Annotated in this window: 56 protein-coding genes and 1 tRNA gene (1 of these 57 running past the window's edge); 55 read left to right on the top strand and 2 right to left on the bottom strand. The window is 39.3% G+C overall.

Going from position 1 to position 57,671, the window contains the following annotated elements; all coding sequences use genetic code 11:
• Nucleotides 1-194, top strand: the final stretch of a protein-coding gene (locus VEI_RS06755; RefSeq protein WP_059363575.1) for an MFS transporter. It extends 991 nt beyond the left edge of the window; only the last 194 of its 1,185 coding nucleotides appear in the window; its start codon lies beyond the left edge, outside the window; its stop codon occupies nucleotides 192-194.
• A gap of 99 nt (nucleotides 195-293) precedes the next feature.
• Here VEI_RS06755 and VEI_RS06750 read toward each other — a convergent pair whose 3' ends face one another.
• A complete protein-coding gene (locus VEI_RS06750; RefSeq protein WP_059363573.1) occupies nucleotides 294-1,280 on the bottom strand; it encodes a GMP reductase in 987 nt (328 codons plus the stop codon).
• Nucleotides 1,281-1,464: 184 nt separating this feature from the next.
• Between VEI_RS06750 and thiT the strand changes: the two genes are divergently transcribed.
• The 15 genes from thiT to VEI_RS06675 all read left to right on the top strand — a co-directional run bounded on the left by thiT (nucleotide 1,465) and on the right by VEI_RS06675 (nucleotide 16,412).
• Entirely contained in the window at nucleotides 1,465-1,995 is a 531-nt protein-coding gene (gene thiT / locus VEI_RS06745) for an energy-coupled thiamine transporter ThiT (protein WP_059363572.1), read from the top strand.
• Nucleotides 1,988-3,112, top strand: coding sequence for a molybdopterin-guanine dinucleotide biosynthesis protein MobB (locus tag VEI_RS06740; protein ID WP_059363570.1), 1,125 nt, complete (start codon nucleotides 1,988-1,990; stop codon nucleotides 3,110-3,112). Before thiT ends, VEI_RS06740 begins: the two co-directional genes overlap by 8 nt.
• Complete coding sequence (locus tag VEI_RS06735; protein WP_059363568.1) at nucleotides 3,093-4,328, top strand: molybdopterin molybdotransferase MoeA; 1,236 nt, start codon at nucleotides 3,093-3,095, stop codon at nucleotides 4,326-4,328. The genes VEI_RS06740 and VEI_RS06735 overlap by 20 nt, the downstream gene beginning before the upstream one ends.
• 188 nt (nucleotides 4,329-4,516) lie before the next feature.
• The gene (locus VEI_RS06730; RefSeq protein ID WP_059363792.1) at nucleotides 4,517-5,539 is read left to right on the top strand and encodes an AraC family transcriptional regulator; all 1,023 of its coding nucleotides are present in this window, start codon (nucleotides 4,517-4,519) and stop codon (nucleotides 5,537-5,539) included.
• A gap of 386 nt (nucleotides 5,540-5,925) precedes the next feature.
• Entirely contained in the window at nucleotides 5,926-6,828 is a 903-nt protein-coding gene (ttdA, locus tag VEI_RS06725; protein WP_059363567.1) for a L(+)-tartrate dehydratase subunit alpha, read from the top strand.
• Nucleotides 6,828-7,439: a L(+)-tartrate dehydratase subunit beta gene (gene ttdB, locus VEI_RS06720; RefSeq protein ID WP_059363565.1), complete on the top strand. Its 612-nt coding sequence runs from the start codon at nucleotides 6,828-6,830 to the stop codon at nucleotides 7,437-7,439. The genes ttdA and ttdB overlap by 1 nt, the downstream gene beginning before the upstream one ends.
• A 103-nt stretch (nucleotides 7,440-7,542) precedes the next feature.
• Entirely contained in the window at nucleotides 7,543-8,811 is a 1,269-nt protein-coding gene (locus VEI_RS06715) for an SLC13 family permease (protein ID WP_059363563.1), read from the top strand.
• Between the two features lie 192 nt (nucleotides 8,812-9,003).
• On the top strand, nucleotides 9,004-10,278 hold the full coding sequence (locus tag VEI_RS06710) for an SLC13 family permease (protein ID WP_059363561.1): 1,275 nt from the start codon (nucleotides 9,004-9,006) through the stop codon (nucleotides 10,276-10,278).
• Nucleotides 10,279-10,500: 222 nt separating this feature from the next.
• Complete coding sequence (locus tag VEI_RS06705) at nucleotides 10,501-12,171, top strand: formate--tetrahydrofolate ligase (protein WP_059363559.1); 1,671 nt, start codon at nucleotides 10,501-10,503, stop codon at nucleotides 12,169-12,171.
• A gap of 86 nt (nucleotides 12,172-12,257) precedes the next feature.
• Entirely contained in the window at nucleotides 12,258-12,875 is a 618-nt protein-coding gene (locus VEI_RS06700; RefSeq protein WP_059363557.1) for a cyclodeaminase/cyclohydrolase family protein, read from the top strand.
• Nucleotides 12,876-13,037: 162 nt separating this feature from the next.
• Nucleotides 13,038-14,360, top strand: coding sequence for a nucleobase:cation symporter-2 family protein (locus VEI_RS06695; RefSeq protein WP_059363556.1), 1,323 nt, complete (start codon nucleotides 13,038-13,040; stop codon nucleotides 14,358-14,360).
• A 171-nt stretch (nucleotides 14,361-14,531) separates the two neighbouring features.
• A complete protein-coding gene (locus VEI_RS06690; protein ID WP_059363554.1) occupies nucleotides 14,532-14,972 on the top strand; it encodes an MOSC domain-containing protein in 441 nt (146 codons plus the stop codon).
• A 20-nt stretch (nucleotides 14,973-14,992) separates the two neighbouring features.
• The gene (gene moaA, locus VEI_RS06685) at nucleotides 14,993-15,958 is read left to right on the top strand and encodes a GTP 3',8-cyclase MoaA (RefSeq protein ID WP_059363552.1); all 966 of its coding nucleotides are present in this window, start codon (nucleotides 14,993-14,995) and stop codon (nucleotides 15,956-15,958) included.
• A gap of 1 nt (nucleotide 15,959) precedes the next feature.
• Nucleotides 15,960-16,262: a hypothetical protein gene (locus VEI_RS06680; RefSeq protein WP_059363550.1), complete on the top strand. Its 303-nt coding sequence runs from the start codon at nucleotides 15,960-15,962 to the stop codon at nucleotides 16,260-16,262.
• A gap of 74 nt (nucleotides 16,263-16,336) precedes the next feature.
• A tRNA-Lys gene (locus tag VEI_RS06675) sits at nucleotides 16,337-16,412 on the top strand.
• Nucleotides 16,413-16,483: 71 nt separating this feature from the next.
• Here the strand turns inward: VEI_RS06675 and dinD are convergent.
• Entirely contained in the window at nucleotides 16,484-17,326 is an 843-nt protein-coding gene (gene dinD, locus VEI_RS06670; protein ID WP_059363548.1) for a DNA damage-inducible protein D, read from the bottom strand.
• A 378-nt stretch (nucleotides 17,327-17,704) separates the two neighbouring features.
• Here dinD and VEI_RS10550 point away from each other — a divergent pair, with 378 nt between their 5' ends.
• The 39 genes from VEI_RS10550 to VEI_RS06480 all read left to right on the top strand — a co-directional run bounded on the left by VEI_RS10550 (nucleotide 17,705) and on the right by VEI_RS06480 (nucleotide 57,508).
• Nucleotides 17,705-17,836, top strand: a complete 132-nt coding sequence (locus VEI_RS10550; RefSeq protein ID WP_256359134.1) for a hypothetical protein — start codon at nucleotides 17,705-17,707, stop codon at nucleotides 17,834-17,836.
• A 2-nt stretch (nucleotides 17,837-17,838) separates the two neighbouring features.
• The gene (locus VEI_RS06665) at nucleotides 17,839-18,108 is read left to right on the top strand and encodes an ImmA/IrrE family metallo-endopeptidase (protein ID WP_223209342.1); all 270 of its coding nucleotides are present in this window, start codon (nucleotides 17,839-17,841) and stop codon (nucleotides 18,106-18,108) included.
• Nucleotides 18,109-18,490: 382 nt separating this feature from the next.
• Nucleotides 18,491-18,688 carry a helix-turn-helix domain-containing protein gene (locus VEI_RS06655; RefSeq protein WP_005382541.1) on the top strand — a complete coding sequence of 66 codons (198 nt, stop codon included), beginning with the start codon at nucleotides 18,491-18,493 and terminating at the stop codon, nucleotides 18,686-18,688.
• A gap of 87 nt (nucleotides 18,689-18,775) precedes the next feature.
• Nucleotides 18,776-19,717 (top strand): Dyp-type peroxidase, encoded by a 942-nt coding sequence (locus VEI_RS06650; protein WP_059363544.1) that lies wholly within the window; start codon nucleotides 18,776-18,778, stop codon nucleotides 19,715-19,717.
• 137 nt (nucleotides 19,718-19,854) lie between these two features.
• A complete protein-coding gene (gene thrC, locus VEI_RS06645) occupies nucleotides 19,855-21,354 on the top strand; it encodes a threonine synthase (RefSeq protein ID WP_059363542.1) in 1,500 nt (499 codons plus the stop codon).
• Nucleotides 21,355-21,491: 137 nt separating this feature from the next.
• On the top strand, nucleotides 21,492-22,379 hold the full coding sequence (locus VEI_RS06640; RefSeq protein ID WP_059363540.1) for a DMT family transporter: 888 nt from the start codon (nucleotides 21,492-21,494) through the stop codon (nucleotides 22,377-22,379).
• Nucleotides 22,380-22,490: 111 nt separating this feature from the next.
• A complete protein-coding gene (locus tag VEI_RS06635; RefSeq protein WP_059363538.1) occupies nucleotides 22,491-24,185 on the top strand; it encodes an ATP-dependent nuclease in 1,695 nt (564 codons plus the stop codon).
• Between the two features lie 119 nt (nucleotides 24,186-24,304).
• On the top strand, nucleotides 24,305-24,772 hold the full coding sequence (gene mscL, locus VEI_RS06630; RefSeq protein WP_059363536.1) for a large conductance mechanosensitive channel protein MscL: 468 nt from the start codon (nucleotides 24,305-24,307) through the stop codon (nucleotides 24,770-24,772).
• A 178-nt stretch (nucleotides 24,773-24,950) separates the two neighbouring features.
• A complete protein-coding gene (locus VEI_RS06625) occupies nucleotides 24,951-26,000 on the top strand; it encodes a 2-hydroxyacid dehydrogenase (RefSeq protein ID WP_059363791.1) in 1,050 nt (349 codons plus the stop codon).
• 83 nt (nucleotides 26,001-26,083) lie between these two features.
• Nucleotides 26,084-27,772, top strand: a complete 1,689-nt coding sequence (locus tag VEI_RS06620) for a glutamine--tRNA ligase/YqeY domain fusion protein (RefSeq protein ID WP_059363534.1) — start codon at nucleotides 26,084-26,086, stop codon at nucleotides 27,770-27,772.
• A 50-nt stretch (nucleotides 27,773-27,822) separates the two neighbouring features.
• The gene (locus VEI_RS06615) at nucleotides 27,823-28,449 is read left to right on the top strand and encodes a hypothetical protein (RefSeq protein ID WP_059363533.1); all 627 of its coding nucleotides are present in this window, start codon (nucleotides 27,823-27,825) and stop codon (nucleotides 28,447-28,449) included.
• Nucleotides 28,450-28,558: 109 nt separating this feature from the next.
• Complete coding sequence (locus tag VEI_RS06610) at nucleotides 28,559-29,146, top strand: DUF3793 family protein (RefSeq protein WP_059363531.1); 588 nt, start codon at nucleotides 28,559-28,561, stop codon at nucleotides 29,144-29,146.
• A 10-nt stretch (nucleotides 29,147-29,156) separates the two neighbouring features.
• Nucleotides 29,157-29,576 carry a flavodoxin gene (locus tag VEI_RS06605; protein ID WP_059363529.1) on the top strand — a complete coding sequence of 140 codons (420 nt, stop codon included), beginning with the start codon at nucleotides 29,157-29,159 and terminating at the stop codon, nucleotides 29,574-29,576.
• 130 nt (nucleotides 29,577-29,706) lie between these two features.
• Nucleotides 29,707-30,897, top strand: a complete 1,191-nt coding sequence (locus VEI_RS06600) for a RuBisCO large subunit C-terminal-like domain-containing protein (RefSeq protein WP_059363527.1) — start codon at nucleotides 29,707-29,709, stop codon at nucleotides 30,895-30,897.
• Nucleotides 30,898-30,955: 58 nt separating this feature from the next.
• The gene (locus VEI_RS06595) at nucleotides 30,956-31,765 is read left to right on the top strand and encodes an MBL fold metallo-hydrolase (RefSeq protein WP_059363525.1); all 810 of its coding nucleotides are present in this window, start codon (nucleotides 30,956-30,958) and stop codon (nucleotides 31,763-31,765) included.
• Nucleotides 31,766-31,774: 9 nt separating this feature from the next.
• A complete protein-coding gene (rlmH, locus tag VEI_RS06590; RefSeq protein WP_059363523.1) occupies nucleotides 31,775-32,254 on the top strand; it encodes a 23S rRNA (pseudouridine(1915)-N(3))-methyltransferase RlmH in 480 nt (159 codons plus the stop codon).
• 106 nt (nucleotides 32,255-32,360) lie between these two features.
• A complete protein-coding gene (locus tag VEI_RS06585) occupies nucleotides 32,361-32,816 on the top strand; it encodes a CBS domain-containing protein (RefSeq protein WP_059363521.1) in 456 nt (151 codons plus the stop codon).
• A 159-nt stretch (nucleotides 32,817-32,975) separates the two neighbouring features.
• Nucleotides 32,976-34,280 (top strand): trigger factor, encoded by a 1,305-nt coding sequence (gene tig, locus VEI_RS06580; protein ID WP_059363520.1) that lies wholly within the window; start codon nucleotides 32,976-32,978, stop codon nucleotides 34,278-34,280.
• A 34-nt stretch (nucleotides 34,281-34,314) separates the two neighbouring features.
• Nucleotides 34,315-34,908 carry an ATP-dependent Clp endopeptidase proteolytic subunit ClpP gene (gene clpP, locus VEI_RS06575; RefSeq protein WP_059363518.1) on the top strand — a complete coding sequence of 198 codons (594 nt, stop codon included), beginning with the start codon at nucleotides 34,315-34,317 and terminating at the stop codon, nucleotides 34,906-34,908.
• A gap of 12 nt (nucleotides 34,909-34,920) precedes the next feature.
• Nucleotides 34,921-36,174, top strand: coding sequence for an ATP-dependent protease ATP-binding subunit ClpX (gene clpX, locus VEI_RS06570; protein ID WP_071824909.1), 1,254 nt, complete (start codon nucleotides 34,921-34,923; stop codon nucleotides 36,172-36,174).
• Between the two features lie 65 nt (nucleotides 36,175-36,239).
• Nucleotides 36,240-38,549 carry an endopeptidase La gene (gene lon, locus VEI_RS06565; RefSeq protein WP_059363517.1) on the top strand — a complete coding sequence of 770 codons (2,310 nt, stop codon included), beginning with the start codon at nucleotides 36,240-36,242 and terminating at the stop codon, nucleotides 38,547-38,549.
• Nucleotides 38,549-39,247 (top strand): ribosome biogenesis GTP-binding protein YihA/YsxC, encoded by a 699-nt coding sequence (gene yihA / locus VEI_RS06560; RefSeq protein ID WP_082161464.1) that lies wholly within the window; start codon nucleotides 38,549-38,551, stop codon nucleotides 39,245-39,247. Before lon ends, yihA begins: the two co-directional genes overlap by 1 nt.
• Complete coding sequence (locus tag VEI_RS06555; RefSeq protein WP_059363515.1) at nucleotides 39,244-40,215, top strand: polyprenyl synthetase family protein; 972 nt, start codon at nucleotides 39,244-39,246, stop codon at nucleotides 40,213-40,215. The genes yihA and VEI_RS06555 overlap by 4 nt, the downstream gene beginning before the upstream one ends.
• A 1-nt stretch (nucleotide 40,216) precedes the next feature.
• A complete protein-coding gene (gene tatC, locus VEI_RS06550) occupies nucleotides 40,217-41,101 on the top strand; it encodes a twin-arginine translocase subunit TatC (protein ID WP_059363513.1) in 885 nt (294 codons plus the stop codon).
• A gap of 22 nt (nucleotides 41,102-41,123) precedes the next feature.
• A complete protein-coding gene (locus VEI_RS06545) occupies nucleotides 41,124-43,781 on the top strand; it encodes a valine--tRNA ligase (protein WP_059363511.1) in 2,658 nt (885 codons plus the stop codon).
• A gap of 9 nt (nucleotides 43,782-43,790) precedes the next feature.
• Nucleotides 43,791-45,098 carry a bifunctional folylpolyglutamate synthase/dihydrofolate synthase gene (locus tag VEI_RS06540; protein WP_059363509.1) on the top strand — a complete coding sequence of 436 codons (1,308 nt, stop codon included), beginning with the start codon at nucleotides 43,791-43,793 and terminating at the stop codon, nucleotides 45,096-45,098.
• A gap of 9 nt (nucleotides 45,099-45,107) precedes the next feature.
• On the top strand, nucleotides 45,108-46,376 hold the full coding sequence (locus tag VEI_RS06535; protein WP_059363507.1) for an O-antigen ligase family protein: 1,269 nt from the start codon (nucleotides 45,108-45,110) through the stop codon (nucleotides 46,374-46,376).
• A gap of 393 nt (nucleotides 46,377-46,769) precedes the next feature.
• Nucleotides 46,770-48,272, top strand: a complete 1,503-nt coding sequence (locus tag VEI_RS06530) for an acetyl-CoA hydrolase/transferase family protein (protein WP_059363505.1) — start codon at nucleotides 46,770-46,772, stop codon at nucleotides 48,270-48,272.
• A 29-nt stretch (nucleotides 48,273-48,301) separates the two neighbouring features.
• Nucleotides 48,302-49,948, top strand: a complete 1,647-nt coding sequence (locus VEI_RS06525) for an acyl-CoA mutase large subunit family protein (protein WP_059363502.1) — start codon at nucleotides 48,302-48,304, stop codon at nucleotides 49,946-49,948.
• 28 nt (nucleotides 49,949-49,976) lie between these two features.
• A complete protein-coding gene (locus VEI_RS06520; RefSeq protein ID WP_059363500.1) occupies nucleotides 49,977-50,372 on the top strand; it encodes a cobalamin B12-binding domain-containing protein in 396 nt (131 codons plus the stop codon).
• Between the two features lie 77 nt (nucleotides 50,373-50,449).
• Entirely contained in the window at nucleotides 50,450-51,388 is a 939-nt protein-coding gene (meaB, locus tag VEI_RS06515) for a methylmalonyl Co-A mutase-associated GTPase MeaB (RefSeq protein WP_059363498.1), read from the top strand.
• Between the two features lie 51 nt (nucleotides 51,389-51,439).
• Entirely contained in the window at nucleotides 51,440-51,862 is a 423-nt protein-coding gene (gene mce, locus VEI_RS06510; RefSeq protein WP_059363496.1) for a methylmalonyl-CoA epimerase, read from the top strand.
• 39 nt (nucleotides 51,863-51,901) lie between these two features.
• Nucleotides 51,902-53,431: a methylmalonyl-CoA decarboxylase subunit alpha gene (gene mmdA / locus VEI_RS06505; RefSeq protein ID WP_059363494.1), complete on the top strand. Its 1,530-nt coding sequence runs from the start codon at nucleotides 51,902-51,904 to the stop codon at nucleotides 53,429-53,431.
• A 73-nt stretch (nucleotides 53,432-53,504) separates the two neighbouring features.
• Entirely contained in the window at nucleotides 53,505-53,849 is a 345-nt protein-coding gene (mmdD, locus tag VEI_RS06500) for a methylmalonyl-CoA decarboxylase subunit delta (protein WP_059363493.1), read from the top strand.
• A gap of 23 nt (nucleotides 53,850-53,872) precedes the next feature.
• Nucleotides 53,873-54,040 carry a methylmalonyl-CoA decarboxylase subunit epsilon gene (mmdE, locus tag VEI_RS10380; RefSeq protein ID WP_162837719.1) on the top strand — a complete coding sequence of 56 codons (168 nt, stop codon included), beginning with the start codon at nucleotides 53,873-53,875 and terminating at the stop codon, nucleotides 54,038-54,040.
• Between the two features lie 102 nt (nucleotides 54,041-54,142).
• Nucleotides 54,143-54,526: a methylmalonyl-CoA decarboxylase subunit gamma gene (mmdC, locus tag VEI_RS06495; RefSeq protein WP_059363491.1), complete on the top strand. Its 384-nt coding sequence runs from the start codon at nucleotides 54,143-54,145 to the stop codon at nucleotides 54,524-54,526.
• A 73-nt stretch (nucleotides 54,527-54,599) separates the two neighbouring features.
• The gene (gene mmdB / locus VEI_RS06490; protein ID WP_059363489.1) at nucleotides 54,600-55,721 is read left to right on the top strand and encodes a methylmalonyl-CoA decarboxylase subunit beta; all 1,122 of its coding nucleotides are present in this window, start codon (nucleotides 54,600-54,602) and stop codon (nucleotides 55,719-55,721) included.
• Between the two features lie 191 nt (nucleotides 55,722-55,912).
• A complete protein-coding gene (locus tag VEI_RS06485) occupies nucleotides 55,913-56,170 on the top strand; it encodes a hypothetical protein (protein WP_059363488.1) in 258 nt (85 codons plus the stop codon).
• Between the two features lie 39 nt (nucleotides 56,171-56,209).
• Entirely contained in the window at nucleotides 56,210-57,508 is a 1,299-nt protein-coding gene (locus VEI_RS06480; protein ID WP_059363486.1) for an SLC13 family permease, read from the top strand.
• The last annotated feature ends 163 nt before the right edge of the window (nucleotides 57,509-57,671 follow it).

Below are 57,671 nucleotides of genomic sequence, written 5' to 3'. Positions count from 1 at the left end.
CACAGGCTGTGGCAACATCTACCATGCTTGGCTACATGGGCATCTTGATGGGACCGGCTTTAATTGGCTTCATCGCTCACGGAACTAGCTTAATGGTGGCATTCGCACTTCTTGCAGCATTACTTGTTATAAGTGCAGGTATTGGTAAGTATGCCTATTATTTGATGAAAAAAAATACTGATGCTGCTGAGTAAAATGTGATGAGATGACTCGATAGTAACCATGTTTTATACGTGAATAATATAAAAGGGTATCCGATTCCTAGGAATCGGATACCCTTTTAGTATGAGCGATTAACGATCGCCGTTGAAGATGGAGTTTTTAACAAGTACGTAGTCTACCTTGCGGATAGCTTGTAATGTTGTGCCACCAGCGTAGGAGATAGCAGATTGTAAATCTTGTTCCATTTCGATTAATGTATCAAAGATAGAGCCTTTGGAATCGATGAAGATTTTTTTGCCTTCTACGTTTTTACGTTCCCCTTTTTGGAACTCAGAAGCGGAACCAAAGTATTCTTTTACTGCTTTGCCGTCAACGATTTTCTCTTCCCCTGGGGATTCTTCGTGACCAGCGAATAAGGAACCAATCATAACCATAGTTGCACCGAAGCGGATGGATTTAGCGATGTCGCCATGATCACGGATGCCGCCGTCAGCGATGATAGGTTTAGTAGCTGCCTTTGCGCACCAGCGAACAGCAGCCAATTGCCAGCCACCAGTACCAAAGCCGGTTTTTAATTTAGTGATACATACTTTACCAGGACCGATACCTACTTTTGTAGCATCAGCACCAGCATTTTCAAGCTCACGAACCGCTTCAGGAGTACCAACGTTACCAGCGATAACAAAGGTATTAGGTAAATTCTTTTTAATGTATTGAATCATATCGATAACAGCGTTAGAATGACCATGTGCGATATCGATTGTGATATAATCAGGAATAAGATTAGCTTTTGCTAATTTATCAACTAATGCGAATTCTTCTTCTTTTACGCCGATGGAAATAGAAGAATATAAGTTTTTCTCTTGCATGCGTTTTACAAAATCAAGGCGGCGCTCAGGTTGGAAACGATGCATGATATAGAAATAGCCTTTTTCTGCTAGTTTTTCAGCTAACTCTTCATCGATGATAGTTTGCATGTTTGCAGGAACTACAGGTAATTTAAATGTACGATTACCTAGTTTAACATGTGTATCACATTCGCTACGGCTGTTTACGATACATTTATTAGGAATCAGTTGTACGTCTTCATAATCAAAGATGTTAGTTGTATTAATCATAGTTTCTATATCTCCTTTGAGGTATAATAAATTGAACCTGTACCATTATACTGAATTTTATTTAAATTTTCAATACGTTCCGAATATTAAAAACTCTCATATAGTTATTATACAATTTTATAGGTGCCTTGTCTGTACCAATTTTACGTATCAAAGATACTTATATTCGTAGGAGGTTATTTCAATGGATCAGTCAAAAACACGTATGATAGCAGAGGCTGGTGTAGCGATTGCTATTGCACAGGTATTATCTTTTATTACATTATTCCATATGCCTCAAGGTGGTTCCATTAAGGCGGCATCTCTGGTGCCTCTCATGATTTTTGCCTATCGTTGGGGAGGTACTCGCGGCATTTGGGCGGGCGTCGTATATGGCGTACTTCACTTCTTGCTTGGTTTTAAATCATCGATTCATTATCTCAGTATCATCTTAGATTACTTGGTGGCCTATGGTGCTATTGGTGTATGTGGTTACTTCAAGGACAACATTACAGGCCTTGTTAGTGGCTCTATTGTAGCCATTGCATTGCGCTGGTTTACTTCTGTTACAAGTGGTGCCGTTGTATTTGCTAGCTACGCACCACAAGGCCAAAATCCATGGATCTACTCCATGATTTACAACGCATCTTACATGATACCAGATGGAATTCTTAATATTATTGTATTGTTATTTGTTTACCAAGGGGTAAAAAGAGGGTTGAATCGCAGTGCTTAATTTAGGCGTAATAATTTTGGCTGGTGGCCTCAGTTCACGTATGGGATATCCCAAGGCTCTATTGCCTTGGGTGAATGGTGAAAGTCTCATTTCTCATGCATTGCGTAACGCTTTAGACCATGATGCAAAAGATGTGCTCATTTCTATTGGTGATGATGAAGCGCTAGGCCAAGCCATTCAGGCTAATATCATCGACACGTTGTCGAATGAAGAAAAAAATAAAGTGTCTATTGTTCGGGATTCTGTGGAGCGATGTGGTCCACTAGGTGGATTGTATAGTGCTTTATCTGTAGGTAAAAGTCACGCCTATGCGGTACTGGCCGTAGATATGCCATTTATGGATTTTAATTTATATTATGATTGGCTATACCGCGTGGAGGGTGATGATTGGTCTGTTATTGTTCCTACTGGTGAAAGTGGTCGTTATGAACCAATGGCTGGCATTTATAAACCATCCATTGCGCCTCTTTTACAGACTGCATTAGCAGGCGAAGATGTATCTTTACAACATGCGCTACATATTGTTGGTTCTGTAATTACTATAGATGCAGTAGATTACAGTCACAATCTCCGCAATGTAAATCATATAGAGGATTACCTATGGGCGCGGGCTGAGGCGGTAAATGCATGTCGTTATGTGCCGATTATTAGCGTAGTCTCTGAAAAGCGTAAAACAGGTAAGACCACTGTTGTGACACGTCTAGTTAGTGAGTTACAAAAAATAGGGGTCTCTGTAGGTGTTGTGAAGAGCGATAAACATGGCTTTCACATGGATTATGAAGGAACTGATACGGATCTTGCTATGAAAGCAGGCGCCACGGCCGTAGCCATTGCAGGGCCGACGGAGACTGCCGTACGGATTCGTACAAAAGAACAGTCTAATCTGTATGATTTGACACAGACATTACCGGTAGACCTTGTTATACTAGAAACTAGGTCCCAAGGCGTATTCCCAATTATTGAGATAATCCGAGACGGATATACCGAGTCGCTCATATCGAGCGAGATAGAACGGGTAATGACTGTGGACGTTACGAAATTAGATGAATGCATACCAGAGTTGGTATGTCGTATACAAGGTATGATGAGGGATATAGATGAAAGCCGTTACTGTTGATGAAGCGCTTCATTTGTGGAGTGAGGCTTTACGAGAACAACATCATAGCATCGAATCCATTGCCGTTGGCGACGCAAAAGGATGCGTGTTGGCCAAAGATGTTTTGGCACCTACCGATGTGCCCGCATTTCATAAATCCGCAATGGATGGGTATGCCTTAGCATATGATCCTAATTGTGATACTTATATCGTCGATGGTATCATCGGCGCTGGTGTTGTATGGGATAAGCCTGTAACAACTGGTCATGCCGTACGAATCATGACAGGGGCCCCTGTGCCAGAAACTTGTGATACCGTTATCATGCAAGAACAGATCCAAGGCTCTGGTGAGATTGGTTCTAGAATTACTATTCAAGGTACGCAACAAAAGGGCAGCCATATTATTCCACGCGGTGAAGAGTGTTTGGCGGGCACTGTTGTTATTCCAAAGGGGACTGAAGTAACCTCTGCGGTCCAAACAATTCTAACTGGCTTAGGTTATATTGATGTATCTGTATATGCGATGCCTCGTATTCTGGTTCTTACATCGGGCCATGAAGTCATCGATCCAGGGGAACCTTTGACTACTGGTAAAATTTATAATTCAAATCGCATGATGATTTGTAGTTTACTAGATGACCTAGGTTTTCGTCATGTCACACAGTATCATGTAAGCGATGCACCAGATAGATTAGATGTAGAAATTGCAAGAGTACTTGAACTTAGTGAACAAGCAGATATCATTATCAGCTCTGGTGGCGTATCTGTAGGCATGTTTGATACAATGCCGCTTATATATGAAAAATTAGGAGCTAAAACACTATATGAGCGCATCCAAATGCGTCCAGGTGCAGCCTCCTATGGGGCCGTTACGCCTAAAGGTCAACTTATCTTTGGTTTATCGGGTAATCCCGGTGCAGCCTTTAATGGTTGGCACCTATTAGTGGTTCCTACCTTGCGTAGATATAAAGGTATTAAAAATTGGTCCACTCCAGTACTTAATTGTGTAATGGATTGCGATCTATCTAAACGTAATGCCTTTGATCGCTACGTGCAAGGCAAGGTCATATTTGGTGATGGTCAACCGCGTTTTGTGGCAAATCGTCATTTTAACAGTAGCAGCATGCTTGGATTATATACCGTTAATGCCTTAGCCTGCATTCCTCAAGGCGTACATGAGGTACATGAAGGGGATATATGTAAGGTATATTTGCTAGGCCTCTTACCAACAATATAATAAATTGCAAGGGACTCATGTATGAGTCCCTTTTTAAATTAGTACAGGCCTGTACTAATTTTTGGAACAGTATGTATCGGAATCAATATTAAAAGATATTATTGACCACGGTTAAATAAATATATCATAATAAATGCATCCCTTGGATTTATTAGGGATGCATTTTTATGTTAGAAGATGAGGTAATTATGGATTACTTTTACTATACATACAAACATAATCATATAGATTTCAGTAGCCATATATACAAGGTTAGTACCTATCATTATAATTGGCATGGAGAAACGGAAATCCTTATTTTATTAAAGGGTCGTATTGAGATGAGCTGTAATAGTGAGGTTTTCACAATGGAACCTCTCGACTCTATCATTATTTCTCCTCAAGTGGGGCACGCTACGTTGGCATTAGAGCAGGATACGACGGCATTGGTTATTCATGTAGGTAAGGATTTCTTTCAACAATTTGATCCGAACTTTGGAATGTATCAATTTGTGATACGCTCTGATAAGTCTAATCGGCATAATCCGTTCTTTACCTCTTTACGACATCACGCAGCCATGATGATGTTGATTAAGTCTAATGGTGAAAGCCCCATTAATCAGATGTGGTTAGAACATCACTATTTAGCATTAGCCAGTAAGGTATATGATGAGATTGATGCGGTTAAGTCGATTCATGGTAAGCCTGTTGATATGACGGTGGCTACCTTTGATAAGATGATTGCCTATATAGATAAAAATTATCAGCAAAAGATTGAATTAGAAGATATTGCCCAAATCGGTGGCTATAATGTGAACTATACATCGCAGTTCTTTAAACGCCAATTAGGCGTTTCCTTTTTAGAGTATCTCTTGCGTATGAGGCTAAGGGAGGCTACAGTTCGTTTAGCTAATTCTGATGATGGGGTTGCTCATATTGCAAGTAGTTGTGGCTTTGCAGATATTAAAGCCTTTAATGTTGCCTTTAAAAAGCACTTTCATACAACTCCTTCTGAATATCGTAAGCAAGCAAAAGAGTTAGGGCGTAAGACCAAATTACATGATTGGAAAGAGATTATATCTACACAAGAGGAAGATATTGTAGAACTACTACAATCTTGTTTGCCTTATGAACATGATTCTAGTTATAAGTTAAAGCTAGAGGACGCGAATCAAAAATTACAAGTTGTTAGAGAACAGCTTGAGTCTGTTGTTAAAAAATTACAATCTTAACCTTAATTATTACAGCCATTGTAAATTGTTATAATTTTATGGTTTTGCGTTTTAAATTTAGGGAGATATACAATCATTAGGTATAGGTAATTTTGTATATACTAAAAATCCCCGTTCCTAAATATAAAAAGAGCACTGCTTTTCAATAAGTAGTGCTCTTTTTCGTGTTTATAGGTAGGTAAAATTTTATATTTTATATACGCTAAAATTTACTTATATAGGTGATTCATTATGATTTTATAGGGATTTCACTCTCAAAAATCAACTTGTATATTGGATAGTTATATTCTGAAAAAAGAGTATAATGAAATCATCGAAAGGAGCTAAGGTTCCGATACAAAATAAATGCTAAGTTTTAAATAATGAAGTCCTGCTGGAGGTTTACGATGAGTACGAAAGAACAACAAGTACAAGAGATGACGAATGTCATTGCCAAGTTCATTGCTTATATGGCAAAGAAATTACCTGATGATGTGGAAGCTAAAATTAAAGAATTGGCAGCCGATGAAAAGAATCCATTAGCTAAAACAATTTATGAAACGATGCATAAAAATATGGACCTTGCGTATGAATTGAATCGTCCTTCTTGCCAAGATACAGGAGTATTGCAATTCTGGGTGAAGGTTGGTTCTAATTATCCATTAATTGGTGAACTTGAAGAAATCTTGCGCAATGCCACATATCAAGCTACGCAAGATGCGCCACTTCGTCATAACTGTGTAGAAACATTTGATGAATTCAATACTGGTAAAAATATTGGTCGCACTGCACCTTACATTACATGGGATATCGTACCTGATCGTGATGATGTAGAAATTTTCCCATATATGGCCGGTGGCGGTTGCTCCTTGCCAGGATCTGGTAAAACATTGATGCCAGGCGAAGGTTATGAAGGCGTTGCTAAATTCGTGTTAGATTTGATGACAAGCTATGGTTTGAATGCATGTCCTCCATTATTGGTTGGTGTTGGTATTGCTACATCTATCGATACAGCAGCGGTTATGTCCAAAAAGGCTTTGATGCGTCCTGTATCCTCTAAGGCTGAAAATGAAAAAGCAGCATATATGGAACAATTACTTGAAGACGGTATTAACGCATTGCACCTTGGACCTCAAGGTATGGGCGGTGATAAATCCCTTATGGGTGTAAACATCGAACATGGTTCTCGTCATCCATCTGTAATTTCCGTAGCTGTTAACGTTGGTTGCTGGAACCATCGTCGCGGTCATGTAGTATTTGATAAAGACGGTAAGTACGAAATTTTATCTCATAAAGGAGTGACATTCTAATGGCTAAACATATTTTGACAACACCAATTCAAGCATCTGATCTTAAAGGAATTAAAGCAGGGGATATTATTTACTTAAATGGTCATATCACAACATGCCGTGATGTTGCTCATCGTCGTCTCGTCGAATATGGACGGGAGTTACCAGTAGATGTTCGCAACGGTGCCATTTTACATGCAGGTCCAATCGTACGCGATCATGGTGACGATAAATTTGAAATGATTTCCGTAGGTCCTACTACATCTATGCGTATGGAAAAATTCGAATATGAATTCGTAAAACAAACAGGTGTACGCCTCATCGTTGGTAAAGGTGGTATGGGTCCTGAAACAACGCGTGCATGTAAAGATTTTGGTGCTCTTCACTGCGTATTCCCAGCAGGTAATGCTGTACTTGCTGCTACAGAAGTAGAAGAAATCGAATCTGCTAACTGGCGTGAACTCGGTATGCCTGAAACCTTGTGGACTTGCCGTGTAAAAGAATTCGGTCCACTCATCGTATCCATCGATGCAGAAGGCAATAACTACTTTGAAAATAAAAAAGTAGAATACAATGCGAAGAAAGAAGAAGTGTTAGAAGAAATCTATAAACACGTAAGCTTCATTAAATAATTGCATTGTGAAATGTAACTACATAGGAGGATTATACGGATTTTGTAGAATCCTCCTTTTTTGTACCCTTTTTTAGGTATATGACACGTATTGGGAGGTATGTATGGATACGAGTGTAATGATAACTCTTGGCTTTTTAGTGTTTGCCATTGTCATGTTTGCATGGGAGAAAATCCCATTGTCTATTACGGCGATGATTGTAGCCGTTGGTTTACATCTAAGCGGTGTATTATCTGCTAAAGATGCCTTCGCAGGTTTTGTAGATCCAAACGTATTGCTCTTCATGGGTATGTTCGTGATTGGTGCAGCCTTCTTTGAAACAGGTGTGGCCGTAGAGGTAGGGAATGTAGTTCATAAGTTTGCTAAAACTGAAACATCTTTGCTCGTTGCCGTTATGATGATTACAGGTATTTTATCTGGTTTCTTATCTAATACTGGTACAGCTGCTGTACTGATTCCTGTAATTATTGGTATTTGTAAAAAAAGTGGTTTTAAACAAACTAAATTATTAATGCCTCTTGTATTTGCCGCAGCTATGGGTGGTAATATTTCACTTATCGGCGCTCCTGGCAACATGATTGCGCAAGCGGGCTTACAACAAGCGGGTCTAGGCTCTTTTGGTTTCTTTGATTATGGTCTAGTAGGTTTGCCAATTCTAATTGTTGGTACTATTTTCTATGCTACAATTGGTAAACGTTTCTTACCAGATGCTCCAAGTCATCAACCAGATGGTGCCTTTGAAGGCAATGAAGATTATAGCCATGTACCGTCTTGGAAAAAATGGACTTCAGCACTTGTATTGATTTTGACAGTTGGTGCTATGATCTTTGAAAAACAATTAGGCGTAAAACTTTATGTGAGTGCCTGGGTAGGTGCTCTTGTATTAGTTGCTACTAATGTTATTAGTGAAAGTGCAGCTGTTAAATCTATCGATATGAAAACAATCATGCTCTTCGCTGGCTCTATGGCCCTTGGGAACGCAATGGTTAAAACAGGCACTGGTTCTGTAATTGCAGATATTATCGTGAATAGCCTTGGTGCTAGTCCATCTCCAATTGTTGTTCTAGTAGTAATCTTTGTGCTTGGTGTGTTCATGACGAACTTCATGTCTAATACTGCTACCTGTGCATTATTGGTACCAATCGGTCTTAGCCTAGCATCTCAATTGGGATTCGATCCAAAAGCGGTGCTTGCAGCTATCGTAATCGCTAGCTCCTTAGCATATGCTACACCAATTGGGATGCCTGCAAATACTATGGTATATAATATAGCTGGCTATAGCTTCATGGATTATGTGAAAGCTGGTTTGCCGCTCATTGTTGTATCTAGTATCGTGGCACTCGTATTGTTACCAATCTTATTCCCGTTTTAAACTATTCATAAGAGTTTAAATAAATGCCTTTGGGATTATTGCCAATTCTGTGCCCCTTTTAATATATAAGGTATTATCTAGCGTTGTAGATATATGAAAAAGATTCATTATAAAAAAATAATTATATGATTTACATCACTGAGTTATATCTATATACTATAGGCGTATGGCTACCATGAAAGGAAAGTTCTCATGGATTATAGTGTTGCTGTTACATTGGGATTCCTCGTATTTGCAATCGTCATGTTTGCATTAGAGAAGATTCCATTGTCTATTACGGCTATGATTGTAGCCGTTGGTTTACATCTTTCTGGTGTATTAACCGCAGCGGAAGCTTTCAAAGGCTTCGTTGACTCTAATGTTATTTTATTCCTAGCTATGTTTATTATCGGTGCTGCTTTCTTTGAAACAGGTGTTGCTGTTGATGTAGGTAATGTTGTTAATAAATTTGCTAAAAACGAAACAACCCTTATTATCGCTATCATGATGCTTACAGGTATTATGTCTGGTTTCTTGTCCAACACAGGTACGGCAGCCGTTATGATTCCTGTTGTCATCGGTATTTGTAAAAAGGGTGGTTTCAACCAAACTAAATTCCTAATGCCAATCGTATTTGCAGCCGCTATGGGTGGTAATATTTCTATGATTGGTTCCCCTGGTAATATGATTGCAAACTCTAATTTGCAAGAGGCTGGTCTTGGTTCCTTTAGTTTCTTCGCTTATGGTGAAGTAGGTTTACCTATGCTTATCATCGGCACTCTATTCTATGCATTCATTGGCAAACGTTTCTTGCCAGAGGTTCCAACTCGTGAGCCTGATGCAAACTATCAAAAAAATGCTGACTTTGATCATGTTCCAATGTGGAAAAAATGGACAGCAGGTTTGGTGCTTGTATTGACTATTGCGGCTATGATTTTTGAAAAACAAATCGGTGTATCTTTAGCTGTTAGCGCTTGGGTAGGTGCTCTTGTTATCGTAGCAACTGGGGTTATCACTGAAACAGAGGCTGTTAAGTCTATCGATATGAAGACAATTCTGTTGTTTGTAGGTTCCTTGGCTCTTGGTACAGCAATGGTAAAATCCGGCGCAGGTGCATTTATTGCAAACCTTATCGTTGATGGTTTGGGTGAGACACCTAACCCATTGGCCTTGTTAGCAGTGCTTTTCTTCTTGTCTGTATTCATGACAAACTTTATGTCCAATACAGCGGACGTTGCATTGTTGGCACCTATCGGCTTGTCCTTGGCATCTCAATTAGGCTTTGACCCCAAAGCGATTCTTGTAGCTATCGTTATTTCCAGTTCTCTTGCATATGCTACACCAATCGGCATGCCTGCAAATACTATGGTGTATAACGTGGCGGGTTACAGCTTTAAGGATTATGTAAAAGCGGGCGTACCATTGATTATTGTATCTGCCATCGTTTCTTTGGTATTATTGCCAATTTTATTCCCATTTAACCCGTAATTTTATATAGGTAAGTCATACTAAACCGTCACCGTTGGTGGCGGTTTTATTTTGTTGAACTCCTCAGTCTATGTGTGCCTTAGCCTATTGATTAGAAAAAGCAATATACATATAAGTAAGAAATAATTAGACATAATCGTCACTTTCACATATAATAAAAAGGTGACGAGTGTACAAATATACATTCACAGTAGACAAAACAGGTGGATATGAGGAGGAATTATGCTTAGCGATATTGAAATAGCTCAACAAAATAAGATGGAAAAAATTCAGGTTATTGCTGATAAATGCGGTCTTACTCCTGATGATATTGAACAATATGGTCATTATAAGGCAAAGATTTCCTTTGATGCCATTAAGCGTTTAGACAGTAAAAAGGACGGGAAATTAGTTCTCGTTACAGCTATTACACCAACTCCTGCAGGGGAAGGGAAATCTACAACTACCATCGGTTTGGTGCAAGCCTTGAATAAAATCGGCAAGAATGCTATTGCTGCACTTCGCGAACCATCCTTGGGACCTGTATTCGGTATCAAGGGTGGCGCTGCTGGTGGCGGTTATGCCCAAGTAGTACCGATGGATGATATTAACCTACATTTTACGGGCGATATGCATGCTATTACGGCGGCAAATAATCTATTGTCCGCTATGATCGATAACCACATCCACCAAGGTAATGAACTAGAAATCGATTTGCGTCAAATTTCTTGGACTCGTGTTCTCGATATGAATGACCGTGCATTGCGCAATGTAACGGTCGCCATGGGCGGTAAGGTGTGTGGTTTTCCGCGCGAAGATCATTTCATGATTACCGTTGCTTCTGAAATCATGGCCATTTTATGTTTGGCTACCGATTTAGAAGATTTGAAAGCACGCTTTGGTCGCATCGTCATCGGTCCTAACCTAAAAGGTGAACCTGTGTATGTACATCAATTAGGCTGTGAAGGGGCGATGGCGCTTCTTATGAAAGACGCTATAAAGCCAAATCTTGTACAAACATTGGAACATACGCCTGCCATTGTTCATGGCGGTCCTTTTGCTAATATTGCGCACGGTTGTAACTCTGTGGTGGCTACAAAATTAGGCCTAAAACTCGGTGATATTGTAGTAACAGAAGCTGGCTTTGGTGCTGATCTAGGGGCAGAAAAATTCCTCGACATCAAATGCCGTTACGGTGATATTTTTCCAAATGCTATCGTAATCGTTGCTACATTGCGCGCTCTTAAAATGCATGGCGGCGTACCAAAACAAGAGTTGAATACAGAAAATGTAGAGGCTGTAACAAAGGGTTTCAGCAATTTGCGTAAAGCTATTGAAAATATGCGCTTCTTCGGTGTACCTGTTATGGTTGCCATCAATAAATTTGCTACCGATACGGATGCAGAAATTGCTGAATTAACTCATTTGTGTAATGACTATGGCGTTGCTGTAGAGCTCAATGAATGTTGGGAAAAAGGTGGCGAAGGCGGTATCGATATGGCTAAACGCGTTGTGGAACTCGTGGAAGGCAGCGAACCAACACCTAAATTCGTATATGAATTAACAGATAATATTGAAGATAAAATTGGTAAAATCGTTCGCACTATTTACGGTGGCGATGGCGTTACATTTGATGGAAAGGCGAAGAAACAAATCGCTCAATTAAAAGAGTGGGGGCTTGATAATCTACCGGTTTGTATGGCGAAAACACAATATTCCTTATCGGATAATCCAGCGTTGTTAGGGGCGCCAACAGGGTTTAAAATTAATGTAACCGATATTCGCGTGGCTAATGGTGCAGGATTCCTCGTATGCCGTACTGGTGATGTTATGGTTATGCCTGGTTTACCTAAACGTCCGGCAGCACTCAATATGGATATTGATGCGGACGGCACTATTAAAGGCTTATTTTAATAATATGGTATTGTAATCGACATAGTATTTTTATTGACATAGTATATAGAGGGGGCGATGGCCCCCTTTATTATTGAGGTGTATATATGGATTTATTAACGAGTTCTATAAAAGATTTTGTGGCCGCTACTGCATCTAAGGAGCCTACACCAGGTGGTGGTGCGATTGCGGCATTAACGGCAGCTACAGGGGCCGCATTGGCTGAGATGGTAGCCAATTTAACCTTTGGCAAAAAAGGCTATGAAGATGTACAAGATGAAATGCATGATTTGCAACATAAGGCGGAGGCTATTCGTGAAAAAGCACTTTCACTAGCACAAGCAGATGCGAATGTATTTAATCTCTTTATGGATGCTTTGGGATTGCCTAAAAATACAGATGATGAAAAGGCAGTTCGTAGTGCAGCGATTCAACAAGCCTATAAAGATGCCGCCAATGTTCCATTAGAGATTGGCCTGATTAGTCATGAAATTTTTGAGCTTGCGCATGTTGCAGCTACAAAGGGAAATCAAAACCTCATTACCGATGGTATCATTGCAGCTATCAATGCAAGAGCCGCTGTTAAAGCTGCATTTTTAAATGTGCGCATCAATATTTCTGGCATTAAAGATGAATCCTATGTAGCTCAATTAAAAGAACAAATGGATCGAATCGAATCTGAACTAGATGAAAAGGAAGCAGTCATTTTGGCCTTATATAAATAATGGACGATAATATGCGTTATGCTATCTAATGTTCGGAAAATATGGAGTTGAGAAGCCTTAGAAAATAAAATATCTAAGGTTTCTCTTTTTCTATTGTTAAAATCCGAATAATAACGTAAAATATAAGAGTAATGTTTGTAGTTTAGAAAACAGGAGACCATTATGTCAGAACAAAACAATACTGTTGACTCTATGTTGCCAGTACCCAAGCTGTTTGCCTATGGCTTACAACACGTATTAGCAATGTATGCAGGTGCTGTAGCGGTACCTATTATTATTGCGCAAGCTATGCATTTGCCTGTAGAGGATTTAATCCGACTTATTACAGCGGACTTATTTACTTGCGGTATTGCCACACTTATTCAAACAATAGGGTTTGGTAATATTGGTGGGCGTATTCCGATGATTCAAGGCGTAACCTTTGCCTCTGTTGGTCCAATGGCCATGATTGGGGCGCAACACGGGATGACCGCCATTTACGGTGCTATCATCGTTGCAGGTTTATTTACATTCCTGGTGGCACCATTCTTTAGTCGCTTGATTCGTCTGTTCCCACCTGTTGTAACAGGTACTATTATTACAATTATTGGTATTAACCTTATGCCTGTTGCTGTCAACTGGATGGGCGGTGGCGTAGGAAATCCACAGTTTGGTAGTCTTACCAATATTGGCCTCGGTTTTCTTACCTTCTTAATCGTTATATTTACCTATAAATTTGCTAAAGGTTTCCTTGGTAATCTTTCCGTATTAATTGGTCTTATTGCAGGTACTGCCATCGCTTTTGCAATGGGGGTAGCCAATTTTGCTGAGGTTGGTAAAGCTCATTGGGTGGCTGTTATTGAACCATTCTACTTTGGATTACCAACATTTGATTGGGCCTCTGTGATTTCCATGATGATTGTTATGCTCGTTGTTATGGTTGAAACAACTGGTGATAGTATCGCAATCGGTGAAATCGTAGATAAAAAAATTGGTCGCAAGGAATTGGCGTCCATCATTCGTGCAGATGGTCTTTCCACTATTTTTGGTGGTATTCTCAATAGCTTCCCGTATACAGCATTTGCTCAAAACGTTGGTCTTATCGCTGTAACACGCGTTAAAAGTCGTTTTGTAGTAGCTGCATCTGGTGTAATCTTAATTCTATTAGGCTTATTCCCTAAATTGGCGGCTGTTGTAGCAAGCATTCCAAATGCAGTGCTCGGTGGTGCTGGTATTGCCATGTTTGGTATGATTATTGCTAGCGGTATCCGTTCTCTTGGTAAAGTTAATTTTGATGGCAATCAAAACTTGATGCTTGTGGCGATTAGTATCGGTGTTTCCATGATTCCTATCGCTGCACCAACATTCTATGCGCATTTCCCAGCATGGGCTCAAATTTTATTAAAATCTGGTATTACATTCGGGAGTATCATGGCTATCATGCTTAATCTATTGCTCAATGGCGTGAACAAGGGCGATGAATTTAAAGAAATGGGCCGTCGTTAATCGACTTTCACAATAATTAATACTAAGAACTCTACTCATAATGGGTAGGGTTCTTTTTTGAAAGTAATACACCCAAATAGTGACTAAACTCACAGGGATTACACCTATATACTATGTTATAATAAATTGATAAATTTAGATAATTTGTTCCCATAAGAAGGGAAGGACTGTATGGCTGAAGGAAAGATTATTGCCATCTCTATTAGCGAGAAAAAAGGGCAAAAGAAACATAATATTGAATCTGCCAATCTCATCGTAGATCATGGCATGGAAGGCGATGCACACGCTGGTAATTGGCATCGCCAAATTAGTTTACTCGGCATTAAAAGTATTGAGCATATGCGCAATAAGGGGGCCGATGTAAAACCTGGTGACTTTGCTGAAAATATCACCGTTGAAGGCGTCGTATTATACGAATTGCCCGTAGGAACTCGATTACAGCTAGGTTCTGAGGTATTATTAGAGGTAACACAAATCGGTAAAGAGTGCCATCACGGCTGTGAAATTATGAAACAAGTGGGATCCTGTATTATGCCTACGCAAGGAATTTTTGGAAAAGTTCTAAAAAATGGTACAATTAACGTAGGTGATGAAGTATCGATTATTAAATAGTGAGTTAAACGAGGTGTGCTATGAAGGACGCATGGGGCCGTACAATTGAATATGTACGTCTGTCTTTGACAGATGCGTGTAACTTTTGCTGCCCTTATTGCAGACCGGCAGAGATTACGCCACAAAGCCAAACACAGATATTATCTGTAGATGAATGGATGACCGTATTAGGTGCTTTTCATCATGTGGGGGTGAAGGCCGTACGCCTTACAGGTGGTGAGCCTTTGCTATACCCTTATCTTGAAGAGTTATTAGCTCGCATTAAGAAAATAGGCTGGTTTGAAGACCTTTCTATGACCACAAATGGCAGTTTGCTTGCACAGCGTGCGGCAAAACTAAAAGAGCTAGGTTTAAACCGTGTAAATATCAGTCTTGATTCTTTAGATAGCGATGCATTTGCTCTTTGTGTAGGCAAAGCCAATCAACTGGATTCTGTACTCAAAGGTATTCATAGTGCTATTGATGCAGGCTTTACCTCTGTTAAAATCAATACTGTTCTATCGCGTCACTGGACTGATGATGAAGTTCGTTCTTTGTTGCAATACGTGGAGACTTGGCCTGTCATATGGCGCTTTATTGAATATATGCCATTTCAAGGCGATGCATTTCATGGACCAACCTTTGATGAATGGAAGGCTCAATTAGAACGCGTAAGTGGTGGGATACTTACAGAAAATCACTCTGTATATGGTTTTGGACCTGCAACGTATTATAATTTACCGAGTGGAAAGGAAATTGGATGTATATTCTCCATGTCCCATAGTTATTGTGATACTTGTAATCGTGTTCGCCTTACCTCGGATGGTCAAATGCGTCTATGTCTCTTGCGTGATGATGAATCTGATTTAGTATCTCTTGTACGTAGAGGCCTAAGTGAAACCGAACTTGCCAGTTATATTGAATGGGCTTTACAGCGTAAACAAGAACGTCATGATGGAATTGCTATGGATCAACCAGAGCGACCAATGTGGCGTATCGGAGGGTAGCATGGGATTTTTTGATTTTCTAAAACCAAGAAATAAAGAATATGTTGAATCCTGTTGGCCTGGGGGCAAGATGCTACAGGTTCATATGGATTACGACACACAAAAACAGCTATTTACTTATGTGGGGCGTTATGGTTTACAATTTAGTATAGCTAAAGCAGATTTGACGGAGATTATTGTAAAAGCAGTAAGCCGTACCCATAGTGTAATTCAGTTTTATAAAGGTGATGAATGTGTAGGGACTACTGATATTACTCCTACAGAGGCTTGTGAAACGATAAAGGATTGGATGCAACAATTCTAGTGTATATATTTTATAGGAATGTAATAAATATTCTTTACATTCCTATAAAATAGGCATATAATAAGTCGTGTCATGGACCACTAGCTCAGCTGGCAGAGCACCTGACTCTTAATCAGGGTGTCCAGGGTTCGAACCCCTGGTGGTCCACCAAAATAAACCCGCACTGTTGTGCGGGTTTTTCTTATTGTCTGTCCAAGAAAATGGGTGCAAATCAATGTGTATTATTTTGAAAGCTTCTTTTGCTTTTCTTTTTTTATTTGTTGGATACTTTTAGTCGGTGTAGCTAAATCTTCTGGCATAGTACCGCCTAATTCTTTAATGGTTTGCCGCACTTTTGCCCCAACGTCATGGTGAACCTTATTAGCTTGTGGTTTTCCTTTTATTCCCTCACGGCGTAATTTTTCATCAGTTTGTGTAGCGCGGAATAGATTAGCAGCAAGTTCAGTACTTCCCATATAATCTAAAATCTTCTGAGATTTTTTTAAACCTTTTCTAGCATGAATTTGTTTTACTCCTAAACCGCCATATAAACCTTTATATCCTTCATTTTGAAAAATAGCATAATCTCTTGGTTCTTTTATTCCTGCTTGGTTAGCGGCTTCAGCTAAAGAAATATTATGCTCTTTAATATCTTGTCGGATTTGCAAGCGTAAGCTATCTTCTTTTTGCAATTCTAATTGCTCTTGCTTGTGAGTTTTTACCGCAAAATAAGTTTGAGCTAATGCGATTACCTCTTTACGCGGATCACCATTCATAGCGATTAAGTAACAAGCGTATCTAGAGAGTACTATATCTTGTATACTACGTTGTAAGTTAGCCCCAACATCTACCAATTTGTTGACGTCAACAAATTCGGATTGAACCACATGACCACTGGCTTCACAAGCATTTTTTGCCTTTTCAATAATTTTATAAAAATTTCGCCATTCGGAGTATTCAAGTATCCCTTGTAAATCCCTAGCATACCAATACTCATTACCTTCGTCATCAAGTTGTTTTATCGAATCAAAAGGCGATGTATACGAACCTGTACTAGTATCTTCCTCAAGAAAAAAGAAAAACATATAAGTTTCACCTCCTATTATGATATGTGTCCATTTCTCTGTATACATACTATTTACCTAAGTCGATAGTTTTTTATTAAAAGAATCTTGCTGTTAAACATGTTAGAGCGTGTAACGGTATTGTAAAGCGGTGTAAGTATGGACATAATAAAATAGCTAACAAGTTTAGCAAATACATTAACGCTACTGGTACTAGCACTAGCAATTTTAAACTTGTTAGCAAAGACTAAAAAGCAGGCGGGTGAAAGCCCAGCCACCTTCTCGACATCATTGTAAATCAACGAGGTGAATTATGCAATATTTAGAATGGCTGATTAATATAGCGACTATTATTGTTTTAATATTAGTAATCGGATGTTTTGTTAGAAGATTATGAAATTGAAATTTGGACTAGATGATATTATGACTACACAAGAGGCTGCAGAGGACAGTGTTAGAAATAACATTGATATTGATTTATCTCGAGTAAATCATGACCAGAAAACAATGGTTATGGTCAAGACAGATTAACTATGACACATGAATTAGGACATCTATTATTACATCGCGTAGAGACGATTACTTTGGCGAGAGAAGATGGTGACATACCACCATATAAGGATCCTGAGTGGCAAGCGAATGCATTTGCAGGTGAATTACTAGGACTATATGAATATATTAAGGACATGAGCATAATAGACATAGCAAGTCATTATGGAATCACAGAAAAAGCAGCATCAATACAAAGAAGAAATCCTCTAATTAATGTTAGAGGTATTAAGTTAGTGATGTATATATGCTGACTATATGTATTCATTAACTTGATATGGGGACTTCTACATTTAGAGATGTGGAAGTCCTCTTTTAGTTAAAAAGATTTATTTGATTTATGTCAGATAAAATATATAGTATAGTTAAGGCAGACATAAGGAAGGAGGTGATGCCATTGAAGAAGTTAAGGAAGATAACAAAAAAAGTGGCTACCAATAATAACCGCGTTTATCCAACTTGCAATCGCAATAATACAGTTATTAAATCAGTAACCACAGGGGCTCGTAAGAGCCCCAATCTTCCTAACTATTATAACAATGGCGAGCATATGATTTCAAGATTAACTTTAATAATTAGTATTATTGCCTTTGTGTTATCCGTTTATAATCTATTAGTAATATTAGGAGTTCTATAATGAAATTAGATGATGTAATGACCACACAAGAGGCGGCAGAACGCTGGAATGTTACTGCTGATTCTCTTAAACAAAATTGTAGGGGGCGTGTAAAGAATGGATTTTTAGAAGGAGAATTTAGAAAATCAGGAAAAATGTGGCTTGTCACTAGACAAGGTATGGAACGTCTATATGGTAAAGAAATAAAGTCTTTATAAATTTATTCTGATAAATATTGCATAGACAATAAATTAGTAATCACTTATGATTGGTATATAATACTATTTCTCATTAGGAGGTTTCAAATGGCAGTAGATGTAGCTAGAACACAAGATGTATATAAAGATGCTGGTCAAAGTGTCAATTTCACAACATTATTATTAAATCGTAAAGATCGCGATGCAGAATTAGAAGTAATCCAAGATATGGCTGATCGTATTCAAGCCATTAAACGTTCTGTTAGTATTCGTGCTAATGGCGAAGGCTTAGGTATCGCTTTTGGCTTTAGCCGTAAAGCATGGGATTATTTATTCCCTAATGCACCTGTACCAAAAGAGTTAGAAGACTTCCAAGGTATTAAAGGTGATAAACAAGATGTGCCAGCTGTAGCGGCTGATTTGTTCTTACATGTACGTTCCAATAATGAATCTGTTACATATACTGTAGTGGATCAAATCATGGAATTCTTGCGTCCTATTACATCTGTAGTTGATGAAACTCATGGTTTCCATTATGAACAAGGTCGTGCTATTATCGATTTCGTTGATGGTACGGAAAATCCTGTAGGCCAAGAAGCAGTAGAGTGGGGCGTTATCGGTGATGAAGACCCTGAATTCACTAATGGTTCTTATGCATTTGCACAAAAATATGAACACGACCTTGATGCTTGGCGTGCACTTCCTACAGAAATGCAAGAGAAATTCATTGGCCGTCGTAAATTCAGCGATATTGAATTAGAAGATGATGAAAAAGATCCAGCAGCTCACAATGTAGTAGCTCAAGATAATCGCGATGACGAAGAACATAAAATCGTTCGTATGAATGTAGCATTTGCACAACCTGGCCAAGGTGTGCGTGGCACATATTTCATTGGTTATGCTCGTTACTGGGATGTAACGAAAACAATGCTTACGAATATGTTCACACAAAACGATAAATTGCTCGATTACTCTAAACCTATTACAGGTATGTTGTTCTTTATTCCATCCCTTGATACATTGGATGCTATTGCAGAAGGCGAATTATAATCGTTGTAATTTTACGATATAATTATTGATAAAATAATATGCAATAAAATCTATAGAAAGCACCCCGTTTGGGGTGCTTTTATGCTATAATTAAAGAATATTATGATTCCATAGAATTTAGTTTGTAGAGGTTGCCCATGAATTATACAAGTACACGTGGCACTGTTGCCGTAAATGAAACATATGCGTTATTACATGGTTTGGCAGAGGATGGCGGTTTATATGTACCTGCCTTGTTTCCAACGAATTGTTTAAAGTATGACGACATCAAAGATAAAACGTATCAAGAGGTGGCGGCTGTTGTATTGGCGAAATTATTCCCTTGCTTCTCTGAAGCCCATTTAAAGGAAATGATTAATTCTGCGTACAGCGATGCTAACTTTAGTACTCGCGATATTGCGCCTTTACATTCTTTGCTTGAAAAGGTATCCGTATTGGAATTGTTCCACGGTCGCACACAAGCCTTCAAAGATATGGCACTTTCACTATTCCCATATTTGTTGGTAGCAGCAAAGGAAGCGGAAGGTGAAACCAAAGAGGTTCTTATTTTAACTGCTACATCTGGCGATACAGGGAAGGCTGCTCTTGAAGGTTTTAAAGATGTACCGGGTACACATATTCAGGTTTTCTATCCAACCGATGGCGTGAGCCCTATGCAAGCAGAACAAATGCAAAAACAAGAAGGCGCTAATGTTAACGTAACTGCTATTCATGGTAATTTCGATGATGCGCAACAATTCTTAAAACGTTTATTCGTCGATGCCAATACAGCTAAAGAAGTAGCCGAAAAAGGTGTTATGTTCTCTAGTGCGAACTCCATCAACATTGGTCGTTTGGCGCCTCAAGTGGTGTATTATGTGAATGCCTATGCTGAACTCGTTGCACAAGGTGCTATTCACGAGGATGAAGCGTTTAACGTAGTGGTTCCAACAGGTAATTTTGGTAACATTTTGGCTGCTTATTATGCTAAAAAGATGGGGATTCCTATCGGTAAATTAATCTGTGCATCCAATCAAAATAATGTACTTACGGATTTCTTTAAAACGGGTACATATGATATGAATCGCCCATTCTATACGACGATTTCTCCATCCATGGATATTTTAGAATCCTCTAACTTTGAACGTTTCTTGTACTATATCTCTGGTGAAAATAGTGAAAGGACCGCTCAATGGATGAAGGATTTGAAATCCACAGGTAAATTGTCTGTTAATGAAGACGAATTTAAACGAGTACAAGCTAATTTCAGTGGTGCTTATGTAAATGATGACGAAACAAAGGCTATTATTGAGCAAGTATATAACTCCTATGGCTATTTGATGGATCCTCATACAGCTGTTGCGATGGGCGCGTATATGAAAGAGTTAGAAGCACATCCAGAGGATGGTGCTCGTCATACTATCATCGCATCTACAGCTCATCCGTTCAAATTCCCAACACCAATTTGTGAAGCTCTTGATATCAAGATTGGGGCTACTCCTTATGAAAGCTTAGAAAATATCTCTGCTGTTACAGGTGTAGGATTCCCTAAACAATTGGCTGCGCTACAAGCTAAGCCATTGCGCTTTACAAAAGCTATCGATAAAGAAAATATGAAACAAGAAATTTTGGATTTTGTCGATACATTCTCTAACTAATACGATACCGCTCTTCTTCGGAAGGGCGGTATATCTATATCTATAATCTGTACACATTTATACTGAAGGTTGTATAAAAGATTGTGGCTTGATTGAGTGATGAGAACTATTTTTGGGGAATAGTTCGAGGAGGAGTTATGGCTAAAAAAGGCCTTATATACGCTTTATTGTCTGCGCTTTTATTCAGTACGATGAATGTATTTGTTAAGCTATTGGGGACAAGTATACCGGCTGGTGAAATTGCTTTTGCTCGGGGGCTTTTTGGAACCGTAGCAGTACTTATTATCATGTATATGAAGGGGATTCATTTTTCTAAAGAAGATAGAGGTTTGCTTGTTATGCGGGGCCTATATGGCGGCTTTGGTATGGTCTGCAATTTCATTGCCTTAGTACATTTGAAGTTATCTGATGCAACGATTTTATTTCAAATGACAGGAATATTTGTCTTTATTTTTAGTGCTTTGTTTTTAAAAGAGTCGTTGCCAAAAGGTGCGGGAAAATGGCTTGCACTGATTTTTGCTGCCGTTATGATAATGGTAAACCCATTTACCTATGAATCCTTCTCGTGGTATGCATTGGTTGCTATCTTGGGCGCTGCACTGGCTGCAGCGGCCTATACAACTATACGAACCATTAGTAAACGTGGAAAACATAGTAACTTTGAAATCATGGCATATTTCATGATTACTAGTATGTTTGCAGGACTTGTAGCCACTGATGAATTTGTAATGCCTCAAGGCTCAGATTGGTTTATTATCGTTATTATAGGTGGCATTTCTGTAGTGGCACAATTCTTCTTGACTGGTGCCTTTGTTACAACAAATGCAGTTGTGGCACAGTTCTTGCAATATGTGGGCGTATTTATTAGCTCCTTCTATGGATTCTTATTCTTTGGTGAAAGTTTAGCTCTCGTTACAGTAATCGCAGGTATTGTAATGTTCATATCTTCCGTTATGCTTAGTCGTCTTAAAGAGGAACAAGGACTCTTTAAAGGTGGCAAGATAATAGAGGAAAAAACAAAATAAATGTCGTATACTATATAATAGTAGTATTGGCGCATACAAAGGTGTGACCATCAATAAGTGATATCGTTGAATGGTGGCACCTTTTTTGTATATTGTAGGAGTGTGATAGACATGTTTATGGAATGGATTCAAATTGAAAATTATCGGAACCTCGTGGATGTAGAATTACACTTTCACAATGATATCAACTATTTTGTAGGCGAGAATGCAGTAGGGAAATCTAATTTTCTAGACCTTTTAGAACAGATGATGAACGTCAGAGGTTTTCAAGAAAGTGATTTTGCGGACGTCAATAAACCAATTCGTATTGAGTGTAAATTATCGTTTTCCGAATTGACTACGTCCTTTCAAGATATTATAGGACCGGAGGCTGCTATTTATTTGCGCCTTGAGCAAGTGGTGCAAGAGGTATATCCTCGACTCTATAAAATCGATGGAGAACAGTTGAGCCCCGTTCCTTTGTCCATGTTGCGACACGCTTTATACATGTGCCATCGAGATACATCGGAGGCTGAATTATATTCCATTCCTACTTCGGTATACATGGAATTAGGAAAGCAACTTGTTTCGTATTTGCCACAAAGCGGATTGACCGGAGATGAGACAGTTGTTCTAGATCGACTTATTAATGTGAAAAAAGGGCTGGATCCAGAATGTGTTCTTAATATTCAGCGCCTTGTGGAGCTATTAACATCATCTACAGAGGCTACCTTGATTCGCAAGTACTCTATAGATAATGTGCGCCTCATCATGGCGGTGGCACTGAAAATTTTAGCTCAAATTTATATGAAGGTGCATAGTGCCTCTACTAACTTAGAATCATTGCTCGTATATGATAGTGAGGGACGTCGATATTTACCAGTCTTCATCAGCGTTGATGAGCCTGAACTTCATTTGAGCCCTTATTTGCAACGGGCTGTGCTCAGTTATTATCGCCAAATTGCAACCAATGAAAACCCTGAGTTTTTAGCACTGATTAAGCAGCTGTTCCAAATTGATGGATTGTTAGGGCAATTATTCGTTGTTACGCATAGTACAGATGCTTTAGTAGATGATTATCGTCATATCATTCGTATGTATCGTAATGAGGAGGGGCTAGTTCGTACAGCTTGTGGCGTGACCTTTAAATTTGCGCGCGAAGTGGAAAAGCATTTGATTATGCATTTCCCAGAGGCTAAGGAAGCACTTTATGCGCGTTGTATCATTTTAGTGGAAGGGGAAACCGAATACGGTAGCTTTGCAGGAATGGCAAAGAAATTAAATGTCGACTTCGATTATTTTGGCATTTGTCTGATCAATGCCCGTGGCGAATCCTCCATTAGCAAGCTCCATAAACTATTTAAAAGCTTTTCCATTCCTACAGTTGCGCTCTATGACCGTGATGTTATGGATAAGCATAGCAAAACGCATGCCAATGTGTTTTACACGAATGAAATCTGTTTTGAAATGGATGTAGTATCTCATCTAATTCACCATCACCATCGTAATGTTTTGGATATGATTGTCCAAGATATTATCGATACAGGTCGCGGTATGGTAACAAAAGATATGGCTCGCCGTGGTTTTTCTAAATTAGGTGTCGATGATCGTCAAGCTATACAGCGGTGTTTAAAAAATATCAAAGCAAAGGATATAGAAACTTTATTATTATATTATTTTTCCTGGTTCTATAGTAATAAAGGTGTCATTGTAGGGCGTAGAATTGCTCATTATATTCCTGAGCATATGATTCCACCAGCATTTATTGCCGTTATTGAAAGAGCCAAGGCTTTATCGCTTGAGTCCTCTATTATCAAAATAGGATGACGAGTATATCAAAAACTTTCAATGAACTATATCGAAAAATATTGACATGGATGAAGTTTTCTTTTATGATTAATGAGGTTAATTTTTCCGGACGATTTAAGTGTGAGTAGGAGTTAAACATGAAGGAATTTATTAAAGAGTTTAAAGAGTTCGCTTTTAAAGGGAACATGATGGACCTCGCTGTAGGTATGATTATTGGTGCAGCTTTCACGGCATTAGTGAATTCTGTAGTTAGCAATTTGTTCATGCCATTAATCAGTGTGTTCACTGGTGGTATTGATTTTAGCAATCTATACATTCCATTAAGTGAAGCATCTAAAGAGGCATTTGTAAATGGTGCTGATATTGCAACAGCTCGCGCTGCCGGTGCTGTATTGCCTTACGGTACTTTCATTACTGATCTAATTCAATTCTTAATCTTAGCATTTGTTGTATTCTTGATGATTCGTGCGTTGACGAAGTTGATGCAAAGTGCTAAAAAAGAAGCTGAAGAAGCACCAGCGACTACAAAAGAATGTCCATTCTGTAAAACAGACATTAATATTGATGCAGTTAAATGTCCAAACTGTACTTCTGATTTGAAATAATCACATACTATGAAAGAGCTCTAAAGGCATATTGCTTTGGAGCTCTTTTTTGTCTTTTGGGTCTAATTTTTGGTAAAATTCTGATTATAGGATACAATATAGATACATAAATTTTTCGTTAACATATGTGTGCTATTAAAGCATTAGGAATATATTTGATAGAAGGGATGGAATGATTATGGAACGTAAACCTTTAGTGGTAGTACCGGGCTTGGTTCGTCGCGATGTAATCGCTTATTTACAAGAACACGTTGATGTACGTCAATGGACAGAAAAAACTAAAATGCCTAGAGAGGTTTTAAAAGAATGGTTGCGTGAAGCCGATGGCTTGTGGTCTATTAATTCCATATCAGTTGATGCTGATCTTGTGAAAGATGCTCCCAATTTAAAGGTAATTGCACAAGCGTCTGTAGGTTATGATAATGTAAAAATTGATGACCTTACGGCCGCTGGTATCCCTTATGGTAATACGCCAGGGGTGCTAAACGAAACTGTGGCAGAATTGGCTTTCACCCTCATTGCAGCGGCTAGTCGTCGTATCATAGAAAATGCAGCCTTTGTAAAAAATGGTCGTTGGGCTGAACGTCCGTCGAATATTAAGGGCTTTGATTTAAGCCGCCGTACGCTTGGCATTATTGGTATGGGCGCTATAGGTGTTTCCATTTCTCGTCGTGCGCGTGCCTTTGGCATGACTGTTGTCTATCATAATCGTCATCAACGCAATGATGATCAATTGTATAGAACGACGTATATGGAATTAGATGAACTGCTCGCTACCAGTGATGTTGTATGTATTATGGCGCCATTAACAGATGAAACGTATCATATGTGTGATGCAGAGTTCTTCAAAAAAATGAAAAAGACCGCATTATTTGTCAATGTGGGTCGTGGTGCCATAGTTGATACAGATGCTCTTATTGATGCACTTAAAAATGGTGAAATTGATTATGCCGCTCTTGATGTAACCGATCCAGAACCATTGCCTACAGATCATCCATTGTTGGAAATTGATAATTGTTTAATTGTACCGCATATTGGGTCTTATACAGACCGTACACGTTATGATATGTCTATGTTAACAGCGAATAATCTCATTGCTGGTGTTAATAAGAAACCTCTAACAACATGTGTTAATGAACAAATCAATTATAAAAAGCCTGAAATGGATGTGGAATCCGCTTTGGCAGAACTTAAAAAAGCAGGTGTTGATGTAACTGATTTCGACTAAACTTTGATAAGACCTTAAAAAATGTGCGGTCCTATGTAAAATATGGTAAAATAAAAGAATATTATCACATGGAGGTTGTAACGTTGGAACATAAAGACATTGAACAAAATGTAGCTCCTGAAGAAGTTGTATCTGTTAACTTTATCGAAGCTGAAATAAATAAAGATAATGAAGAAGGCGTATACGGTGGCCGTGTACATACGCGATTCCCACCAGAACCAAATGGTTATTTACACATTGGTCACGCTAAGTCTATTTGCCTTAATTTTGGCTTAGGTGAAGAATATAAGGGTTTAACAAATTTACGTTTTGATGACACAAATCCTGAAAAGGAAGATGTGGAATATGTAAATTCCATTAAAGAAGACGTGGAATGGCTGGGATTCCATTGGGATGGCGACGTACGCTATGCATCTGATTACTTTGGCAAAATGTATGATTATGCCAAAAAGCTTATCACTTTGGGTAAGGCTTATGTAGATGATCAAACAGCAGAAGAAATCCGTCAAACGCGTGGCGATTTCTCTACACCTGGTACGAATAGCCCATATCGCGATCGCTCTGTAGAAGAAAACTTAGCTCTTTTTGAAGACATGAAAGCTGGTAAATACGGCGATGGGGAAAAGGTGTTGCGCGCTAAAATCGATATGGCGCATCCTAATATTGTTATGCGTGATCCAGTTCTTTACCGTATTGTAAATGCAGAACACCATAATACAGGTAGTGAGTGGAAAATCTATCCTATGTACGATTTTGCTCATCCCATTGAGGATGCTATTGAGCGTATCACGCACTCTATTTGTACATTAGAGTTTGAAGTACACCGTCCGTTATATGACTGGGTATTAGAGGATTGGGAAGACACTGAAAAACCTCGCCAAATCGAGTTCGCTCGTTTAAATGTAACAAAAATGGTTATGTCTAAACGCAAATTACGTGCTCTTGTAGAGGCTGGCCTCGTATCCGGTTGGGATGATCCTCGTATGCCTACCATTTCTGGCTTGCGTCGTCGTGGCTATACACCAGAAGCCATCCGTGATTTCTGCGACCGCATTGGTGTAGCTAAGGCGGATAGCACCGTTGATATTGCATTGCTTGAATTCTGTATTCGTGAAGATTTGAAATTAAAAGCTCCACGTCCAATGGTTGTCATCGATCCTGTTAAGGTTATTATCGATAATTATCCAGAAGGTCAAACAGAACCTTGTGTGGTTGAAAATAATCCAGAAAATGAAGAGTTGGGTAACCGTGAAGTTATGTTTGGTCGCGAAATTTATATTGAGCGCGCCGACTTTATGGAAGAACCGGTTAAGAAATTCTTCCGTTTGGCTCCTGGTAAAGAGGTCCGTCTAAAAGGTGCTTACTTCATTACATGTACTGATGTTATTAAAGACGAAGCTGGTAATATTACAGAAATTCACTGTACATATGATCCCGAAACTAAGAGCGGTAGCGGTTGCACTCGTAAGGTAAAAGGTACTTTGCACTGGGTAGAAGCATCTACAGCTGTAGACATCGAAACTCGTTTATATGATTATTTACTTAAAGAAGAATCCGATGGTAAAGACTTCTTAGGTGACTTTAATCATGAATCTTTACAAGTAATGCATAGTAAAGGTGAAGCGAGCATTGCTAATACAGTAGCTGGTGATAGATTCCAATTCTTGCGCCAAGGTTATTTTGTGACTGATAAAGATAGTACTGCCGATCATATTGTGGTAAACCGTATCGTAGGTTTACGTGATACATGGGCAAAACAACAAAAGAAATAGTTGTGATGTATACCGCCCCTATAAGGGGCGGTTTTATTTAGGAGAATCGTATGAAATCAATGATAGCTTTAGCTCTCGCTGGTGTTGTAGCGATGAGCACGTCCGTAATTGTTGAGGCCGCTAATATTAATGCTAGTAAATATGCTGCCACATATGGCACTTATAATGGCGTGAAATTAAATGACGGCGTTACCATCTATGATAATGCTCCCAAAGCATTATTTGCAGGTGCTGGTAAAACAGATGTAAAAACGGCTCTTATGCAAGCTGGTATTAGCCGCGCAGATGTATATACACTTAATATTAAAAATAATAATGAAATGAATTATGCTGTTTTCTCCAACACTATGGTGAGTGAAAACCATAATCTTGTCAGTATCAAACATGTGAGTACAGATGCTAGCGATGTAGGTAATTTTGTTGCTTCTATCAATAGTGGTAAGGCTACAGAATTAGGCCAATACCAGGTGGTGACACCACTAACTAAACATAATAAGGTATATGTAGGTGTATTGAAATATACAAGTAAAGATAATAATAATTCTTATAATGAGATTCTTCATGTTGCTGTTACTGAAACTAAAAACACCGGATTGAATGCACGCTTTATCGCTATTGATGAAGAAAGTGATGCCAAGGTATTCCCTCGTGTTAGCCATTTACTTAGCATCAAATAACAAATAATTATTGAAATAAATTATCAATTATCTTGACAATATTTCTCATCAAGAGTACTATGTGTATATAGGAATTAATCTCAATAACTTGAGAGATTTCTGTGTAGATATGCAACAGGCAGGTACGACTATGATGGATTCAATTGACAATATCATTGGATTTCATTGTGCACCGGCAATTCGAGGTATTAAGATCTCGAATTTGGTTTCTATTCCACGGGACATGAATGAACAAATCCAATTCGTTTTGACTGAATATAATAAAGAGTTTAATGAAAAAGGTTTATTCTTCTTTGAATTATGTCGCTGTAAGGCGCGTAGACTATTATTGGTGTTCCGTGAGACACAATTACGAGACTATGTACGGCAACCTGCGGTAATGAAATTTTTGAAAGCTTACGGTTATCAAGATACGATGAGTATTATGGAAATGCTCGAGCATTTGCGATACCGTATGGAAGCAAGCATTGATTTCCCTCATGAAATCGGTGTGTTCCTTGGATATCCGCTAAAAGATGTGAAATCTTTCATTTCTCGTCGTGGCAATGGTTATTCCATGTGCGGCGAATGGAAGGTTTACCACGATGTAGTAGATGCACAACGCTCTTTCTTATGTTACAAAGCATGTCGTAAATTTTGTCAAACTCAATTGATGTTGGGAAAAACATTTAGTTCATTGGTCGCAAGAACGGCCTAGGAGGTACAAGATGATTGGTGTAATTTTTTGGTCCGGTACAGGCAATACAGAAAAAATGGCTTATGAAGTAGCTGAAGGTATCAAAGCTGCAGGTCAAGAAGTAGAAGTTAAATCCGTATCTGAAGTATCTGTTGATGATGCAGCAGCTTACGAAAAATTAGCTCTTGGTTGTGCTGACATGGGTGCAGAAGAATTAGAAGACGGCGAATTCGAACCATTCTACGCAGAATTAGAATCTAAATTAGGCGGCAAAAAATTGGCTATCTTTGGCTCTTATGGTTGGGGTGGTACTTGGTTAGAAGACTGGGGCACTCGCATTAAAGACGCTGGTGGCGAACTCGTTGCTGATGGCTTGGCTATTTTAGGTGAACCCGATGATGATGGCATTGCACAATGCCAAGAATTAGGTAAAACATTAGCTAACGCATAATCAATCCTAATATAATATATTAGGCTGTAGTAATGACATATCATTGCTACAGCCTTTTTTGTATATATTTATGGAAACGTGTACTACTTTGGTATATAATTAAATATTATCATTATAGAGGAGGCGCGTTATGAAGGATGAACGATTTATAGTTACCTATCGTATAGAAGCAAATAGTTATGAAGAGGCAAAATCTATTGCTTGGGGTGTGCAGGTTGAACAGACCATAGAATTCCCTTATGAATTTGTAACAGACCCATATATTAAACATACGATTACAGGTCGATTAGAGTCTTTAGAAGCCATGTCGCCGGATTCAACGTATGCTAATGTAGGAATACTGCCAAATGTGGCTATAGATGCATCTCGGTATTATATAGCACGCATTTCCTATAATGTAGAAACAACAGCTATGGAGGCAACGCAATTTTTAAATGTTGTCTTTGGCAATTCTTCGTTGCAACCACATATTTGGGTAGTAGATGTAGAGTTATGTCCATCATTATTAAATGTATTCAAAGGCCCGCGGTTTGGACTTCATGGGATTCGCCGATTGGTCGATACCCCAACACGTCCCATGATTCAAGCTGTTATTAAACCGATGGGCACATCGAATGAAGAATTGGCACGCATGTGTGGTGCATACACTCGTGGTGGTGTAGATGTCATTAAAGATGATCACGGTATTACTAACCAATCCTTTTCTCAATTTAAAGATCGGGTCAAACGTTGTGCTGCTACTGTACGAGAAATGAATGATGCCCATGGGAAACATGCGTTATATGCGGCCAATGTTTCTGGTGATGGTACGGATGTGCTAGAACGGGCCTATTTCGCTAAGGAGGCAGGTGCTACGGCACTTATGGTGGCCACTGGTCTTATAGGTGTAGGTTGGCTACATAGATTGGCAACAGATGAAAAATTAGGATTACCAATTATCAATCATCCTGCGTACTCAGGTGGCTTTGTGAGCCCTGGTGTGTCAGGTGTGGCTGATTATTTGCAATTAGGTTTATTCCCTCGCTTATTTGGGGCTGATATGGCTATTTTTGTATCCTATGGTGGTCGTTTTACCTTTACTCAAGAACAATGTCAACGTATTTGTTCGTATATTAAGCAGCCTATAGGTCTTATGAAAGCGGCATGCTCCGCGCCCGGTGGTGGTGTGACGGATGCGCGCCTTCCAGAACTAGTTAGTTTATATGGTAATGATACGATGTTTCTCGTAGGCGGAGATATGTTCCGCCGTGGTTCAGATCTTGAAGCTAATATGGCGTATTTTGTTAGCCGATTAGAAGAATTATGTGAATTGAAAAAATGATAACGGTGAAAACATAGCTTTCACCAATAGTAGATATTTAATGATATGGAGTGTTTTGATGAGCGAATCCTCACCATTGGAGGTTCATGTTATTGCTAGTGGTAGCAAGGGCAATTGTATAGTTATAAAAAAAGGAAATTCTGTTATATTGCACGATGTGGGTATTAGTTGCCGCCGCATTGTAAATGGACTGAAAGAATTACATATAGATATGAGCCAAGTGGAGGGGATCTTTATCAGTCATGAACATAGTGACCATATTGCAGGTTTGCAGCAATTATTAAAACGCTTTGATCTTCCTGTATATACAAAGAAAGGGACTTGGCGTGAGATTCAAAATAAATTGATTGTACCGAAACATCAACTGGTGGAACTGACTAAAGGAAGCTTGTCGTTAGGCAATTTGACTGTCGAACCATTCAGCGTGAGTCATGATGCTGCTGATCCTATCGGAATTAATGTATTTGCAGGTAAAGATAAAGCAACTGTTGTTACTGATACGGGTGTAATTACAGATACTATATTACGTTGCTTAGATGACACTACATTGCTTGTGTTAGAGGCGAACTATGACCCTCATATGCTTCGCTTTGGTCCATATCAACCATTTTTAAAGCAACGCGTTACCAGTGATGAAGGTCATTTAAGTAATGAAATGGCTGCTCAAGCGTTACTCATGATGAAACGACCTGATTTTATGCAGGTTATCTTGGCGCATCGATCTGAAAATAATAATAATCCTGTTCTGGTAACACAAACGATTGGTCAAATGCTCGTAGATGGAGGCGTTAGAATTGGCCCTGAAATTAAATTACAACATGGGCAGCCAAATGAAATTGTATCGATGCAATCGGTTCAGAAAATATAGAGGTATATAATGAAATTTCATGTAGTCTGTATTGGTAAATTGAAGGATGCTTACCTTCGCGATGGTGTGGCCGAGTTTGTCAAACGCATGCGTTCTTATGGGGGCATTGCGATTACCGAATTGAATGAAAGTAAAATCGGGGATAAGCCAAGTGATGCGGACCGTAAACAGGTTGTTATAGAAGAAGGGCAGCGACTATTAAAAGCGGTTCCTAAGTCCGCTTATACAGTGCTTTTAGATGTATATGGTAAGACCATGTCCTCCGAGCAATTGGCCGCTATGGTGTCCCAACTAGAAGTGGATGGCATCAGCGATATGGCCTTTATTATTGGTGGCGCCTTTGGTGTTAGTGATGAACTTCGTCAAGCCGTTAAATATAAGCTATCCTTTAGCCCTATGACCTTTACACATCAAATGGTGCGCCTCTTGTTGGTGGAACAAATATATCGTAGTGCTAAAATTAATAGAAACGAACCATACCATTGGTAATACAACTAATAATTATTAGGTATATTCAAAAAAATGAAAAGGAGTTTTCATATTCGAAGTCGAATAGTATAATAAAGAGTAACGTTATATGAAGGAGGAATTCCCTATGAAAATCCAAGAAGTAATGAATAAATATCCTGTTACTGTTGCCAAAGATGCACCTATTTCTGATGTAGCAGATTTGTTGGTGAAATACAATTTGACAGCTGTGTCTGTTGTCGATGAAGACAATAAGTTATTAGGTATTATTTCTGAAGGCGACTTATTGTATAAAAAGGTTCGTCCTCATGTACCACATTATGTAAATGTACTAGGTGCTAGTATCTATTACAACGGTATTGGTGAATATAATTCCCAATTTAAAAAATTATTGGCATCTCATGTTCATGAATTGATGACAACTGAGGTTATTACAACAACACCTGATAAGGACGTAGAAGAAATCGTATCCGTTATGCTTGATCAACATTTGAAAAATGTTCCAGTTGTTGATAAAGAGTACCATTTGATTGGTATTTTATCTCGTCGAGACATCATCAAATTGATTGCAAAAGATAATTAATTAGTAATATAAAACTAATGCTAAGCAGCCACTCTACATGGGGTGGCTGCTTCCTTATAGTGCTAAGAATTGCATTGAATTTTCATTTATGATATTATAAGGAGTGCATAATATACTACAGAAATTTGGGCGGTAGCCCTTCAAGGAGGACATATTTTAATGAAAGCAACTGTAAATCCTGTTGATCAACACGTAGTAACTTTAACTATCGAAGTACCTGCAGCAGAAGTAGACAAAGGTATCAAACAAGCGGTAAAACGTATCGCTAACCAAGTAAATATTCCTGGTTTCCGTAAAGGTCACGCACCTCGTCGTGTATTGGAAATGAACTTTGGTAAAGAAGCAATCTTAGAAGAAGCATTTGAAGTATTGGCTAGCCAAAACTATAGTGCAGCTCTTCGTGAAAACGATATCGTTCCTGTATCTGAACCAGAAATCGAACGCGAACAATTCGAAGAAGGTAAAGATTTAATCTTCAAAGCTACTGTAACAAAACGCCCTGAAGTAAAACTTGGCGATTACAAAGGCTTAGAAGCTGAAAAACAAGATGCCACTGTATCTGATGAACAAATCGAAGAACAATTGAACAACATTCGTGAACAACAAGCGAAAATGGTTGTTGCTGAAGAAGGCGCTACAATTCAAAAAGACGACTTTGCAGTAATCGACTTCGCTGGTTCCGTTGACGGTAAACCATTTGATGGTGGCGAAGGTAAATCATACCCATTACAAATCGGTTCCGGTAGCTTTATCCCTGGTTTCGAAGATCAATTGATCGGCGCTAAAGCTGGTGATGATGTAACTGTAAAAGTAACGTTCCCTGAAGACTACTTCGTAGCAGAACTTGCTGGTAAAGAAGCAGAATTCAAAACTCACATCCATGATATTAAACGTAAAGAATTGCCTGAATTGAACGACGAGTTCGCAAAAGAAGCAAGCTCTTACGAAACTATTGAAGAATTGAAAAATGATCTTCGCAAAAAAATGGAAGAAGAAGCATCCCGTCGTGCAATCGATACTTACAATGCTGAGTTAATTCAAACAGCTGTTAAAAATGCAACTGTTGAAATTCCTGAAGTAATGATCGAAGATCGCGTAGAACAAATGATTCAAGAGTTGGCTATGAACATGGAAGGCCGTGGCTTGAAATTAGATGACTACATGAAATTCTCCAATAAAACAATCGAAGATTTACGCTCTGAATACAAAGAATCCGCAGCTGAAAACGTACGTGCGGACTTAGTTCTTGATGCTGTTGCAACAGAAGAAGGCATCGAAGTAACTCCAGATGATATGAATCGCGAAATTTTCATTATGGCTCAAAACTTTGGAGCAGATCCTAAAGAAGTTTGGGATATTATTGCAAAAGAAGGTCGTGTAGCTATGTTAGCAGGCTCTGTAGCTCGCAAAAAAGCAGCTCGATTCATCATCGATAATGCAAAAGGTGCAGAAGCAGCAGAATAATGCTTGCTCACTAGGTACATGAAAAGGTGATTATATGTATGTACCAATCGTAGTAGAACAAGGCGAGCGCGGCGAGCGCTCGTACGATATTTACTCTCGCCTGTTAAAGGATCGCATTATCTTCTTAGGGGGACCTATTGATGATAATGTTGCAAATGCGGTGATTGCCCAAATGCTTTTCTTAGAAGCAGAGGATCCAGATAAAGATATTCATTTGTACATTAATAGCCCTGGTGGTGTTGTTACTGCTGGTATGGCTATTTATGATACGATGCAATATATTAAACCAGATGTGTCTACTATTTGTGTAGGCTCCGCTGCTAGTATGGGGGCTGTATTATTGACAGCTGGTGCAAAGGGAAAACGCTTTGCATTACCTCATGCACGCGTTATGATTCACCAACCATTGGGCGGTGTTCAAGGTCAAGCATCTGAAATCGAAATCCATGCTCGTGAAATTCTTCGCATGCGTGAAGAATTAAATGGTATTTTAGCATCTCGCACTGGTCAAGATATTGAGGTAGTAGCACGTGATACTGATCGTGATAACTTCATGAGTGCCAAAGATGCTGTAGAATACGGTTTGATTGACGAGGTGTTAACTCGCGATACTCTAGAAAGCAAGTAATGGAGGCGCTCATTGGCAAAAGATAAAGATACCATGCGCTGCAGTTTTTGTGGTCGCACAAGTGAAGAAGTAAGAAAACTAGTTGCCGGTCCTAATGTTTACATTTGCGATGAATGCGTAGCGGTTTGTGAACGTATCATCGAAGATGAACTTGGTGACATCGGTACAGAAGACTTTAAACTAAAAGAATTGCCAACGCCAAAAGAAATTAAAGCACATCTTGATCAATATGTTATTGGTCAAGATGATGCTAAAGTTTCCCTTTCGGTGGCAGTATATAACCATTACAAACGACTACAAACAGATAATATTGTAGATGATGTAGAATTACAAAAGTCCAATGTTTTATTTATTGGACCTACAGGTAGTGGTAAAACATTATTGGCTCAAACATTGGCTAAAATGTTAGAGGTTCCATTTGCTATTGCAGATGCAACGAGTTTAACCGAGGCTGGCTATGTAGGGGAAGATGTAGAAAATATTCTATTAAAGCTCATTCAAGCCGCCGATTATGATATCGAGCGGGCTGAACGCGGTATTATTTATATCGATGAAATCGATAAAATTGCCCGTAAGTCTGAAAACCCTTCTATTACACGTGATGTGTCAGGGGAAGGTGTGCAACAAGCACTTTTAAAAATCTTAGAAGGTACTGTAGCTTCTGTACCACCACAAGGTGGTCGTAAACATCCTAATCAAGAAATGTTACAAATCGATACTACAAATATTCTCTTTATTTGTGGCGGTGCATTCGATGGTATGGATAAGGTAATTACAAAACGTACCGCTAAGAAAACATTAGGTTTTGGAGCTGATGTACAACGCGCTGAGGAACGTGATGTGTCTGCGATCCTTAAAGAGGTTGTACCAGAAGATTTATTGAAATTTGGCTTAATCCCTGAATTTATAGGCCGTTTACCCGTCATGGTAACATTGGACCTATTAGATCGAGATGCACTGGTTCAAATTCTAACAAAACCGAAAAATGCATTGACTAAACAATATGAAAAAATTCTATCCCTCGATGGTGTAGAATTAACATTTGAAGACGATGCATTAGAAGAAATCGCTGATGAAGCATTACAGCGTAAAACTGGTGCTCGTGGTTTGCGCGCCATTATTGAGAAGGTGATGAAGTATGTTATGTATGAAGTACCATCTATGGATGATGTGGCCAAATGCATAGTTACTAAAGACGCTGTAAAGGGCACAGGTGAACCTATACTCAAAAATGAGGCAGACAAAGAAATCCAGCTGAAATCGTAATTCGAAGAAACTCATTTCTGTGTAGGAATGAGTTTCTTTTCATAATATAAATCCTTGGAGGACATATGAATTTACTAGAAGTAGGTATTCCTACCGTTCCCCTTAGAGGAATGGTTGTATATCCGAATATCGTAATTCATCTCGATATCGGTCGAGACAAATCCATCAAAGCGGTAGAAGCCGCAATGAGCGAAGACCGCATTATGGCTGTCGTATCTCAAAAAGATGACGCCGTTGATGCACCTACGGTTCATGATTTGGCCCAAATGGGTACACTTGTAAAAATTAAACAAATGTTGCGCTTACCAGGTGGTATTGTTCGTGTTCTCGTTGAAGGGATTACTCGTATTCGTGTCATGAACATTACGAGCATGGACCCTTACTATGTAGGGGATTATGAACGTGTACCATCTGTATTTGAAGATGATGTAGAACTTGAAGCGTATCGTCGTTTGGTGCAATCCAAATTTAATGAATGGGCTGATGAGTCTAAATCGATTACAGAAGATGGCATAACTCGCGTTATGGAGCTACGTGATCCATGTGAATTGGCGGATCAAGTGGCGTTTATGTTGCCTATCAATAACGCAAAACAACAAGAATTATTAGAAGAATTATCCGTAGCTAGACGATTGAATATGATTGTAGGTATTCTTAATATGGAGTTACAAATCTCCGATTTAGAAAACTCTATTAATAATCAAGTTCGTCAATCTATGGAAAAGGCTCAAAAGGAATATTTCTTACGGGAAAAAATCCGCGTCATCCATGATGAATTGGGTGATAAGGGCGATCCTGAGGAAGAAGCAGAAGAATTAAGAGAACAATTAAAAGCTCTTAATTTGAGCGAAGATGTTCACATTCGTATTGATAAAGAAATCTCCCGCTATAGCCGTATGCCTCAAATGATGCCAGAAGCGACGATTTTAAGAAATTATCTGGACTGGGTATTAAATTTACCGTGGAATACTGTTTCTGATGATCGCCTCGATATTAACGAAGCTAAAGAGATTCTAGAAGCGGATCACTATGGCCTCGAAAAGGTTAAAAAACGTATACTCGAATTCCTAGCAGTTCGTAAATTAACAGGTAAAAATAGTGGTTCTATCCTTTGCTTGGTGGGACCTCCTGGTGTTGGTAAAACATCCTTGGCGTCCTCTATTGCACGAGCAATGAACCGCAAATTTATCCGTGCGTCCCTAGGTGGTGTTCGCGATGAAGCTGAAATTCGCGGCCATCGTCGTACCTATATCGGTGCATTGCCAGGTCGTATGATTCAAGGTATTAAAAATGCAGGAACTAGAAATCCTGTATTCTTGCTTGATGAAATCGATAAACTAGCATCTGATTATAAAGGTGATCCATCATCTGCATTGCTCGAGGTCTTAGACCCAGAGCAAAACAGCTCATTTAGTGATCACTTTATCGAAATTCCTTTTGATTTCTCTGATGTATTTTGGATTACTACTGCTAATGTGGCATCCAATATTCCTGGTCCATTATTAGACCGTATGGAAATCATCGAGCTTTCAAGTTATATGGAAGACGAAAAATTAGAAATTGCAAAACGCTATTTAGCACCTAAACAAATCGAGAAAAACGGTTTGAAAGATAATAAAATTAAATTATCTGATGCAGTGTTAAAGAAAGTTGTTTCTGAATATACCCGCGAAGCTGGCGTTCGTACATTGGAAAAAACTATCGCTAAAATCTGTCGTAAGATGGCATATCAAGTGGTAGAACAAGGTGTTGAAACGCCGAAGATTTCCATTAAAAATTTACATGAATACTTGGGTGCTCCTATCTTTATTGATCAAGAGCGTGAAAAGAAACCACAAGTTGGATATGTTAATGGTCTTGCGTGGACCTCTGTAGGTGGTGTAGTATTACCTTGTGAAGCCACAACTATGGCAGGTACTGGTAAATTGGCATTAACTGGTAGTCTTGGAAAAGTAATGCAAGAATCTGGTCATGCAGCGATGAGTTATATTCGTCATAATGCAAAAACCTTGAAGATTGATGAAGATTTCTATAAAAAGTTAGATATTCACGTTCATCTTCCAGAAGGAGCAACGCCTAAGGATGGTCCTTCTGCTGGTATTACTATGACCTTGGCCATGGTATCTGCTTTGACAGGCCGTAAAGTAAGAGCTGATCTTGCTATGACTGGTGAAATCACATTGCGTGGCCGTGTCCTACCAATTGGTGGTCTTAAAGAAAAATTATTGGCAGCATTGTCTTATGGTGTTAAAGAGGTTTTCATTCCTAAAGGAAATGAAAAAGATATTCCTGAATTACCAGATAACGTTAAAGAAGGTCTTATTATTACATCTGTAAAGACAATGGATGAAGTTTTAGCAAAGGCACTTGTATAATGCAAAAGAAGAAAAAATCCACAAAACACATGGGTCCAAAACCACAATATACAAGAAAAGAGATTAAAGGACCTCGCATTATAGCGGCAAAATATAATACATCCTGTGTAAAAGCAGATCAATATCCTGAAGGGGATACAGTAGAAGTAGCTTTCTTAGGACGCTCTAATGTGGGCAAATCTTCATTGATTAATTCCTTGTGTAATTATCGTGGTCTTGCCTTAGTGAGTGGACAGCCTGGTAAAACAAAGACGATAAACTATTTTGATATTGAATCAAAAGAGGATATTAGCGAAACGGAAGAACGTCGATATCACTGGTTTTTAGTCGATTTACCTGGATATGGCTTTGCAAAGACAAATAAAGATAACCGTAATATGTGGTCATCCTTTATTTCCGATTATATTTTGCATTCTGAACGCTTGATGTTATTATGCTTACTTATCGATGGGCGTCATCCAGAGATGCCTATTGATAAGGTGGCATTTGATTGGCTCGTTGAGGCTGGTGTACCACTACAAATCGTAGTGACCAAGGTGGATAAGCTCAATGCTAAAGAGAAAGCAGTCAATTTAGCAAAGATTAAGGAAATGTATCCAACGGATACACCGCCGATTATGTATAGCTCGCTAAAACACACTGGTCGTGAGTTACTACAACAACGAATTAATAAAGTACTAGTAGGAGATGAAGCATGAGTAATACGAATCAGTTAGAGATGATGGAACGCATCGCTCTTGATTTAGAGCGTGTTGAACGTGCTCTTGCATCATCTTTTAATACAGGGGCTGAGGATTTTAATGATCTAATCAGACCTTTATCCGAAGCTGGTGGTAAACGACTGCGTGCACAATTATGTTTGCTTATCGCTAATGCAGGTCAATCGATAGAGACAGACCGCATTAAAATTGCAGAAGCTGTTGAAATGTTACATTTGGCGACATTAATTCATGACGATGTATTAGACCAAGCTGAAATTCGCCGTGGTGAAGATACTATTCATAAGCATAAGGGCAATAAGGTGGCTATTTTAAGTGGTGATTATCTTTTTGCCAAGGCATTTCGCATTGTATCTGAAATGCCGCATATGGAATATTTGAAGGTCTTTTCTCATATCATCAGTTGCCTTGTGGAAGGTGAATTTATGCAAATGGAAGATGTATATCGCATCGACCAGGGGATAGAGCGATATATGATAAAGACGCAAAAGAAAACAGCCGACTTTATGGAAGGCTGTATGGAACTCGGTGGCTTATTAGGCGGTTGGTCTAGTGAAGAAATTGGTTATCTTAAACAATATGGTCATGCATTAGGTATGGCGTTCCAAATTACAGATGATATCATGGATTATCGTGAAACATCTGATACAACTGGCAAGCCTGTTGGTAATGATCTTCGAGAGGGGTTATTAACCTATCCATTGCTCAGTATTGTCAATGAAACTAACAAAGATCAACTGCTAGAAGATATCCAAAATCTTAACCATGGTGGCAATGAGCAAGACATCATTGACTATGTGATAGCTCGAGGTGGAATTGATAATACATTGCGCGTAGCCCAACAGTATTGTGATGATGCGTTGTCCGCATTACAGGCAATTCGTGATTTTGAGGGGAAAGAATTTTTAGTATTAGCCGTTCAAAATTTGGCAGATAGAAAGGTATAATATGGAGGCCTTCGAACCTAAAGCTTTCGAATATCCCATTAAGAAACCTTCATTCGATAGTGTAGTTCGGCAAAAGCGACGAGAACAGGCTCAAAAAGCTGAACAGGAACGATATGCTGTTATTGATGCCGATCCGAAAAAAAACCATCCAGAACCGTTGTATACGGAGATGGAACAAAAAATGATGGATGAAGCTGCTAACCTATCGTTAGTAGGTCATTTGTCAGAGCTTCGTAGACGCATTATAATTATGGTCATTTCTATTATTATAGGAACAGGGATAGCCTATTATTATGTAGATGTTTTATTAGATATTTTATTGGCCCCTGCTGGCAAATTATATTATATGCGTCCTACAGAAGCCTTTTTTACCTATATGAAGGTATCTATTGCGGGCGGCATGATTATGGCATCGCCTATCATATTGCATCAAATATGGCTCTTTGTAAAACCTGCGTTGACAGCTCGTGAAAAACATCTGTCAAATTGGATTTTACCAGTAGCCTTTTTGTTGTTTCTAATAGGCATTCTATTTTCCTATGCATTGGTATTGCCCGCTGCTGTTAAGTTCTTTATGGGCTTTGCTACAGATGAGTTACAACCGATGTTTTCTATCGGCCAATATATGGATTTTGTGTTAGCTTTTGTGCTGCCGTTCGGCTTTATATTTGAACTGCCGCTGATGATTATTATTATGGGATATTTTAATTTAATTACATCCCAATTTTTAAAGAAGAAACGCAAACTATTTATTTTGCTTTCCTTTATCATAGGTGCAGTAATTTCACCTACACCGGATATGTTTTCTCAGACTATGATTGCATTGCCGATGATATTATTATATGAAACTAGCCTCTTTGTGTTAGCTAAAGTGATGAGACGATAAGTACTTACTTTCAGGAGGAACGATGAAAACCTACGAAAATTTAACCACCTACAATCCTGGTGAAATCGAAAGTAAATGGTATTCCTATTGGGAAAACCAAGGTTACTTTCACGAAGAAGTGGACACTGATAAGGAGCCGTTTAGCATCGTATTGCCACCACCAAATGTTACAGGTATGTTGCATATGGGGCATGCGCTCGATAATACATTACAAGATATCTTGATTCGTTTTAAACGTATGCAAGGTTACAATGTGTTATGGATGCCTGGCACCGACCATGCGGGTATTGCTACACAAATCAAGGTAGAGGAAATGCTCGCTAAGGAAGAGGGAAAATCCCGCTATGATTTAGGCCGTGAAAAATTCGTAGAACGCGTTTGGGAATGGAAGAAAGAATACGGCGATACCATTGTTAAACAAATTCGCAGCTTAGGCGCATCTTGTGACTGGAGCCGCGAGCGTTTTACCTTGGATGATGGCTACTATCATGCAGTGCGCGAAGTATTCGTAAAACTTTATGAAAAAGGTTTGATTTACCGTGGTGAACGTATCATCAACTGGTGCCCACGTTGTGCTACAGCTTTGTCTGATGTAGAAGTGGAACATGAAGATGAGCATGGCCATTTATGGCATATTAAATATCCTGTAAAGGGGGAAGAAGGCCGCTTTGTTGTTGTGGCTACAACACGTCCAGAAACTATGTTTGGTGACGTAGCAGTAGCTGTAAACCCTGAAGATGATCGTTATAAAGATCTCATCGGTAAAACATTAATCTTGCCATTCGTTAACCGTGAAATTCCTGTCATTGCCGATGACTATGTAGATGCGAGCTTTGGTACAGGTTGTGTAAAAATTACACCTGCTCATGACCCTAATGACTTTGAAATGGGGCAACGCCATAATTTAGAATCCATCGTTGTTATGAACAATGATGCCACAATGAATGAAGGGGCTGGCAAATTTAACGGTATGACACGCGAAGAAGCGCGTAAACAAGTGGTAGCAGAGCTTCAAGAATTAGGTTTACTGGAAAAAATCGATGATCATGACCATGCAGTAGGTCATTGTTCTCGTTGTAATACAATTATCGAACCAATGGTTTCTAAACAATGGTTTGTAGATATGAAACCACTTGCTGAACCAGCATTAAAAGTTGTTAAAGACGGGGACGTTCAATTTGTTCCAGAACGATTTACTAAAACATATGTAAATTGGCTCGAAAATATCCGTGACTGGACGATTTCTCGTCAATTATGGTGGGGCCATCGTATTCCAGCCTGGTATTGTGATGACTGTGGCGAAACTATCGTTAGCCGTGAAGATATTACAGAATGCCCTCATTGCCATGGTCATGTAACACAAGATCCAGACGTTCTTGATACATGGTTTAGTTCTGGCTTATGGCCATTTGCTACGATGGGTTGGCCTGAACAAACGGCTGAACTCAAACAATGGTATCCAACTAGCGTTCTCGTAACTGGTTACGATATCATCTTCTTCTGGGTTGCTCGCATGATTTTCATGGCTCTTGAATTTGAAGATGAAATTCCATTTAAACATGTATTCATCCATGGTCTTGTACGCGATAGCCAAGGGCGTAAGATGAGTAAATCCTTGGGTAATGGTATCAACCCGTTAGATGTTATCGGTGAATATGGTGCTGATGCATTGCGCTTTACCCTTGTAACAGGCAATACACCAGGTAATGACATGCGTTTCTACATGGAACGTGTGGAAGCAAATCGTAACTTCGCCAATAAGATTTGGAATGCGTCGAAATTCGTTCTTATGAATTTGACGAATTATGATGAAAGCTTTGTTCCAACTGAGTCTGATTTGACATTGGCGGATAAATGGATTGTAGAAAAATATAATGAAACTGTACAAAACATTACTGCTAACCTTGATAAATTTGAACTTGGTGAAGCGGCAAGCTCCGTATATGATTTTATTTGGAATACGTATTGCGACTGGTACATTGAACTCGCTAAACCTCGTTTGTATAGCGATGCTAATGAACGCGATCGTCGTACTGTTCAATACTTGCTCGTAACTATCTTGCGTCATATGCTAGAATTGTTACATCCATTTATGCCGTTTGTTACAGAACATATTTGGCAACACTTACCTCACGAAGGGGATAGTATCGTCGTTGCTAAATGGCCGGAAGCATTATCTTTCACAAATCTTACGGATGCGGCACGTCAAATGGAAATTATGATGGATGCTATCAAGGGCATTCGTAACATGCGTGCCGAAATGAATGTACCATTAGGCAAAAAAGCAGAAGTTATTGTGGCCCCAACTGATGCGTCCATAGCACAAGCTGTAGCTAGTCATAGCGATTATTTCGTTACACTTGCTTGGGCTGAAATGGTAACTATCTTAGGCGCTAATGATCCGAAACCAGAAAATGCAACCGTAACAGTTGTAAATGGAATGGAGGTATACCTTCTTTTGAAAGACCTTATCGATGCAGATAAAGAAAAAGAACGTATCGAGAAAGAAAAGGTTCAAATGCAAAAAGAAATTGCACGTTTAGAAGGTAAATTGAACAACCAAGGCTTCCTAGCAAAAGCACCTGAAGCAGTAGTTGCTAAAGAAAAAGAAAAATTAGAAGAATATAAACAAAAACAGCAAGCGTTGTTAGAACGTGAAGAATTCTTAAAAACCTTATAGGAGGTTTATATGACATACGAAGAAGCCTTAGCGTATTTAGAAGATGCTTCATCCTTTGGTATCAAACCAGGGTTGGAGCGCATTCAAGCATTAATGCAAGCGTTAGGGAATCCTGAACGAGATTATAAAATCATTCATGTTACGGGAACTAATGGAAAAGGTTCCGTAACAACATATATTTCGTATGCTCTATTTACCAGTGGATTACGGGTGGGGCGATTTACATCGCCTCACCTTGAATCTTATACAGAGCGTATAGAAATCAATGATGTACAAATCAGCAAGGATGCGTTTGGTGAATTAATCAATCGTGTTTGCCAAGGTGTAGAACAAATTATTGCTGATGGCGTAGAGCCACCTACACAATTTGAAATATTAACAGCAGCAGCATTCTTGTTTTTTAAAGAACAAGGTGTGGACTATGCTGTTGTTGAAGCTGGCTTAGGCGGATTGCTTGATTCAACTAATATTGTGAAACCGATAGTTTCCGTTATAACCAATGTTACACTAGATCATCAAGCCTATTGTGGTGATACGGTTGAAGAGATTGCTAAACATAAGGCGGGGATTATTAAAGAGGGCGTTCCTATTGTAACTGCTGCACAAGGTGGACCATTAGGTGTTATCGAAGAGGCCGCGAAGGACAAGCATGCGCCATTATATATCTTCAATAGAAAGTTTGGCATTGATAGTCGCAGTGTAGTGCCGGGTGGTCAGATTATGACCATCAGTGCAGTCGATGCGGCACCGGCTATGTTGTTTACAACAATGGCTGGTGTTCATCAGTCTGTTAATTTAGCATGTGCCCTACAGGCAGTTCGTCTTGTAATGGAACAGGATGATGCTATTAGCGAAGAAACAATGCGTGAAGGCTTTGCTCGTGCTACTTGGGCTGGTCGCTTTGAAATCAAAAAAGCCTTGGATAGAACATTTATTTTTGATGGAGCTCATAATGTTGCGGGCGCAGAATCTTTTAACATAACTTATCAAGAATTGTTTGAAGATAAACTAAAAACAATTGTAATGGCTATTTTGTCGGATAAAGACGAAAATGGTATTATCCGTGAGGTTGTAAAACCGAAGGATACGGTTATTGCTGTGGCAGCGCCTACACCTCGTACGGAAATACCAGAACAGTTGGTGGAAAATGTCCGTCAATGTGTTAAACAAGTTGTGGCCCAAACGGAAGAGTCCGTAAGCGATGCTCTAGAGTTAGCCTTACGGTCAACTCAAGCTGGAGATAACATTGTTGTATGTGGATCATTATATATTCTTGGCGAAGCTCGTGCTTGGTTACAAGACCGCCTGAGCCACTAGGTAATTATTATGGAACACTCATTATTTCCAACAGAAACGAAATTAAAGTTTTACATTGAACGGCTTATTTATGGTGTAGTTATTGCTATGCCTTTGCAACCAATGGTGGGGGATGTACTCTTATGGCTTGCCATAGGAATTGCTTTTATTGATTTAGTAAGGCGGCGCAATCTTAGCTTGCCTACAGGTTGGTTGTCTTGGACGGTTATGTTTTTTGTCCTATGGACTGGTGTATCTGCTGCATTATCTGATAATGCTCAATGGGCTTTGACGAGCTGGTTTTATCAAATTATAGCAGGTGGTGGTATATACTATCTAGTTCGGACGTATATTAGCACACCAAAACAATGGCGCTATTTTCTTCAATGCGTATTAGGTACTGCGATTCTTGTATGTTTTATTGGGGTTTATGAATATATTTTTGTTCCCAATCAGCATATTAATGAATGGGTAGATGCCACCCAATTTCCAAAATTGATGCGCCGCATGTCGTCGACATTGATGAATCCAAATCTACTAGGTGCTTATCTATTGATGATCCTCAGTGTTAGTATTAGTTATTTATTGGTATATTGGAAAGGGTTAACAAATAAAATCTTATCGAAAGCCTATAAGAAACAGATTTATATGATGATACCTGTAGCTCTTATATTATTTGTTACCTTGCTATTAACCTATTCACGGGGCATCTGGATTAGTTTTGGTGCTATGGTGATATATTGGGGCATCTTTGTGGAGCGCCGTTTGTTACTATCCCTTTTAGCAGTTCCAATTATTCTTTATTTCTATGATGGGGAAATTGCGACCCGCCTTTGGTCTATATTCCAAGGTCATGATACATCTGCTGATCTGCGATGGGCTCTGTGGGATAGTACCATGTATATTGTTCGTGAGAATCCTATGTGGGGGATTGGATGGAATACATTCTATTTAGTTTATCCTGATTATAACTACTATATTCAAGGTCCCAATGTATTGATGTATCATGCACATAATTTATATCTCAATATGTTGGCAGAAATAGGCATACCAGGATTGATTTCTTTTATAACTGTATTATTAGGACATGTTATTACATCTATACGATTGCAAGGGGATGTATTCCGTAAAGCTGCATCAATCGGTGTAGGGGCTTTAGCCGTAGGGGTCCTTGTAAGTGGATTGTCCGATTTTGAGTTATATAGTCATCAAGTAACGATTACATTTTGGTTATTGATGGGGTGGGTAGGTGCTTTTGTGAAAGCACAGCAAAAATCTACCACAATTAATCATAATTAAAACGCATCGAAACTTTTCGATTGAAAGCAGAAATCCTCAAGATTTAATAATTCAATATTCCATAGACGTCAGTTTGAACATAGTGGGGCAAATCGAAGAAACTCTATATCCTGTATAGTGTTTCTCGATTGCCCCTTTTTTTTACAATATATATGAAAAGTATATCGATAATTCCTGTAGGTTATAACGATGTGAATTTAATTTATGTGAAACATGAAAAATCCATGACTTTTAGTCATAATACCATATAAATATGTGACAAAAAATACATTTTATGCATATAAGTTGACAATGAACTTGTAAAAGCATACGATGAAGTAGGTTTAAGGAACGAGTTAGACCAAGAAATTGATCAACTGTCGTTTAACAAGGTGATTTGAAGGAGATGGTACGATGATAGACATCAAAGATCGCGTTAAAAATGCGGCCCTCCAAGGCAAAATTGTCTCAGCTTTTGAAGCAGCTCAATTGATTAACCCTAATGATAAAGTTGGTATTTCCGGCTTTACTCCATCTGGTTATGCAAAAGCTGTACCTTTAGCTTTGGCAGAAAGAATGGAAAAAGAACCATTCAAAATTGATTTATGGACAGGTGCTTCTGTAGGTGATGAAGCTGACGGTGCGTTAACACGTGCTAATGGTATTAACCGTCGTTTCCCATATCAAACTAATGGGGATACACGTAAAGCTTTAAATAGCGGTGCGGTTAAATACATCGACATGCATTTGAGCACAATGGCACAAAATGTTCGTTATGGTTTCTTCGGTGATTTAGACGTTGCAATTATTGAAGTATGTCAAATCAATGAAGATGGCTCCTTAGTACCTACTACATCTGTTGGTAACTCTCCAACATTTGTTAGCAAGGCTAAAAAGGTAATCGTAGAAGTTAACGTATCTCAACCATTGTCCTTGGTTGGTATGCATGATATCTATGAACCACTTGATCCACCATTCCGTAAACCAATTCCATTAGAAACAGCTGGTGATCGTATTGGTACTGAAGCAATCCCTTGTGATCCAAGTAAAATTGTTGCAGTAGTTGCTTGTGACGTTCCTGATACAACTAGACCATTGGCTCCTATCGATGATGATGCGAAAGCAATGAGTCAACATCTTATCAACTTCTTCGAACAAGAAATTGCAGAAGGTCGTTTACCTCAAAACTTGCTTCCATTACAATCTGGTGTAGGTTCTGTAGCAAATGCGGTAATCAGTGGCTTGGCTAAAGGTCCATTCACAGATTTGTCCATTTACACAGAAGTAATCCAAGATGGTATGTTCGACTTGATCGATGCTGGTAAAGTAACTGTATGTTCCGGTACTGCATTAAGTCCTTCTCCAGATGGATTAAAACGTTTCTATGCTAATATCGACGAATACCGTAAGAAAATTATTCTTCGTCCGCAAGAAATTTCTAACAACCCTGGTATCGCACGTCGTATTGGCGTTATTGCCATGAATACTGCAATTGAATTTGATATTTTTGGCAATGTAAACTCTACTCATATTATGGGTACAAAAATGATGAACGGTATTGGCGGTTCTGGTGACTTTGCACGTAGTGCATATCTCACTATTTTCTGCACTAATTCCGTTGCTAAAAATGGCGACATCAGTTCTATCGTTCCATATGTATCTCATGTGGATCACCCAGAACATGACACTATGATTTTCTGTACAGAACAAGGTGTTGCTGACTGTCGTGGTTTGAGCCCAGTGGAAAGAGCTCGTTTGATCATTGAAAAATGTGCTCACCCAGACTACAAACCTATGTTAACTGAATACCTCGAAAAGGCACTCGCTGCAACTAAAAATGCCCATACACCAATGTTGCTCGACGAAGCTCTTTCTTGGCATAAACGCTTCACAGAAACTGGAAGCATGAAAAAATAAACCTGTTTTTTTAGGAGGATGATGAAAACATGGCTTACGAAAACTTAAAAGCCCAAATTGCTGAGTATAACAAACTTTGTGACGAAAGAAGTGCAAAAACTCCAGAACGTCAAAACTTGAAATACAACCGTGTGTACACACCAGTTGATATCGAAGGCTTTGACTATGAACGCGATTTGGGAATGCCTGGCGAATTCCCTTACACTCGTGGCGTACAACCTACAATGTACCGTGGTCGTTTCTGGACTATGCGTATGTATGCAGGCTTCGCTACAGCAGAAGAATCCAATAAACGTTACCGCTACTTAATCGAGTCCGGTGCAACTGGTCTTTCCTGTGCATTTGACTTACCTACACAAATTGGTTACGACTCCGACGATGTTGTTGCAGAAGGCGAAGTTGGTAAAGTAGGTGTAGCGATTGACTCCTTGAAAGATATGGAAATCTTGTTCGACGGCATCGACCTTGGCAAAGTATCCACATCCATGACAATCAACGCTCCAGCGTCCGTTTTGTTGGCAATGTATATCGCAGTAGCTGAAAAACAAGGCGTACCATCCACAGAATTGATGGGTACAATTCAAAATGATATTTTGAAAGAGTACGCAGCTCGTGGTACTTACATTTTCCCTCCAAAACCATCCATGCGTTTGATCACTAATATCTTCGAATATTGTTCTCAAAATGTTCCAAAATGGAATACAATCTCCATTTCCGGTTACCATATCCGTGAAGCAGGTTCCACAGCAGCGCAAGAAATCGCATTTACAATTGCTGATGGTATTGCGTACGTAGAAGCAGCTTTGAAAGCTGGTCTTGACGTTGACTCCTTCGCTGGTCGTCTTTCCTTCTTCTGGAATGCTCATAACAATGTACTTGAAGAAGTTGCTAAATTCCGCGCATCCCGTCGCTTATGGGCAACTATCATGAAAGAACGTTTTGGTGCTAAAAAACCAAAATCCATGATGCTTCGTGTACATACTCAAACAGCTGGTTCCATGTTGACTGCACAACAAGTTGATAACAACATCGTTCGTGTTGCTCTTCAAACTGCAGCTGCTGTAATGGGCGGTACTCAATCCTTACATACAAACTCCCGTGACGAAGCATTGGCTCTTCCTACAGAAGCATCTGTACAAGTAGCTCTTCGTACACAACAAATCGTGGCTTACGAATCTGGTTTAGCTGACGTAGTTGACCCATTGGGTGGTTCCTACTATGTAGAAGCTATGACTAACGCTATCTATGACGAAGCTATGTCTTACATCAAGAAAATTGATGAAATGGGCGGCGCTGTAGTAGCAATCGAAAAAGGCTACATCCAAAAAGAAATTCAAGAATCCGCTTACAAATGGCAAATGGAAGTAGAATCTGGCTTGCGCACAATCGTTGGCGTAAACAAATTCCAAGTTGAAGAAGAAGCTCCAAAAGACTTGCTTCGCGTAGACGCTTCCGTAGGTGTTAACCAATCCAAGAAAACTCAAGCAGTTCGTGCTAACCGCGACCAAGCAGCAGTTGATGCAGCATTAGCAGCTCTTAAAGTTGGTGCAGCTGACGAAAACGTTAACTTGATGCCATTAATTCTTGACGCAGTTAAAACATATGCTACTTTGGGTGAAATTTGTAATGTATTGCGCGAAGTATTCGGTGAATATGAAGCTCATTCCACATTATAATATCGGCTAATTTCGGAGGTAATAAATCATGGCAGAAAAACGTATTAGAGTAATCGTAGCAAAACCAGGTCTTGATGGTCATGACCGTGGTGCAAAAGTAGTAGCACGCGCACTTCGCGATGCTGGTTTCGAAGTAATCTACACAGGTCTTCGTCAAACTCCAGAACAAATCGTTGAAGCAGCTCTTTCTGAAGACGTTAATGTAGTTGCATTATCCCTTCTTTCCGGTGCTCACAACACATTGTTCCCTAAAATCGTTGAGCTTTTGAAAGAAAAAGGCATGGGTGATGTATTAGTAATCGGTGGTGGCGTTATTCCTGATGCTGATATTCCTGGCTTGAAAGAAGCTGGCGTAGCAGCTGTATTCACACCTGGTACACCAACTGGTGATATTGTAAAATTCATCAACGAACACGTAAAATAATTAATAGGATGAGAGGGGTTCAACTGGAATAGCTGACTCCCCTCTATTCCCATATTCTAAGATAGGTGGTGAGGCGAATGGATTTAGTTAAAGGCCTCTTTGAAGGTTCTCGACTAGCCTTAGCACGGTCCATTACCGCTGTAGAAAATGAGTATGATAATGCCATCGAAATAATGAAGGCCATTTACCCTAAAACAGGGCGTGCACGTATTCTCGGTATCACAGGGGCCCCTGGTGCTGGTAAAAGTACTTTGACCGATAAAGTAGTAAAACACTACTTAGATCAAGGTAAAACAGTCGGCATCGTTGCCATCGACCCAACTAGCCCATTCTCAGGTGGCGCTATCTTGGGGGACCGTATTCGTATGAATGATTTAACATTAAACGAAAATGTTTTCATTCGAAGCATGGGTACGCGTGGTAGTCTTGGTGGTTTATCCAAAAAGACTGCAGACGTTGTTAAATTAATGGATGCCTTTGGCATGGATATAGTTATCATTGAAACTGTAGGCGTAGGTCAATCCGAAGTAGATATCGTAAAAAATGCAGATACTACATTGGTTGTACTTGTTCCAGGTCTCGGTGATGATATCCAAGCTATTAAAGCGGGTATTCTTGAAATCGGCGATGTATTTGCTATCAATAAAGCTGACCGAGATGGTTGCGATCGTTTGAATGTTGAAATTGAAATGATGCTTGACCTTGACTCTCGTGAAGTAAAATGGCGCCCACCAATTAAGCGCACAATTGCTAGTAAAGACCAAGGCGTAGATGAACTCATCGAAGCCTTAGATGAACATTTTGAGTATCTTGAAGATTCTGGTGAATTGGAATCTCGTCGCGCAGAACGTACTCGTGATGAAATCATCGCAATGATTAATGAACAAATTGGTCGTTATGTAGCTGAAAAAATCATTACAAGCGACGAATTTAATAGCCAAGTGGCAGCTGTCAATGAGCGTGAAAACGACCCATATACAGTTGTTAACGGCGTAATGACAAGCGTGCTAAAGTAGACGGCGACTACTTAGCATTAGAGATTTAGCCTTAAAAAGGAGATAATCGAAATGGCTTTTAAAGTATTACAAGTGGATCACATCGGTATTGGTGTTAATGACTTAGCAGCAACTAAAGAATTTTATAAAAATGCTTTAGGTATTGAACATCTTCCAGAAGATGAAGTAGTAGAAGAACAAAAAGTAAAAGTATCCTTCTTCCCATGTGGCGATGCTGAATTAGAATTCTTAGAAACTACTACTCCAGATGGCCCTATCGGTAAATTCATCGAAAAAAATGGCGGCCGTGATGGTATCCAACACGTTGCATTACGTGTAGATAATATTGAAAATGCTATTGCTGATCTTATGGCAAAAGGTATTAAAATGATTGATGAAAAACCTCGTTACGGCGCAGGCGGCTCCGCTATTGCATTCCTTCATCCTAAAGCGACTGGTGGCGTTTTACTTGAACTTTGTCAACGAATGAAATAAAATAATAATGTAACAAGTTTTTTTTATGGAGGTGCTGACATGCAAACAGTGCAAGAAAAAATCGAGTTGTTGCACGAAAAGCTAGCTAAAGTAAAAGCTGGTGGCGGTGAAAAACGCGTTGAGAAACAACATGCTCAAGGCAAAATGACTGCTCGTGAACGTTTGGCGAAATTATTCGATGACAACTCTTTTGTTGAACTTGACCAATTTGTTAAACATCGCTGTGTTAACTTCGGTCAAGAGAAAAAAGAATTACCAGGCGAAGGCGTAGTAACTGGTTACGGTACTATCGATGGTCGTTTGGTATATGCATTCGCACAAGACTTCACCGTAGAAGGTGGTTCTCTTGGTGAAATGCACGCTGCTAAAATCGTTAAAGTACAACGTTTAGCAATGAAAATGGGTGCTCCTATCGTTGGTATCAATGATTCCGGCGGTGCGCGTATCCAAGAAGCAGTAGATGCTCTTGCTGGTTACGGTAAAATTTTCTTTGAAAATACAAATGCATCTGGCGTTATTCCACAAATTTCCGTAATCATGGGACCTTGTGCAGGTGGTGCTGTTTATTCTCCAGCATTGACTGACTTCATCTACATGGTTAAAAACACATCTCAAATGTTCATCACTGGTCCTGCAGTTATTAAATCTGTAACAGGTGAAGAAGTAACAGCTGAAGATCTTGGTGGTGCAATGGCTCACAACTCTGTGTCCGGTGTTGCTCACTTTGCAGCTGAAGATGAAGATGATTGTATCGCTCAAATTCGTTACTTGTTAGGTTTCTTGCCTTCTAACAACATGGAAGACGCTCCATTGGTAGACACTGGTGATGATCCAACTCGTGAAGACGAAGGTCTTAATAGCTTGTTACCTGATAACAGCAACATGCCTTACGACATGAAAGATGTTATCGCTGCTACAGTAGATAATGGTGAATACTATGAAGTTCAACCATTCTATGCTACAAACATCATCACTTGCTTCGCACGTTTTGATGGTCAATCCGTTGGTATCATTGCTAACCAACCAAAAGTAATGGCTGGTTGCTTGGACATCAATGCATCTGACAAATCTTCCCGTTTCATCCGTTTCTGTGATGCTTTCAATATTCCAATCGTTAACTTCGTTGACGTTCCTGGTTTCTTGCCTGGCACAAATCAAGAATGGGGCGGTATCATTCGTCATGGTGCTAAAATGTTGTATGCTTACTCTGAAGCAACAGTACCTAAAATTACTGTTATCACTCGTAAAGCATACGGCGGTTCCTACCTCGCAATGTGTTCCCAAGACTTAGGTGCTGACCAAGTATACGCTTGGCCTACATCCGAAATTGCTGTAATGGGTCCTGCTGGTGCAGCTAACATTATCTTCAAGAAAGATGAAGATAAAGATGCTAAAACAGCTAAATACGTGGAAGAATTCGCAACTCCTTACAAAGCTGCAGAACGTGGCTTCGTAGATGTTGTAATCGAACCAAAACAAACTCGTCCAGCAGTTATCAATGCATTGGCTATGCTTGCAAGCAAACGTGAAAACCGTGCTCCAAAGAAACATGGTAATATTCCATTATAATTCGATTCGGTAAATATATCATCGAATTTGGGAGATACCTTTCTTTACTAATTTTTTAGAAAGGGGAATGATTATGGAAGGACAAGCAGTTACTACCAATCCTTGGCTAATTATGGCTATTAATATGACAGTTGTGTTTGTGGTGCTAATTCTTTTAGGCGTATTGATGCAAATCGTGCATATGATCGATCCTACTAAGAAAAAAAAAGCCCCTGAAGCAAGTACAACTGTAGCAGCTCCAGCAGCAGCTCCTGTAGCAACGCCAAGTGCATCCGCTCAAAATGAGGATGAAGTAGTAGCAGCTATCGTAGGTGCCATTGTGGCGATGGGGTACTCATCTGAACAAATTGCATCTATTCGACCTACAGCAACTAGTGCTAAATGGCGCTTAGAAGGTCGTTTAAGCGGTAGAGGTTAATATTATTTTAGGAGGCATTTGTAATGAACAATGCTACAGCAACTAACGGTAAAGCTCCATCTCAAGATGTAGTAGCGGTTATCGTTGGTGCATTATCAGCAATGGGTTATTCCGCTGATCAAATTGCGCACATCCGTCCAATTGTAAGCTACAACTGGAAAATGGAAGGTCGCGTACGTGGTACTCGTTAACAGTGTCACTTAATTCGGTAATCGATAGGATTATCAGATTAATATGTGTAAATAAAAATTTGTAAGTATTGTGTAGACATACACATTTTGGAGGAATTTAAGATGAAAAAATTCAATGTTACAGTAAATGGCACAGCATATGATGTAGAAGTTAATGAAGTAAAAGGCGCAGCTCCTGCAGCAGCTCCTGCAGCAGCTCCAGCAGCAGCTCCTAAAGCAGCTCCTGCACCAGCTCCAGCTCCAGCTGCAGCAGCAGCTCCAGTTCCAGCAGGTGCTGAAACTGTAAAAGCTCCAATGCCTGGTAAAATCCTATCTGTAGCAGTATCTGCTGGCCAAGCAGTTAAAAAAGGCGAAACTTTGTTGATTCTTGAAGCTATGAAAATGCAAAACGAAATCGCAGCTCCACATGATGCTGTAGTTTCTGAAGTTCGCGTATCTGCTAACCAAACTGTATCCACTGGCGATGACATGGTTGTTCTTGGCTAATACCAAGTATTGTAGTATGGCGCGGGTGCGCCGCGTCATATGACAATTTTATATTTGTGAAAGGGGAACGCATATGGAGGCTTTTGCTGTTGCGATTCAATCTGTTATAAACGATAGCGGGTTCCTCGCATTTACAACGGGCAATGCTATTATGATTCTTGTAGGTTTAATCCTATTATATTTGGCATTTGCTAGAGAGTTTGAACCATTATTGTTGGGTCCGATTGCGTTTGGTTGTGTACTTGCTAACATTCCTCGTAACGGTTTTGAAGAAGGCGTTATGGCACTTATTAGTGCAGGTATCTCCCAAGAAATCTTCCCACCATTAATTTTTCTAGGTGTAGGTGCAATGACTGACTTTGGTCCGCTCATTGCGAACCCTAAAACATTGCTTTTAGGTGCTGCTGCACAAATCGGCGTATTCGTTGCTTTAGGTGGCGCAATGATGCTTGGCTTTACAGCTCAAGAAGCAGCTGCTATCGGTATCATCGGTGGTGCTGATGGCCCTACATCCATTTATTTGGCTACTAAACTAGCTCCTCATTTATTAGGTGCAATCGCGGTTGCTGCATATTCTTATATGTCCTTAGTACCGTTGATTCAACCACCTGTAATGAAGTTATTCACTACTCAAAAAGAACGTGAAATTGTTATGGAACAATTGCGTGATGTTACACGTTTTGAAAAAATCGTATTCCCAATTGTTGCTACAATCTTCATTTCCTTATTACTTCCTTCCATTACATCCCTTTTAGGTATGTTGATGTTAGGTAACTTGTTCCGTGAATCTGGCGTAACTGATCGTTTGTCCGATACATCTCAAAATGCGTTGATCAATACTGTTACTATCTTCTTAGCAACTGGTACTGGCTTAACAATGAGTGCGGAACACTTCTTAAGTGTACAAACGCTCCTTATCATTTGCTTAGGTTTGGTTGCATTTATCGGTGGCACAGCTGGTGGCGTATTATTTGGTAAGTTGATGAGCATGGTTGACGGTGGTAAAACTAATCCACTTATTGGTTCTGCTGGTGTATCCGCGGTTCCAATGGCAGCTCGTGTATCTCAAGTAGTAGGTGCAAAAGCTAACCCAGCAAACTTCTTGCTCATGCATGCTATGGGTCCGAACGTAGCTGGTGTTATTGGTACAGCAGTAGCAGCAGGTACAATGCTTGCTATGTTGTCTAGCCATTAATTTAATATTTATTCACCAAGGTGTGCCTTTTGCGGTACACCTATTGGTGAATAAAAAAATCTCTTAATAGTATTTAAACATACAAAAAAGAGGGATATTAGCAATAAATGCTTTGTCAGATCGGTCATTAGGTGATACAAGAATTCACACAATAACCTTTCAGTGCTTTTTGATATAGTAGAGGTGGTCACTTGGTATCTATAGAATTAAAAATACTGATTTGTTTTATTTGGGCATTTATTGTATTTTTTATTACTGCACTGATTATCGGTAATGAAGGAAAAGCTAAATGGTTTCAACGTAGAACTAAATATACTTGGTTTAATCGCCGAGGATTTTTAGGGGAAGCGTTATTTTTTGGCTATCCTAAAACTAAAGAGGGTTATGGTATAACTTTTATGATGGCTTGTGCTATTAGCATTGTAAGCTATCTTGTGTATCTCATATAACTATAATCAGTGCATTTCTCTGAAGGGAGATGATGATGTATGGGTACTGCAGAACAAACCTTAATCGTCCTTGCAGTCATGGCTGTTTTATTCGTTACGGAAATTATTCCATTAGCTATTACTTCTTTAGGCGGTGCTATTACTCTAGGCCTTATGGGGATTATTACTCCTAAGGTTGTATTCTCTGGTTTATCTGATAGTACAGTTGTGTTGTTCGCTGGCATGTTCGTTGTTGGTGCTGCATTGTTCTACACTGGTTTAGCTCAAAAAATTGGGGAAACAGTAGTATCTCATGCAGGTACTAGCGAAAATGGCTTAATGCTTGCCATCATGGTTGTTACGGCAACTATGTCTGCATTCTTGTCCAACACTGGTACAACAGCTGCATTACTTCCAGTAGTTGTAGGTATCTGTGCTGTTGCGAAGATTCCTGCTTCTCGTCAATTGATGCCTTTAGCATTTGCTGCAGGTATCGGTGGTATCATTACAATGGTTGGTACACCTCCAAACATTATTGTAAGTGGTACATTGGCTAAATTTGGTGAAAAACCATTTGGTTTCTTTGAATTTGCTTGGATCGGTATTCCTTTGACTATTGCTACTATTGCATTCATGATGCTCATTGGTAAACATTTATTACCTAAACATGAAATTCAAGATGCTGGCGAAGTTGAACAAGAGGTAGCTGCTGAAGATATTTCTAACGATCCTAAGAAACAATTATTCTCTGGTCTTATTCTTTTAGGCGTAATCATCGCTATGATTTTAGGTGACTTCCTAAAAGGCTATGGTATTAACTTACCATTGAGCATGGTTGCAGTTATTGGCGCAATGCTTTGCGTATTAACTGGTTGCTTGAACGAAAAACAAGCTTACACATCCATTGACTGGGTAACAATCTTCTTATTCGCTGGTATGATGCCAGTAGCAACTGCACTTGACCAATCTGGTGCAGGTAAAATGATTGCTAATGCAGTAATCGGCGTTATGGGTTCTGACCCTAGCCCTTACTTTGCAACAGCTGTATTGTTCATTTTATCTTGTGTTATGACTCAATTCATGTCTAACACTGCATCTTGTGCATTATTGGCTCCGATCGGTATCTCCATTGCTCAAGGTATGGGCGCTGACCCTCATGCAGTATTGATGGCTATCGGCGTTGCTGCATCTTGTGCATTTGGTACACCTGTAGGTACACCTCCAAATACATTAGTACTTGGTCCTGGCCAATACAAATTTACAGACTATGTAAAAGCCGGCGTTCCATTGATCTTAGTTTGCTTCGTAGTAAGCTTAATTATTATCCCAATGGTATGGCCATTCTTCCCTGGTAAATAATAGGGGATAGGTTACTCTACTATACAAGCACACACGAGGTCGAATCGTAAGATTCGGCCTCGTTTTTTAGGCTCTCTGTCAAATGTTGGGGTGTTCACCCTACGAGCCTTCTTTGGCACCAATCATATGTATGGTTGGTGCCATTCTTTTTGCTCAAAAGTAG

Source organism: Veillonella tobetsuensis, from assembly GCF_001078375.1.
In the GTDB taxonomy this organism is placed as follows: Bacteria; Bacillota; Negativicutes; order Veillonellales; family Veillonellaceae; genus Veillonella; species Veillonella tobetsuensis.
Note: the sequence above shows the minus strand (reverse complement) of the source record. Positions and strands in the feature narration are given on the sequence as shown.

What these genes read in the sequence shown, in the direction of transcription:
- VEI_RS06750 (WP_059363573.1), bottom strand. Translation starts at nt 1,280, where the DNA reads ATGATTAATACAACTAACATCTTTGATTATGAAGACGTACAACTGATT.
- thiT (WP_059363572.1), top strand. Translation starts at nt 1,465, where the DNA reads ATGGATCAGTCAAAAACACGTATGATAGCAGAGGCTGGTGTAGCGATT.
- VEI_RS06735 (WP_059363568.1), top strand. Translation starts at nt 3,093, where the DNA reads ATGAAAGCCGTTACTGTTGATGAAGCGCTTCATTTGTGGAGTGAGGCT.
- VEI_RS06730 (WP_059363792.1), top strand. Translation starts at nt 4,517, where the DNA reads ATGGATTACTTTTACTATACATACAAACATAATCATATAGATTTCAGT.
- ttdA (WP_059363567.1), top strand. Translation starts at nt 5,926, where the DNA reads ATGAGTACGAAAGAACAACAAGTACAAGAGATGACGAATGTCATTGCC.
- ttdB (WP_059363565.1), top strand. Translation starts at nt 6,828, where the DNA reads ATGGCTAAACATATTTTGACAACACCAATTCAAGCATCTGATCTTAAA.
- VEI_RS06715 (WP_059363563.1), top strand. Translation starts at nt 7,543, where the DNA reads ATGGATACGAGTGTAATGATAACTCTTGGCTTTTTAGTGTTTGCCATT.
- VEI_RS06710 (WP_059363561.1), top strand. Translation starts at nt 9,004, where the DNA reads ATGGATTATAGTGTTGCTGTTACATTGGGATTCCTCGTATTTGCAATC.
- VEI_RS06705 (WP_059363559.1), top strand. Translation starts at nt 10,501, where the DNA reads ATGCTTAGCGATATTGAAATAGCTCAACAAAATAAGATGGAAAAAATT.
- VEI_RS06700 (WP_059363557.1), top strand. Translation starts at nt 12,258, where the DNA reads ATGGATTTATTAACGAGTTCTATAAAAGATTTTGTGGCCGCTACTGCA.
- VEI_RS06695 (WP_059363556.1), top strand. Translation starts at nt 13,038, where the DNA reads ATGTCAGAACAAAACAATACTGTTGACTCTATGTTGCCAGTACCCAAG.
- VEI_RS06690 (WP_059363554.1), top strand. Translation starts at nt 14,532, where the DNA reads ATGGCTGAAGGAAAGATTATTGCCATCTCTATTAGCGAGAAAAAAGGG.
- moaA (WP_059363552.1), top strand. Translation starts at nt 14,993, where the DNA reads ATGAAGGACGCATGGGGCCGTACAATTGAATATGTACGTCTGTCTTTG.
- VEI_RS06680 (WP_059363550.1), top strand. Translation starts at nt 15,960, where the DNA reads ATGGGATTTTTTGATTTTCTAAAACCAAGAAATAAAGAATATGTTGAA.
- dinD (WP_059363548.1), bottom strand. Translation starts at nt 17,326, where the DNA reads ATGTTTTTCTTTTTTCTTGAGGAAGATACTAGTACAGGTTCGTATACA.
- VEI_RS06665 (WP_223209342.1), top strand. Translation starts at nt 17,839, where the DNA reads ATGACACATGAATTAGGACATCTATTATTACATCGCGTAGAGACGATT.
- VEI_RS06655 (WP_005382541.1), top strand. Translation starts at nt 18,491, where the DNA reads ATGAAATTAGATGATGTAATGACCACACAAGAGGCGGCAGAACGCTGG.
- VEI_RS06650 (WP_059363544.1), top strand. Translation starts at nt 18,776, where the DNA reads ATGGCAGTAGATGTAGCTAGAACACAAGATGTATATAAAGATGCTGGT.
- thrC (WP_059363542.1), top strand. Translation starts at nt 19,855, where the DNA reads ATGAATTATACAAGTACACGTGGCACTGTTGCCGTAAATGAAACATAT.
- VEI_RS06640 (WP_059363540.1), top strand. Translation starts at nt 21,492, where the DNA reads ATGGCTAAAAAAGGCCTTATATACGCTTTATTGTCTGCGCTTTTATTC.
- VEI_RS06635 (WP_059363538.1), top strand. Translation starts at nt 22,491, where the DNA reads ATGTTTATGGAATGGATTCAAATTGAAAATTATCGGAACCTCGTGGAT.
- mscL (WP_059363536.1), top strand. Translation starts at nt 24,305, where the DNA reads ATGAAGGAATTTATTAAAGAGTTTAAAGAGTTCGCTTTTAAAGGGAAC.
- VEI_RS06625 (WP_059363791.1), top strand. Translation starts at nt 24,951, where the DNA reads ATGGAACGTAAACCTTTAGTGGTAGTACCGGGCTTGGTTCGTCGCGAT.
- VEI_RS06615 (WP_059363533.1), top strand. Translation starts at nt 27,823, where the DNA reads ATGAAATCAATGATAGCTTTAGCTCTCGCTGGTGTTGTAGCGATGAGC.
- VEI_RS06610 (WP_059363531.1), top strand. Translation starts at nt 28,559, where the DNA reads ATGCAACAGGCAGGTACGACTATGATGGATTCAATTGACAATATCATT.
- VEI_RS06605 (WP_059363529.1), top strand. Translation starts at nt 29,157, where the DNA reads ATGATTGGTGTAATTTTTTGGTCCGGTACAGGCAATACAGAAAAAATG.
- VEI_RS06600 (WP_059363527.1), top strand. Translation starts at nt 29,707, where the DNA reads ATGAAGGATGAACGATTTATAGTTACCTATCGTATAGAAGCAAATAGT.
- VEI_RS06595 (WP_059363525.1), top strand. Translation starts at nt 30,956, where the DNA reads ATGAGCGAATCCTCACCATTGGAGGTTCATGTTATTGCTAGTGGTAGC.
- rlmH (WP_059363523.1), top strand. Translation starts at nt 31,775, where the DNA reads ATGAAATTTCATGTAGTCTGTATTGGTAAATTGAAGGATGCTTACCTT.
- VEI_RS06585 (WP_059363521.1), top strand. Translation starts at nt 32,361, where the DNA reads ATGAAAATCCAAGAAGTAATGAATAAATATCCTGTTACTGTTGCCAAA.
- tig (WP_059363520.1), top strand. Translation starts at nt 32,976, where the DNA reads ATGAAAGCAACTGTAAATCCTGTTGATCAACACGTAGTAACTTTAACT.
- clpP (WP_059363518.1), top strand. Translation starts at nt 34,315, where the DNA reads ATGTATGTACCAATCGTAGTAGAACAAGGCGAGCGCGGCGAGCGCTCG.
- lon (WP_059363517.1), top strand. Translation starts at nt 36,240, where the DNA reads ATGAATTTACTAGAAGTAGGTATTCCTACCGTTCCCCTTAGAGGAATG.
- yihA (WP_082161464.1), top strand. Translation starts at nt 38,549, where the DNA reads ATGCAAAAGAAGAAAAAATCCACAAAACACATGGGTCCAAAACCACAA.
- VEI_RS06555 (WP_059363515.1), top strand. Translation starts at nt 39,244, where the DNA reads ATGAGTAATACGAATCAGTTAGAGATGATGGAACGCATCGCTCTTGAT.
- tatC (WP_059363513.1), top strand. Translation starts at nt 40,217, where the DNA reads ATGGAGGCCTTCGAACCTAAAGCTTTCGAATATCCCATTAAGAAACCT.
- VEI_RS06545 (WP_059363511.1), top strand. Translation starts at nt 41,124, where the DNA reads ATGAAAACCTACGAAAATTTAACCACCTACAATCCTGGTGAAATCGAA.
- VEI_RS06540 (WP_059363509.1), top strand. Translation starts at nt 43,791, where the DNA reads ATGACATACGAAGAAGCCTTAGCGTATTTAGAAGATGCTTCATCCTTT.
- VEI_RS06535 (WP_059363507.1), top strand. Translation starts at nt 45,108, where the DNA reads ATGGAACACTCATTATTTCCAACAGAAACGAAATTAAAGTTTTACATT.
- VEI_RS06530 (WP_059363505.1), top strand. Translation starts at nt 46,770, where the DNA reads ATGATAGACATCAAAGATCGCGTTAAAAATGCGGCCCTCCAAGGCAAA.
- VEI_RS06525 (WP_059363502.1), top strand. Translation starts at nt 48,302, where the DNA reads ATGGCTTACGAAAACTTAAAAGCCCAAATTGCTGAGTATAACAAACTT.
- VEI_RS06520 (WP_059363500.1), top strand. Translation starts at nt 49,977, where the DNA reads ATGGCAGAAAAACGTATTAGAGTAATCGTAGCAAAACCAGGTCTTGAT.
- meaB (WP_059363498.1), top strand. Translation starts at nt 50,450, where the DNA reads ATGGATTTAGTTAAAGGCCTCTTTGAAGGTTCTCGACTAGCCTTAGCA.
- mce (WP_059363496.1), top strand. Translation starts at nt 51,440, where the DNA reads ATGGCTTTTAAAGTATTACAAGTGGATCACATCGGTATTGGTGTTAAT.
- mmdA (WP_059363494.1), top strand. Translation starts at nt 51,902, where the DNA reads ATGCAAACAGTGCAAGAAAAAATCGAGTTGTTGCACGAAAAGCTAGCT.
- mmdD (WP_059363493.1), top strand. Translation starts at nt 53,505, where the DNA reads ATGGAAGGACAAGCAGTTACTACCAATCCTTGGCTAATTATGGCTATT.
- mmdE (WP_162837719.1), top strand. Translation starts at nt 53,873, where the DNA reads ATGAACAATGCTACAGCAACTAACGGTAAAGCTCCATCTCAAGATGTA.
- mmdC (WP_059363491.1), top strand. Translation starts at nt 54,143, where the DNA reads ATGAAAAAATTCAATGTTACAGTAAATGGCACAGCATATGATGTAGAA.
- mmdB (WP_059363489.1), top strand. Translation starts at nt 54,600, where the DNA reads ATGGAGGCTTTTGCTGTTGCGATTCAATCTGTTATAAACGATAGCGGG.
- VEI_RS06480 (WP_059363486.1), top strand. Translation starts at nt 56,210, where the DNA reads ATGGGTACTGCAGAACAAACCTTAATCGTCCTTGCAGTCATGGCTGTT.